Genomic DNA, 56,085 nt, shown 5'->3' with positions numbered 1-56,085 from the left:
TCCCAAAACGCCACGTTGCAAGCGGTGAGGAACCCACCTTCAAACATACGTTAAGAACGCCGATTGTCATCACTATGCAATTTTAGGGGTTTTTGGTCAATTCAACCCGGAAATAAAACCTCTGCGAGAAATTAGCGCAATCAGAATCAGCAGCGCCTCGGTCAACCAGAAGTAAGTTTGCCGGGGGTATGTTGTTCCGCGCCCGTCGCTGATACTATCGAGCGTTGCATCGATGAAGCCGGTTTCCGCAAGATCGAGACCCGCAATAATTTCCCCATGGGCATTCACCAGCGCTGAAATGCCGCTATTGGCATCACGAATCAGCGGCAGGCCGGTTTCCACGGCCCGTACCCGCGCCTGCTGGAAATGCTGGTAGGGGCCGGGCGTCGCGCCGAACCAGGCATCATTGGTGATATTGAGGATCGCGTTGGCGTCTTTTATGTCGCCGGTCATTTCATCGGGGAAAATGATTTCGTAGCAGATCAGCGGATAGAGATTGAGCCCGCCGGGCAGCGTCAGCAGGTGCCGGCTTGCCGCGGCCGAAAACCCTCCCGGCATCTCGACGACGTTCTGGATGCCGAATCCGGTGAGCACGTCCTCGAAGGGCAGATATTCGCCGAAAGGCACCAGATGCACCTTGTCGGAGGCGGCGATGATCTGGCCGCGGCCGTCGATCACGTAAATGGAATTATAGTAGCGCACCGGGGTGCCCGGTCCCATTTCCTCGGCGCGTACGGCGCCGGCGATCAGGATCTGATTGTCGTCAAGCGTATCGGCGATCCGCGTGAGCGCATCCTGGTTGTCGGTGAGGATGAAGGGGATCGAGGTTTCCGGCCAGACGATGATATCGGGCTTGCGCCCGCCATTCTTCGGCGCTTCGGCTGACAGCTTCAGATGCGTCTCGAAGATCGCGGCGCGGTCGGCGTCGTTATCCATCTTCGCCGCCTGGTCGATGGCCGGCTGCACCAGCCGCACCACCGGCCGTTTGTCCTCTGGCAAGGCGTCCGGCCGCGGCGCGAGATGGAGAGCATAAGCGCCATAACCGAGATGGGCGGCAAACAGCAGGACAGCAAGCGCGATGCCCGGCCGCGCCCCTTGCCGTGTCCCGGCAAGGGCAGGCGCGGAAAAGACGAAGACGGCAAGGGCCGTCACCCCCATCGCCCCGATCACATGTGCCGACTGCATCATCAGCGGAACCGGCATCATGCCGTAGCCGATGGCATTCCAGGGAAAGCCGGTGAGGATCACGCTTCGAAGCCATTCCATCAGCCCGAAGCCTGCCGCAAGGGCGGCGATCCGCCCCATGCCATCTGACCAGAAGATGCGGGCAAGGGCACCCGCCAGCCCGTAGAAGATTGCAAGACAGGCCGGCAGCCCGAGGATTGCCAGCGGCAGCGCCCAGGCGAATTCTTCCTGATCGACCAGCAGCGCATGGCCGAGCCACCAGAGGCCGGCGACGAAATAGCCGAAGCCGAACAGCCAGCCGGTGGCAAACGCCGGCCATAGCCTGCCGATCAGGCCGCTTTCAGGCGAAGCCGCCGCCCCGTCGATCAGCCAGACGAGCAGTGTGAAGGAGACGAACATCGCCGCGAAAAAACCGATGGGCGGCAGCGCCAGAACCGCGAATGCCCCGGCGGCGATGGCCAGCAGCGACCGTTTGAAACCCCAGACGAGGATAACCCTGTCCGCAAGCCGCTCCATGCGCACTCCCATCAAACCGCGAATCAACCCGTTCGCAGTCTTTCAAAAAAGCGGCTCTTTGTCCCGTCAGTTGGGTGCTGTCAGTTCGCGGTCGATTCCGCCGGCCGGTCGTCGCCGGCCTCGGAGCCGGGGGAGATGTCGCCATCCAGCTTGGTCCGGCGGCGGATCGCATGGCGCTTGCGGGTGATGCGCAGCCGCTTGATGCGGCGCGGATCGGCGTCGAGGATGTGGAATTCGAAGCCCGGGAGCGCCTGGACGACTTCGCCGCGCACCGGGATGCGGCCGAGCGCCGAGAAGATCAGGCCGCCCAGCGTATCGACCTCGTCGACCTGCTCGCTGATGTCGAAATCCGGCCCGATCGCCGCGGCGATCTCTTCCAGTTCGACGCGCGCGTCGGCGATGAAGACGTCTTCGGCGACGCGCTTGAACATCACCTCTTCGTCGTCATGTTCGTCGTCKATGTCGCCGACCACCATCTCGACGATGTCCTCATGCGAGGCAAGCCCGTCGGTGCCGCCATACTCGTCGATGACGAGCGCCATCTGCGTGCGGTTCACCTGCATGCGACGCAACAGGTCGGACGCCAGCATCGACGGCGGCACGAACAGGATCTTGCGGATGATACCGGCCTCGGCCAGCGTCTTTTGCAGGTCGACGCGGGCGAGATCGAAATTCGTCTTGGCCGAACGCGTGGTCTTCTGGATGTTTTCGGGCGCAACCTCGATCGCCGGCACGGCAACGGCCGGTTTCGTCGGGCCGCGGCGCTTGTTGCGCGCCTGCTTGGCGACGTAGGAGAGCAGGTCGCGGATATGCACCATGCCACGCGGATCGTCGAGCGTATCGGCATAGACGGGCATGCGCGAGCGGCCGGATTCCTCAAAGAGGATCATCAGCTCGCCGATGGTGATGTTCTGGTCGACCGCCTCGATATCGGCGCGCGGCACCATCACGTCGGCGACGCGCACCTCGCGAAAGCGCAGGATGTTGTTGAGCATCGCCCGTTCGTCGGGCGAAAAGGCGTCGTCGCCGGCCGCATCGGTCATCAGCGCGTCGGCGAGATCCTCGCGCAGTCGCGAGCCCTGCTGCGGGCGAAGGATGCGCGCGGCGCGCGACCAGAAGGATTGCGATCGGCCGGATGGCCGACTACTACTGCCTGCCTCGTCCGAAGAGGAGGATGACTCGGAGTCCTTGGCGTCTGCCGCCGGCTTCGTCGTAAAGTCGCTCATGGTTCCATTTTAAGGTCTTGACCCTCGTAGGGATCAGATAGGCCGAGCTGGGCCAAAATGCGAGTCTCCAGCCCCTCCATAATTTCGGCTTCGGCACTATTCATATGGTCGTAGCCGAGAAGATGCAAGAAACCGTGCACCAGAAGGTGGGTCAGGTGGTCGTCGAAACTCTTTTCTAGCTCGGCCGCTTCCCGCTCCAACGTCTCCCGGGCGATGATGATGTCGCCCAGCATCGGGCCGGGCATCTTGCCGGGCTGAACCGGAAAGGCCGGAAAGGAGAGCACATTGGTCGCCTTGTCCTTGCCGCGCCATTCGGCGTTGATGTCCTGGATCGAGGCATCGTCGGTGAAGACGAGCGAAACCTCGGGCGGCATCGTCGGGAAGGGCTGCTTCTCGCTGTCGCGGAGATAGACCACCGCGGCACCGAGCACGCGTTCGCAAAACGACAGCAGCGTCTCCTCGCCGGGCCAGCCGACGTCCTCGACGCTGATCTGGATGTCGAGTTCGGCCATTAGTCCTGCCGGCTGACTTCTTCGGTTTCGACGGCGTAAGTGGAATCATAGGCCCTGACGATGCGCCCGACCAGCGGATGGCGGACGACGTCGGTATCCTTGAAGCGCACGATCGAGATGCCCTCGACGCCGTTCAGAAGCTGCAAGGCCTCGACGAGGCCGGATTTGACGCCGCGCGGCAGGTCGATCTGGCTCGGGTCGCCGGTGACGATCATGCGGGCATTTTCGCCGAGACGCGTCAGGAACATCTTCATCTGCATCGACGTCGTATTCTGCGCTTCGTCGAGGATGATGGCGGCGTTGGCGAGCGTGCGGCCGCGCATGAAGGCGAGCGGCGCGATTTCGATGACGCCGGCGGTGATTGCCCGATCGACCTTGTCGGCAGGGATCATGTCGTAGAGCGCATCATAAAGCGGGCGAAGATAGGGGTCGACCTTTTCCTTCATGTCGCCGGGCAGGAAGCCGAGGCGCTCGCCGGCCTCGACAGCCGGGCGCGACAGGATGATCTTTTCGACCGCGCCACGCTCCAGGAGCTGAGCGGCATGGGCGACGGCGAGATAGGTCTTGCCGGTGCCGGCCGGGCCGACGCCGAAGACAAGCTCGGCGCGTTCCAGCGCCCTGATATAGGCATCCTGGGTCGGCGTACGGGCGATGATCGTCTTCTTGCGTGTGGAAACCTGTGCCATCGTCAGCTTGGCCTTGCGCTCCATGGTTGGCAGGCTGAGCTGATCGTCGGCGGCGACCGCCATACGGATTGCGCCCTCGACGTCGGATCGTTCCACGCTGCCGCCTTTCTGAAGCTTTTCATAGAGATAGTCGAGTGTGCGCCGCGCCTGGTTGGTGGTCACGATATCGCCTGTGATGACGACCGAATTGCCGCGCGCCCGCGCATCGATGTTCAGCCGTTGCTCGAGCAGTTTGAGGTTCTGGTCGAATTGACCGAAGAGCTCGCTGGCGAAGCGGTTGTTCTCGAACGTCAGGACGAAGTGATTGGTGTCGCTCGGCGTGCGGGGGTGGCGCGGTGAAGAAGAAACCAATTCTTGTCCGTTCAAGCGGTCGGGCTCCTTAGGTTAAACCGCAGCCTCTGCGCGTTCGGCAAACAGGCTGTTCGTTCCGGTTCCTGTGATTCGCACTTTGATAATGTCACCGATTTGCGATGCTTTTGCATCAACATTCACAGATTGAAGCCAGGGAGAACGTCCGATTAGTTGTTCCGGCATGCGACCGGGCTTTTCGAGCAACAGGTCAATCTCTTTGCCGATGCAGGATTCGGCAAATTCCTGCTGCTGCTTCAGGAGAAGCATTTGCAGGCGTTCCAGCCGTTCTGCCTTGATCTCTTCCGGCACCTGGTCCTTCAGTTCCGCGCCGGGTGTGCCCGGCCGTGTCGAGTATTTGAACGAGAAGGCCTGTGCATAACGGACCTCCTCCACAAGCCTCAGTGTATCCTCAAAATCCTTGTCTGTCTCCCCCGGAAAGCCGGTGATGAAATCGCCCGACAGTGCGATGTCCGGCCGCACCGTGCGGATGCGCGCAATCAGCGCCAGATATTCGGCCGCCGTATGACGCCGGTTCATCGCTTTCAGGATGCGGTCCGAACCTGATTGCACCGGCAGGTGCAGATACGGCATCAGCGCCCTGAGGTCGCGATGGGCATTGATCAGCCGGTCGTCCATGTCGCGCGGATGGCTTGTGGTATAGCGCAGCCGGGCAAGGCCGGGGATCTCGGCCAGCCGGTAGAGCAGGTCGCCGAGGCTCCATGCCTCGCCCCGCGGCCCGGCGCCGTGCCAGGCGTTGACGTTCTGCCCGAGCAGGGTGATCTCGCGCACCCCGCTTTCGGCGAGCTTTTCGGCTTCCTCGACGATCTGGGAAACCGGCCTCGACACTTCCGAGCCGCGTGTATAGGGCACGACACAGAAAGTGCAGAACTTGTCGCAGCCCTCCTGCACCGTCAGGAAGGCGGTAACGCCGCGGGCGCGGATCTTTCGGCTCTCGGCGATCGGCAGATGCTCGAATTTGTCTTCGATCGCATATTCGGTATCGACGACGCGCTGGCCTTGTTTGGCCCGGCGCAGCGCCTCCGGCAGGCGGTGATAGGTCTGCGGGCCGATGACGACGTCGACGGCAGGCGCGCGGCGCAGGATCTCCTCGCCTTCGGCTTGGGCGACACAGCCGGCAACGCCGATCATCATCTCCCGGCCGTCCGCCGCCTTCTTCTTTTTCATCTCGCGCAGCCGCCCAAGCGCCGAATAGACCTTCTCGGCCGCCTTCTCTCTGATATGGCAGGTGTTGAGGAGAACGAGATCCGCCTCTTCCATATCGTCCGTCGGCTCATAGCCGTCGCGGGCGAGGGCATCGCTCATGCGCGTCGAATCGTAGACGTTCATCTGGCAGCCGTAGGTCTTGATGAAGACCTTGCGGCTGTTGCTGCCGTCGCGGAGGGCCTCGTTGGGGCCTTCGTGGGGGATTGCCTTCGGGGCCGGGAGAAGGGCGCTGTCCTGTGTCATGGCGCGCTATTTAGTGGTTTTTGACGCCGGAGAAAATCGAAATCTTGTTTCAGGAGATTTCCCGCCCGCGCAGTCGGCTGTTGAGGAGGTTGCGGATGCGCAAGGCAATCGTCGCGCTCACCTCCTTGCGGCTGGTATCGGCGCGGTAATCCACCGCCTCGCCGAAGGAAACTTCGGCGTCGATGGCGCCGCAGCGCACGATATCGATGAGATGCGGCAAGAGGTCGAGATCCCCCGGCCAGGCCGCGAGCCGCCGGTGATAGCGCCCCATGGCGATGCCGTGCACCCTGGTATAGGCAACCGCCACTGGCTGCACCACGACCGTTCCCGTCGGCGACGTCGGCACCRCCATCGCGGCAGCGCCGAACAGCGACGACTTGACCTCCAACAGCCGGTTGCCGTCCGAGGTCGTGCCCTCGGGGAAGAGCACGACGATCTCACCGTCGGCCATGCGCCCGGCGATCTCGTTTGCCTGATGGCCGGTCTTGCGCCGCTCCTCGCGCACGACGAAGACACTCTTCTGCAGTTTGGCGAGCGCGCCGAAGATCGGCCAGTCGCGCACCTCGATCTTGGCAATGAAGACGACGTCGGCAACGGCCGACATCACCATGATATCCAGCCAGGAAGAATGGTTGGAACAGAGCATCAGCGGCCGGCGATCTTCCAGCTTGCCGCTCACGCGGACGCGGATGCCGAGGCAATAGCAGACGATCCGGTGCCAGACGCGCGGCAGGCTGCGGCGCAGCCGCCAGTCGAAACGCAGCGCCAGCACCTGCAGCGGCATGAGCACGATGCTGACGGCAAGGATGACGACCGCGGCGAAGGCGATGCGCAACCAGGCGATCAAATGCTGGTCTCCCGGGCTGCCATTGCTTCAGAGGTCTTCCTTCTTCAACGGCACGCCGTAGAGCTCCAGCCGGTGGTCGACCAGCCGGAAGCCGTGCTCGCGGGCGATGCGCTCCTGCAGCGCCTCGATCTCCGGCGAGCGGAATTCGATGACCGTGCCGGTCTTCAGGTCGATCAGATGGTCGTGGTGTTCTTCCGGCACCGTTTCGTAGCGCGAGCGCCCGTCGCGGAAGTCGTGCCGGGCGATGATGCCGGCATCCTCGAACAGTTTCACGGTGCGATAGACGGTCGAGATCGAGATCTTCGCATCGACCTTCACCGAGCGGCGGTAGAGTTCTTCGACGTCGGGATGGTCTTCCGAGTCTTCCAGGATGCGCGCGATCACGCGGCGCTGCTCGGTCATGCGCATGCCGCGTTCGGTGCAAAGCTCCTCAAGGGTCTTGGCTACATCAGTCATCGCCGGCCTATAGAGACATTCGTGTTTCGACAACGCCGCACGGCATTTGCGCCGGCCTGCATGTCATCTTGCTGCCAGGGAACTACCGAAGAACGCGCTTCATGACAAGCGCCGTGGAGAGGGCGCCGTTTTCCTGTCTGTAGTAACCCTGACGTTCGCCGACCTTTTCGAAGCCGAGCTTGCGGTAGAGGCCAAGCGCTGCCGTATTGCCGTTGTCGACCTCGAGAAACATGCTCTCGCCGCCGCGCGACCGCGCTTCCCGCATCGCCGCCTGCATCAGCCGCCAGCCCAGTCCGGCACGGGCGACCTTCGCCTGCACGGCAATGGTCAGGATTTCAGCCTCGCCGGCGACATGGCGGGCAAGAATGAAACCCGGAAGCGGCTTTTTCAGGATGGCATTGGTCTGGCGCGCGACGAAGCCGAACACAGTGTCCTGCATCAGCAGGCCGTGAAATTCACCGTCGCCCCAGGGCCGGGCGAAGCGCTCGCCGTGCAGGACGGCGACATCGCGGCAATCCTCGCGCTCCATGGCGATGATCTCGAATTCCGGTTTCAGCGTCAGATAGGCTTCCAGCATCGTCATACTCGTCGCGCAATCGCGTATCCGGCCTGCGGTTTGGCATCGGGTCCGCGCAGATAAAGGGGCTTCGGCTTTCCGGCATCGGGGGAGGCGGCAGCGCCCAGGCGCGCCACGATGGAGATCGGGAACCTGTTGGTGTGATCGCCGCCGGTGTCGGCCTTCAGCAGCGCCGTCGCCGAACCGGTGATCTCGCCGTCGAAGCCGGCGGCAAATGCCTGTGCTTCTGCAACGCTGACTGCCCGTGGCGTGTCGAGGGACGAACCGTCGGCTGCGAAGGACTGGAGGTAGATCTCGTCGCGCTTGGCATCCATCGCCGCCAGCACGGCGCGATGAGGCGTCTTGTCGCGCTGGGCTGAGGCCATGACTTCGAGTGTCGTGATGCCGACGGCCGGCACATTGAGGGAGAGCGCAAAACCGCGGGCTGCGGCAACACCGACGCGGATACCGGTAAAGGAGCCGGGACCGATGGTGACGGCAAGGCGGTCGATATGAGAAAGTGCAAGTCCCGCCTGATCCAGCGCGCGATCGACGATACCAATCAGATGTTCAGCATGCCCCTTGCCGATCATGTCCGATGCCTCCCCCAGCACCGTATCCCTGCCGCTGTCATAGACGGCGGCAGCGCAGTCCACACCTGCCGTGTCGAGCGCCAGAATGATCATGCCATCAATTTCCGAATAAACTAGTGTCGCCTATCGATAAATCCGTTCGGTCGAACCTGAGATGAACGGCCGGACGAATTCAAGATTTTTAAGCGGCAATCACTTCCTGCACTTCCGGAACGAAATGGCGCAGCAGGTTCTGCACGCCGTGCTTCAGCGTTGCCGTCGAAGACGGGCAGCCGGCGCAGGAACCCTTCATGTTCAGATAGACCTTGCCGTCCCTGAAGCCGCGGAAGGTGATGTCGCCGCCGTCTTGGGCAACGGCCGGGCGCACGCGGGTTTCCAGAAGCTCCTTGATGGTCAGCACGATCGATTCATCGCCTTCGTCGAAGAATTCGTCGCCGGCATCGGCGTCTTCGGAAAGGATGGAGGCATCGCCCATGACCGGCTTGCCGGACATGAAGTGCTCCATGATCGAACCTAATATAGCCGGCTTAAGATGTTGCCAGTCGGCATTGTCCTTGGAGACGGAAATGAAATCATAGCCGAAATAGACGCCGGTGACGCCCGATATTTCGAACAGCCGAGCGGCGAGCGGCGAGGCTGCAGCCTCCTCAGTGCTGCGGAACTCGGCCGTGCCGTTTTCCATCACCACCTTGCCCGGCAGGAATTTCTGCGTGGCGGGGTTCGGCGTGGCTTCGGTCTGAATGAACATCTGGTTCTCCATGCGGCCGGCCCATGGTTTCGGCCGTCTTTAGAATTCTTCAAAAGAAGATAAGCCGATTGGCGGCTCTAATCAAGAGACTTGTACTCAAGAAAAGCTAGAACAGGATGATTTTAGGCCAAGTCGGCCTAAAATCTGAATCCTGTTCTAAATTAAATAGTTAGAGCATGATGTCGTCCGAAAACCGCGCACACTTTTCGGCATCATGCTCTAGCAGAGGGCGTCGATTTCCTCGTTGGTCAGCGTATCCGGCAGCACGGTGACCGGGATCGGAAACGCCGCCGCGCGGCCGGCGACCGAGGAGACCAGCGGCCCTGGACCTTCCTTCGCCGAACCGGCGGCCAGAACCAGGATCGCCACATCGCGGTCTTCCTCGATCACGGCGTTGATCTGTTCGGCAGCACCGCCCTCGCGGATGACGACCTCAGGCTCGATGCCGATGGTCTCGCGCACGATCTGGGCGATCTTGGCAACGACCGCCTCGGCCTCTTCACGCGCTTCGGCCCGCATGATTTCTTCGACGCCGAGCCATTGCTGGAAATCCCCATCCGGGATCACATAGAGCAGCACCAGCCCGCCATTGGAATTCTTCGCGCGCCGGCCGGCATAATGAACGGCGCGTTGGCATTCGGGTGTGCCGTCAATCACCGCCATGAATTTGCGGCGGTGACCTTCGAGCCGTGAGAGTCGCTTCGATACCATGGCGCCGACTCTGACACCCGAAGCGGAAAATTTGCAAGTCCAGTTTTTGCCCTGATGCCCGAGAAGAAATCCTCTTCTCCCCCGGGGAAGGTCGCCTTCTCCCCAGCGGACGGTCCCCTTCTCCCACGGCGGAGAGAAGAGGAGATTTATCTCAATAGAGGAAGCCGATGACGTCGCGCACTTGGCTCATCGTCACCTCGGCGCGCGCTCTTGCGCGCTCGCCGCCCTTGCGCAGGATCGCGTCGATATGGCTGGTATCGTCCATCAGCCGGCGCATTTCGCCGGTGATCGGCGCCAGCACGTGGATCGCCAAATCGACCAGCGCCGGCTTGAAGACGGAGAACTGCTGGCCGCCGAATTCGGCCAGCACGTCCGCCTTCGACTTGTCGGCGAGTGCGGCATAGATCGCCACCAGATTTTCGGCTTCCGGACGGCCCTGCAACCCGTCGATCTCGCTCGGCAAGCCGTCCGGATCGGTCTTGGCCTTGCGGATCTTCTTCGAGATCGCGTCCTCGTCATCCATCAGGTTGATGCGCGAGAGATCGGAGGGATCCGATTTCGACATTTTCTTGGTGCCGTCGCGCAGCGACATGACGCGCGGCGCCGGCCCGCCGATCAGCGGCTCGACCATCGGGAAATAGGCATGTACCGGCTCGTTGCCGACGGTGATGTCGACGCCGTAGCCGGTCCTGCTGATATGCTCGGCATAGTCGAGGTTGAACTTCATCGCGATGTCGCGGGCAAGCTCCAGATGCTGCTTCTGGTCCTCGCCAACCGGAACATGGGTACCGCGATAGACGAGAATGTCGGCGGCCATCAGGCTCGGATAGGCGTAAAGGCCGAGCGAGGCCTGCTCGCGGTCCTTGCCGGCCTTGTCCTTGAACTGCGTCATCCGGTTCATCCAGCCGATGCGGGCAACGCAGTTGAAGATCCAGGCGAGTTCGGCATGCTGCGGCACGGCCGACTGATTGAAGACGATATGCTTTTCCGGGTCGATGCCGGCGGCGATGAAGGCAGCGGCGATCGAGCGCGTCTGGCTCGGCATGTCCTCGTGCACGAGTTGGGCGGTGAGCGCATGCATGTCGACGACGCAGTAGATGCAGTCATTGCCTTCCTGCAGTGCCACGAACCGGCGGATCGCGCCGAGATAATTGCCGAGATGCAGATTGCCGGTCGGCTGCACGCCGGAGAATACGAGTTTCTTGAATTCGCTCATGTCGTCCTCAATAGGCTGGTGGAGGGCCCCAGGGCTTTGCGCCCATGTTGCTAACGCGGCGGCTTATGCACGGCCGACCGGTCGCAATCAAGGGGTTCAGGCAGCCGCGTGTTGGATCAGATCGAAAGTGTTGCCGTAGGGATCCGCAAAGACCGCCACCGTGCCGTAAACCTCATGACGCGGCTCTTCCAGAAAGCGCACGCCGACTGCCAGCATCGCGGCATGGTCGCGGGCGAAATCGTCGGTCTTTAGAAAGAAGCCGACACGGCCACCCGTCTGATTGCCGATGGCCGCGCGCTGCGTCTCGCCTGCCGCCTGCGCCAGCAGAAACGCGGCTCCATCCCCGCCCCTCGGCTTCACCACCACCCAGCGCTTGCCCTCCGGCTGCAGCTCGTCCTGAAGGCAATCGAAACCGAGACCATCGCAATAAAAAGCCTTGGCGCGGTCGTAATCGTCGACCACGAGGGTGACGAGGAAAAGAGACTGGATCGTCATGTGCTGCCTCGCGTTTGAGATGTTTATTCCACCTTTGAGCCACAATTCCCCGGATTTTAAGCCGAATTGATCAACCGACTTACTCATAATTGAGTATAAAATTTCACAAAAAAGCTTTTTTTGAACCGAAAATCCTGCGCCTGGTGCCGGCGCCGTTGGGGTCGCTGGATAGCCGATCGGAGCGACCATGCAGAACGCAATTTTGCTCGCCATGGCAGGCCTTTTCGCCTTTCAATCAGCAACGGGTGCCGTCGGTCAAGACATGAAAAGGCATGGCGTTCATCTTCCAAAACATCAGGCACGTCTCGCCTATACGGTCCAGACAGTCAGCGTTCGTGCCGGCTGCTTTCCAGGGCGCCTGCGAGCGGTCCTGTCGCATATTGCTGCGAAGACCGGCCGACGCCCTGTGATAACCTCGGGCCACAGGCCGCATCCCCGCCGCCATGGGTCGCTGCACGGAAAATGTCTGGCGGCCGATATCAGGATGCCCGGCCTGTCGGAACGCACGATCATTGCTGCCGCAAGAAGCGCGCCGGGCATCGGCGGTATCGGCAGCTATTGCAACGGCATCATCCATGTCGACGTCGGACCGCAAAGGCGATGGGTCGATTGCTGAAGCAATACCAGGAAAAGTGCGCCCTCATCCGTCCTTTGCCGGCGCCGGCTTGCGGTTCAGATTGCGTCGGATCATGCCGAGATTTGCCCCGCCGACCAGGAAAGCGGCGGCGAAATAGATTAGCATCGCAATCGCAATCAGCAGCCCGAGGGTACCGATCTTGGTGACAAGCGGCGCGCCGGAGGCAAGCCAGGGCGCCCAGTGCTGCTTGAGGAAGACGATCGCCGCACCCATGACGGCCGCGGCGACGATCAGCAGAGCGGTGCGCTTTGCCAGCGCCCATTCCCATGTCAGGTGGCCGCGGCGCAAAAGCGTGGTGAACAGCAGCACAGTGCTGATCCAGCCGGCCGTGGCTTCGGCAACCGCGATGCCGGGCGCACCCATATAGGGGAAGAGCGTCAGCGCCGTGGCGCAGTTGGTCGCAACCGCGACGGCCGAAAAGCGCATCGGCGTCTTGGTGTCCTCGCGGGCATAGAAGCCGGGCTGCAATGCCTTGATCAACACAAAGGCCGGCAGGCCGATGCCGTAAATCGCCAGGATCGAGCCGACGACCGCAGTGTTTTCCTGATGGAAGGCGCCGCGCTCATAGAGCACCCGGATGATCTCGTCGGACAGGATCCAGAGCGCGAAGGCGGCTGGGATCGTCAGGAACAGCACGAATTCGATCGAGCGGTTCTGCAGGTTTCCGGCCTCCCGCAGGTTGCCGCCTTTCAGCGCCCGGGCAAGTTCCGGCAGAAGCACCACGCCGACGGCGACGCCGACGACGCCGAGCGGCAGCTGATAGATGCGGTCGGCATATTGCAGCGCTGCGATCGCGCCGTCGCGGGAAGAGGCGATCGCCTGGCCGATCAGCTGGTTGATCTGGGTGATGCCGCCCGTCACCGCAGCCGGCACCGCCAGGATCAGCAGCCGCTTGACGTTCGGTGTCATCTTCGGGAAACGGAAGCCGATGCTCATGCCGGCTGCAAGCACGCCGACATAGACGACGGCGAGCTGCAGGACGCCGGCGGCAAGAACGCCCCAGGAGAGGTACCAGGCCGTCGCCAGCGGATCGGCGCCGGTATAGAGCGCATAAAACAGCGCCCCGATCATCACCACGTTGAGGAAGACGGGCGCGATGGCGGCGGCGAAGAAATGATGCAGCGAATTCAGCATGCCGCTCATCATCGCCGTCAGCGACATGCACATCAGATAGGGAAACATCACCGCCGCCATGCGGATCGTGATCGAGAACTTGTCGGGATCGTCGGCAAAGCCCGGCGCGATGACGAAGCGCACCAACAGCGGCATGGCAAGCTCCATCACGATGGTGATGAGGAGCAGTACCGAAAACAGCACGCCGAAGACTTCTTCCGAAAAACGCTTGGCGCCATCCGTGCCGTTCGCCTCGATCTCCTTGGCAAAGAGCGGCACGAAGGCGGCGTTGAAGGCGCCCTCGGCAAACAGCCGGCGGAACAGGTTCGGAAAGCGGAAGGCGGCGTAGAAGACGTCGGCCATCGGTCCGGTGCCGAGGGCCGCAGCCATCAGCGTTTCGCGGGCGAAGCCGAAGATGCGGCTGCCGAGGGTGGCGCCGCCGACGGTCGCGAATTTCTTGACGAGGCTCATGCGTTTGGGCTCATGCGTGGTGGCTCATATGGGGGAACCGGCCTTTTTTTCGGTGGTAGGCGGGGTCCGGGCGGTGGCTGCAGGCGCGATGATGCCGGAGGGCATACGCTCGCGCAATTCATCCTCCTCCTCGGCCATGACCGCCTTCATCCGGGCGGTGATGTTGGCGCGCTTGCTGTCGCCTGATATTTTCTGGCCGACCAGGTCGGTGACGTAGAAGGTGTCGATTACCTTCTCGCCGAAGGTGGTGATGCGGGCCGACTGGATGTCAAGCGACAGATCAGAGAGCACGGCGGTGATCTCGGACAGCAGTCCCGGCCGGTCGAGGCATTCGACCTCGATGACGGTGAACTTGTTCGACAGGCTGTTGGTGATGTTGACCGACGGCGGAATGACGAATGCCTTGCTTTTCTTGCGGTTGCGCGCGCGCGTGGCGATGACTTCGGGCAGCCGCTTGCGGCCGGATAGCACGTCCTCGATCATCCGTCCGATCGTCGCCGCCCGGCGCAGTTCGTCGGCATCGTCGGTAAATTCGCGGCTGACATGGATCGTGTCGAGCGCCCGCCCGTCCGATGTGGTGAAGATCTGGGCGTCGACGATATTGGCCCCGGCCGCAGCACAGGCGCCGGCAATGACGGCGAGCAGTCGCGGATGGTCGGGCGACAGCACGGTGATCTCGGTGATCGCGTGGAAACTGTCGGTACGCACCGTGGTGGCGAGCGCCTGGCCCGCCTTATCCGACTGGCGGATGAAATGGGCGTGACGGATCTGGTCTTCCAGCGGTACCGAGAGCAGATAGGGCTGGTAGTGCAGCTTGGTATAGGTATTGCGGTCCTTCTGGTTCCAGTCGGCGAGTGCCGAATGCAGCGCTTCGGCAGCGGCATTGGCCCGCTCCTTGCGGGAGACCTCCGAAAAGCCGCCGGCCAGCAGCAGCTCGGTTTCATAATAGAGCGTGCGCAGAAGCTGGCCTTTCCAGCCGTTCCAGACGCCCGGACCGACGGCGCGGATATCGCAGATCGTCAGGATCAAGAGCATCTTCAGCCGGTCGAGCGACTGCACGCGGTCGGCGAAATCGGTGATCGTCTTGCGGTCGGTGAGGTCGCGGGTCTGCGCCACCATCGACATGGTCAGATGTTCCTCGATCAGCCAGACGACGATCTCAGTCTGCTTCTGCGACAGGCCGAAACGGGCGCAGAGCTTGCGGGCGACGCGGGCGCCGGCGATCGAATGATCCTCTTGGCGGCCTTTGGCGATGTCGTGGAGGAGAACGGCGACATACAGCGCTTCGCGATCCTCGATGCCGGGCATCAGCTTGTTGGCGAGCGGATGCAGGTCCTCGGCGCGCCCCTTGTCGATCTCGGAGAGAATGTCGACGGTGCGGATCAGATGTTCATCGACCGTATAGTGGTGATACATGTTGAACTGCATCATCGCGACGATCTTGCCGAATTCGGGGATGAAGCGGCCGAGCACGCCGGCCTCGTTCATCCGCCGCAAGATGAGCGCCGGATCACGCTTCGACGTCAGGATCGACATGAACAGGCGGTTGGCCTCGTCGTTTTCCCGCAAGCTATTATCGATCAAAGCGAGTGAACGGGTGACGCGTTTCAGCGCGTCTGGATGGAATTCCAGCCCATTGATGTCGGCGACGTGGAAGAGCCGGATGATGTTGACCGGATCGCGCTTGAAGACTTCGGGCTCGGCGAGCGCGATGCGGCCGCGGTCTTCGACGAATTCGACGCTGCCGGCGATCTTGCGGTTGCGATGGGTGAAGCGGCTGATGACGCCGGTGAGGCCCGGGATCGACTTCGCCTGCTGGTCTTCGAGCGCGGCGCAGAGGATGCGCGTGAGGTCGCCGACATCCTTGGCGACGAGGAAATAGTGCTTCATGAAGCGCTCGACGGCCGAAAGGCCCGGGCGGGTGTGATAACCGAAGGCTTCGGCGATCTCGCGCTGGATATCGAAGGACAGGCGCTCCTCGGCCTTGCCGGTCAGGAAGTGCATATGGCAGCGCACCGCCCAGAGAAAATCGTCGGCTTTCTCAAGCAGACGGTATTCGTGCTTGGACAGCACGCCGAGCTTGACCAGTTCCGCCTGGTCGCGCACGTGATAATAATATTTCGATATCCAGAACAGCGTGTGCAGGTCGCGAAGCCCGCCCTTGCCTTCCTTGACATTCGGTTCGACGAGATAACGCGTGTCGCCCGCCTTGCGGTGGCGCTCGTCGCGCTCGGCCAGCTTGGCGGCGATGAATTCGGGACCGGTGCCGGTGACGATCTCCTTGTCGAAGCGGGTCGCGAGCTCGGTTTCGAGCCGCTGCAGGCCGCAGATGTAGCGCATCTCCAGGATGGCGGTGCGGATGGTCATGTCGGACTTGGAAAGCGCGATGCATTCCTCCACCGTGCGGGTGGCATGGCCGACCTTGAAGCCCATGTCCCAGAGCACGTAGAGCATGAATTCGACCGCCTTGTGCGTCTCTTCCGCCGGCCTCGGCAGGAAGAGGAATAGCAGGTCGATATCCGAGCCGGGCGCCAGCGTGTCGCGGCCGTAGCCGCCGACGGCGGTCACCGCAAACTTGTCCTTCTGATGCGGAAAGATATGGGCGGTGGCGAAATTGTAGAGGGCGGCGATGATCTGGTCCTGCAGCCAGGAAATCCGGTAGGCGCAATTGAGCCCGCCGCCGTCGGCCATCAATGCGGCGCGCGCCTTCTGCCGACCTTCCGTGCTCGCCTTCTTCAGCACGGCCAGAAGATCGGCGCGCAGGACGTCGGGTCGGTTGCGGTTGGCCTCGGCAACGGCGTCACACTGCTTCTGCAAGAGCTCGACGTCGAGGATATTGGAGAAATCGAGGTCGCGCATCGCTGTCGCCGGGACGGTGTCCTGTTCATGCCGGGCTGCCGGTTCACGGCCTGCCGCTTGTTTCGTCTGCATGCGCTATAGCCCCTTTGCCCGGCGATTGACACGGGCTTTCATACTGCAAGAACCTTTAAATTTGGCGAAATGGTGTTGGTTCGCTGCAAGATTCAAGGGCGCTTTGACGCAAGGCGCCGGCTTTCCCGTAATCCTCAGCCGGCGGCTCGCGCATTCAGCAAATGCAGAACCTGCCGTGTCTCGCGCATGATCTCTTCAAGCGCCTGCCTGTCGCATTCGCGATAGCCCGCCTTGGCGATCGACGTTCCGAGTTCGCAGATCATCGCGCAACAGCGGGTGATTTTCAGCATGCCGATCGGCGAAGTCCAGCCGCGGGCGTTGCGGTCCTTGTCGGCGCGCCGCATCGTATCGAGCATGGAGCAGATGAGCGAGAGGCGCTCGGTTTCGCGAACCAGTTTTTCCATGAACATGGCGCGCTACTCCTATTTCAGCTTCTTCTTGAGATCGTAAAGTGCATCCATTGCCTCGCGCGGCGTCATGTCGTCAAGGCTCATCGCTTTCAACGCCTCCTCGACCTTGGAGGGTCCGCGGGCGGTATCCTCGCGGCGTACCGCCACCTGGAAGAGCGGCAGGTCGTCGATCAGCTGGCTCGCCGGGTTCTTGCGGTCGGCATCTTCCAGACGGGTGAGCACATCGCGGGCTCGCGCCACGACCGAGGCCGGAAGCCCGGCAAGGCGCGCGACCTGAATGCCGTAGGAGCGGTCCGCTGCACCCGGCCCGACCTCGTGCAGGAAAATGACGTCGCCGTCCCATTCCTTGACGCGCATCGTGGCGTTCGACAGCCGGCCAAGCTTTTCCGAAAGCACGGTCAGCTCGTGGAAATGCGTGGCGAAGAGGCCGCGGCAGCGATTGGCCTCATGCAGGTGCTCGACGGCGGCCCAGGCGATGGAAAGACCGTCGAACGTGGCGGTGCCGCGGCCGATCTCGTCGAGGATGACAAGGGAACGGTCGCTGGCCTGGTTGAGGATCGCCGCCGTTTCCACCATCTCGACCATGAAGGTCGAGCGACCGCGCGCCAGGTCGTCTGAGGCGCCGACACGCGAGAAAAGCCGGTCGACGATGCCGATATGGGCTGATGTCGCCGGCACGAAGGAGCCCATCTGCGCTAGAATGGCAATGAGCGCATTCTGGCGCAGGAAGGTCGACTTGCCGCCCATGTTCGGGCCGGTCAGCAGCCAGATCGCCCCGTCCCGGTCGCCGGTCTTTGGCGAGAGATCGCAATGATTGGCGACGAAGGGGCGGCCAGCCTGCCGCCGCAGCGCCTGCTCGACAACCGGATGGCGCCCACCGTCGATGGCAAACATCTTCGAACCRTCGACCTGCGGGCGGCAATAGGCCTGCTCCTCGGCGAGAAGCGCCAGACCTGCGGCGACGTCGATGACGGCAAGCGCCCGGGCGCCTGATTTGATCGCCTCGGCTTCCGCAACGACGGCCGCCGTCATCCTGTCGAAGGCTTCGAGCTCGATCGTAAGCGCCTGGTCGGCGGCATTGGCGATGCGGCTTTCGAGATCGGCAAGTTCGGTCGTGGTGAAGCGCATGGCGTTCGCCATCGTCTGGCGGTGGATGAAGCGGGCTTTCGCGTCCGCCGTCTCCGTCATCGGTGAGGCATTGCCGGCGGTGACTTCGATGAAATAACCGAGGACGTTGTTGTGCTTGATCTTCAACGACCGGATGCCGGTTTCTTCGGCATATTGCAATTGCAGGCCGGCGATGACACGACGCGACTGGTCGCGCAGTGCCCGGACCTCGTCGAGCTCGACGCTGGCGCCGTCGCGGAGAAAACCGCCATCGCGTTTCAACAGCGGCAATTCGTCGGCGAGCGTTTCGGCAAGCAGCTTCTCCAGGGCCGCGGGAAGGGCCTGCAGCCCGGACAGTGCCTGGCCGAGCTCTTCGGGCAGCATCGTCTTGCCGAGCATCGCCGCAACTCCGCCCGCCGCTTCCAGGCCTTGGCGGATCGCCCAGAGATCGCGCGGGCCGCCGCGGTCGAGCGCCAGGCGTGACAGCGCGCGCGGCATGTCGGGCACATGTTTCAGCGTGTCGCGCAGATTACCGCAGAGCAGGGGTTCGTCGATCAGGAAGCCGATCGAATCGAGCCGCGCATTGATGCGGGCGGGGTCGGTCAGCGGCGACATCAGCCGCTCGGCAAGAAGCCTGGCGCCGCCGCCGGTGACGGTGCGGTCGATCGCCTTCAAGAGCGAACCGTTGCGATCGCCCGAAAGCGTGCGGGCAAGTTCGAGATTGGCGCGGGTGGCAGGATCGATGAACAGTGTCGATGCTGCACTTTCCCGTTCCGGCTTTCCAAGCGGCGGACGCTCGGCAATCTGCGTCTTTTCGACATAGGCGACTGCGGCCGCGGCTGCTGCCAGCTCGGCGCGCGAGAAGGTGCCGAAGCCGTCGAGCGTCGCGACGCCGAAATACCGCGCGATCCGCCCTTCGGCGCTGGCGCTGTCGAAGAGCACGGCCGGCTGCGGTACGGCTGTCCGGCCGAGCACGTCGAAGACCGGCGTGAGTTCGGGATCGTGGAAGATCGTGTCGGGCAGGATGAGTTCGCGCGGATCGATGCGCAGGATATCGGCAAGCAGGCGCGAGGCTTCGGTCTCGGCAAGCCGGAAGACGCCGGTGGAAATATCGATCCAGGCAAGCGCCAGCAAGGCCTCGCCGCTGCCGCGAATACGGGTCAGCGCCATCAGATAGTTGGATTCCGAGGGCGAAAGCAGCTTTTCCTCGGTGATCGTACCTGGAGTGACGAGGCGGACGACGTCACGCCTGACGACGGATTTCGCGCCGCGTTTCTTCGCTTCCGCGGGATCCTCGATCTGCTCGCAGACGGCGACACGGAAGCCGAGGGAAATCAGCTTCTGCAGATAGTCGTCGGCCGCATGCACCGGAACGCCGCACATCGGGATATCCTGGCCCATGTGCTGGCCGCGCTTCGTCAGCGTAATACCGAGCGCGCGTGAGGCTTCCAGGGCATCCTCGAAGAACAGCTCATAGAAATCGCCCATGCGATAGAACAGAAGCGAACCCGGATTGTTCGCCTTGATCTCGATAAATTGTTCCATCATCGGCGTCGCCGAGGCACGGCTTTCCGCCGTAGCGAGCTCGGCAGCCGAAAAGGCTTCATTCCCTGTGTCTATTCGTGCGTTCACGGAGGTGGAGTTTTTCCCAAAAAAACAGGTGCCAACCCTATCCGCGCGCCGCTATAGATGACAACAGCATTTGAGGAAGAGCAAAGCGTCGCCCACAGGACGTTGGAGGATTTATGCCCGATATCGATAAGAAGGACCGGCCGGTGACGTCTGTTACCGACCAGGAGGCGCTCGAATTTCACGCAATGGGCCGGCCCGGCAAGCTGGAGATCAACCCGACCAAGCCGATGGCGACGCAGCGCGACCTCTCGCTTGCCTATTCGCCAGGTGTTGCCGTGCCCGTCAAGGCGATCGCCGCCGATCCGCAGACGGCCTATGATTACACCGCCCGCGGCAATATGGTCGCCGTCATTTCCAACGGCACGGCAATTCTCGGCCTCGGCAATCTCGGCGCGCTGGCCTCCAAGCCCGTCATGGAAGGCAAGGCGGTGCTGTTCAAGCGCTTCGCCGACGTCGATTCCATCGACCTCGAGATCGATACGGAAAATGTCGACGAGTTCATCAACTGCGTGCGCTTCCTCGGTCCCTCCTTCGGCGGCATCAACCTCGAGGATATCAAGGCGCCGGATTGTTTCGTCATCGAAAGCCGGCTGCGCGAGCTGATGGATATTCCCGTCTTCCATGACGACCAGCATGGAACGGCGATCATCGCCGCTGCCGGCCTTATCAATGCGCTGGAGCTGACCGGCCGCGACCTGAAGACGACGAAGCTCGTCTGCAACGGTGCGGGTGCTGCGGCGATCGCCTGCGTCGAACTGATCAAGGCGATGGGTTTTGCGCCTGAGAACGTTATCCTCTGCGATACCAAGGGCGTCATCTACCAGGGCCGCACCGAGGGCATGAACCACTGGAAATCGGCGCATGCGGCAAAGACCGACGCACGCACGCTGGAAGAGGCGATGGAGGGCGCGGACGTCGTTTTCGGCCTGTCGCAGAAGGGCGCGTTTTCGGCCGAGATGATCCGCTCGATGGCCGAGCGGCCGATCATCTTCGCCATGGCCAATCCCGATCCCGAGATCACGCCGGAAGAGGTGGCCCGCATCCGCGACGACGCCATCATGGCGACGGGTCGTTCGGACTATCCGAACCAGGTCAACAACGTCCTCGGCTTTCCCTATATCTTCCGCGGCGCTCTCGATGTGCGCGCCTCCACAATCAACGACGCAATGAAGATCGCCGCCGTCAAGGCGCTGGCAAACCTTGCCCGCGAGGACGTGCCGGATGATGTAGTCGCCGCCTATCAGGGCAACCGGCCGCGTTTCGGGTCGCAATACATCATCCCCGTTCCCTTCGATCCCAGGCTGATCTCGGCGATCCCGGTTGCCGTCGCGCAAGCCGCGATCGAAAGCGGCGTCGCCCGCAAGGTCATCACCGACATGTCCGGCTACGCCCGCGAGCTTTCGGCGCGCCGCGATCCGATCGCCTCGACGCTTGCCAGACTCTACGAGCGTGTCCGCCGCCATCCGAAGCGGATCGTCTTTGCCGAGGCCGAGGAAGAACAGGTCCTGCGTGCGGCGATGTCCTATGCCAACCAGCAGCTCGGCACCGCCATCTTGCTCGGCCGCGAGGATCTGATCCGGGCGACGGCGGAACGCGCCGGCATCGATCTCAACCGGCCGGGCCTCGAGATCGTCAATGCCCGTATCTCCACCCGGGTCGAGGCGTATATCGACTATCTCTATGCCAGGCTGCAGCGGAAGGGTTATCTCCACCGCGATGCCCAACGGCTGATCCACAACGACCGCAACCATTTCGCCGCCACCATGGTGGCGCTCGGCGACGCCGACGGCATGGTGACGGGCATCACCCGCAATTATTCGACGGCGCTCGAAGATGTGCGCCGCTGCATCGACCAGAAGCCCGGCCATCGCGTCATCGGCGTATCCCTGGCGCTCTGCCGCGGCCGCACCGTCTTCGTTGCCGACACCGCGGTGCATGACATGCCGACGGCCGAGGAGCTTGCCGATATCGCCGAGGAAGCCGCAGGTCTCGCGCGGCGCATGGGTTATCCACCGCGTGTCGCCCTGCTTGCCTATTCCACCTTCGGCCACCCCTCGGGCGAACGCTCCGAGCGGGTGCGCGAAGCAGTGAAAATCCTCGACAAGCGCCGCGTCGATTTCGAATATGATGGCGAGATGGCCGCCGATGTCGCCCTGAACCGCAAGGTGATGGAGCAATATCCCTTCTGCCGCCTCTCCGGCCCGGCCAACGTCCTCGTCATGCCGGCTTTCCACTCGGCCTCCATCTCGACCAAGATGCTGCAGGAACTCGGCGGCTCCACGGTGATCGGCCCGATTCTCGTCGGCGTCGACAAGCCGGTGCAGATCACCTCGATGGGCGCCAAGGACAGCGACATCGTCAACATGGCGGCGATCGCCGCCTATGGGGCTGGTTCGTAAACTCGTCCTGCGTTTCTGAGACGCGCCTTCTGGTGCCCGGCCTTGTGTGTCGGCCGGGCATTTATCCGGCTTTAGACTGGCGCCAAGGGGTGAAGCATCATGAACGCCAAAGCCTGCCAGCCATTGCCGGCCGATCGTGCCCGGCCTCGAGCGCGCCTCCTGAAGATGAGATCAAGTTGAGAAACAAGCTTGTCGTTTTAGCCATCGTGGTCGCCAGCTGTTTCGCTTATACGAAATTGATGGCCAGGGTCGGCTCAGGCTCGCCGCCTCCGGATGCGCCATTGGAACAACAGGCTGACCTCATTCRCGTTTATAAATCCGAACGCCGCATGCTCCTTTTGAGAGGCGATGCTCCCATCTCTACATACCGGATTTCTTTAGGCACGGCTGCCGATGCCGGGCCCAAGGAGCGAGAAGGTGACGAGAGAACACCTGAAGGACGTTATGAAATAGACTGGCGAAATCCAAAGTCCATGGCCTATCTGAGCCTGCACATTTCCTATCCAAATCCGGATGATCGGCGCAACGCTGAAGCAGGAGGTTTTCCTGCCGGGGGCGATATCATGATCCACGGGCTTCCCAATGGCTGGGGCCTCTTCGGAAACGTCCATCACCTGTGGGATTGGACGGATGGCTGTGTTGCAGTAACCAACTCGGAGATGCGCGATATCTGGGCTCGCGTCCCTAACCATACGCCGATAGAGATCATGCCCTGAAACATTGCCGGGGCCTGGCGACTAGGAAAGGCTCTAGCTCGCGAAGCGGCCGGCGTCGGCGCCGTAGTAATTCAGGTAGCGGTCGGAAATGCTGGAGATCGGCAGCACGATCAGCACGTCGGTCGTGTTGAAGGCATGATCAATGACCGCGCTGGAGCCGACCATCGCGCCGAGGCGCAGATAGCCCTTGATCAGCGGCGGCAGCGCCATCAGCGCCCGCTTCGGGTTGATGGCCTCGACCGGCATCAGATCCATGTTGCGGGCGAGATCCGGCAGTGCCCCGACGGCCCATTCGTTCTTCGCCAGCACGTTGTGATAGAGGAAGGACAGCGCCAGCGCGTGGCTTTCGAGATAGACACCTGGGAACGAGGCGCAGCCGAACATGGCGCTGACGCCGTGTTTCAGCGCATAGGCCCAGTTGCCCTGCCACAGGAGCTCGACGGTGCGCTTGGTGCGGTATTCCGGCAGCACGCAGGAGCGGCCGAGCTCCATGAAGCGCTTGTCCGGATGTTTCGCGATAAGGCCCTCGATTTCGAATTCGGAAGCCGAGTAAAAACCGCCATTGGCGACGGCGACATCCTGACGCAACAGCCGGTAGGTGCCGACGATCTGGTCTTCCGGGTCGCCCTCGATCGAGCGGTCGAGAACGAGAAGATGGTCGCAGACGGCGTCATAGGCGTCGACATCACGCTGCCGGCGCATGGCATCCAGCGGCAGCTGCGCCTTCATTTCGTCGACGAAGACGCGGTAGCGCACGGCCTGGGCAGCATCGATCTCGCGCGCCGTGCGGGCAAGGCGGGTCTCCAGATTGCCGATGCGGCCGAGGATATCGCCGTCCTTCTGCACAGCAGCCGTCGAGGGTGGTGCAGCCTCCGCGGTGGTGTCACGATTCAGGATGTCGATGGCGGACATGACGATTCTCCCGTTGCCGGCTTATCGACGCCATAAAACACTTCTCTGCGACAGGAAAGTGACATTTTGAATTTCCAAGCGCAAGCAGCGGGCCGGTTCCTGAGGCGCTCACCGCGCCTCTGCCCGGCGGGCGGAAAGTGCGGCGACCGCCTGAACTTCGGTCAGCAGCCGGACCGGATCGACCGGCTTTACCATGACGCGGTTGGCGCCGTTGAGCAAGACCTGGCGGCGTGATTCGTCGCTCTTGTCGGCAGTCAGGACGATCACCGGCACCGAGGCGAGATCGAGCCGCCGCTCGTGGCCGCGCAGGCGTCCCAGCATGTCGATGCCGTTCCCACCCGGCATCGAGAGATCGCTGATGATGATATCGGGCCGGGCATTCGCCTCGCAGAGCGCGCAGTCGAGCAGCGACTCGAAATCTTCGACATGGCGCACCTTATGCCCGCCCTTTTCCAGGACGACGCGCACCAGCATGGCATTGATCGGATCGTCCTCGCCGAGCAGGATGCTGAGCCCGCTGGCGGGAACCACCGTCTCCGCCACTGAAAGGCCGAAGCCCGGCTGGTTGTCGTTCAGCGCGTCGCGCTTCTCCATGCCGCGCATGCGCCCGCGCAGCACGTCGATCAGCGACTGTTCGCGCAGCGGCCGGATCAACCAGGCATCGAAAAGGTCGAGCGGATGGGCGCTGCGTTCTTCCGGGTTGACGAGCAGGACCTTACGCAGGCCAAGGGCGGCAATTTCGGCGCGATCGGCAAGATGGTCGGAAAATTCCGCCGACATGCGATGGTCGATGATGATGTCGGTCGGCCGCCGTCCGCCCTTTGCCAATCCGAGCAGCGTTGACCGCGCCGTCTCGCCGTCGCCGACAAGATGGCAGAGGCCGCCGAGCGCGGTGATCGTCTCGGCGATGGCGGTGCGCGCGGCACCTGCCGGCGCCAGCAGCACGACGCTGTTGCCGGCAAGCAGCGTGTTTCGCCGGTCGGGGCGCTCGCTGCCGATATCGACTGGGAAGCGGATGGCGAATTCGCTGCCTCTGCCCTTTTCGCTGGCAACCGTCAGAGTGCCGTTGAATTCGCGCATGATGCGGGCGGAGATGGCAAGGCCGAGCCCGGTACCGTTGCTCTTGTCGGCAACGGTCCCGCCCTGCTCGAACTCGCCGAAGACGCGCGCCTGCTCCTCCGCCGTCATGCCTGGACCGCTATCGGTCACAGTGATCAGCAAGTCGCCGGCGTCGAGCGACACGCGGATGAAGACGCCGCCGACCTGGGTGAACTTCACGGCATTGCCGATGACGTTGAACAGAACCTGGCGCAGCCGCGCCGGGTCGAAGCTCATATTCTCAGGGACATCGGATGACACGGTGGCGCCGATCTCGATACCCTTTTCATGCGCCCGGTGGGCGAGCATCTCGACGACGCTTTCCAGAAGCTTGCGCAGCGATTCCGAGCGCGGATGCAGCGCGAAGCGGCCGACCTCGATGGTAGAGAAATCGAGAAGATCCTCGACGAGCTGCGTCAATGCATGGCCGGACTGGCGGATGCTCGCGAGATAGTTCTGCTGCTCCTGCGTCAGCCGCGTCTCCGCAATCAGATGCGTCATGCCGAGAATGCCGGAAAGCGGGGTGCGCACCTCGTGGCTGACGGTGGCAAGCAGCCTCGATTTGGCGGCGCTGTTATATTCAGCCTTCTGGCGGGCCTCCTCGCGGCCCTGCGCGATGAGCCGCTCGTCGGTCACGTCGCGGGCAACGCTCTGCAGCAGCAGGCGGCCGTTCGCCGGGTCGCGGGTAACGACGTCGCGCCAGAGGAAGATGCGCTGGCCTTCCGGCGTCGAGATCTCGACATCGTAGCAGTGCGATATCGGACCGGGGCGGAAGGCAAGGCCGATCTCCTCGCAGGTTCGTCCTTCTGGACGCAGGCGCCCGGTCAGGCGGCGAAAAGTGTCGTTGGCGGAGATGATGCGCCGGTCCATGGTGCGGCCGACCGTGATGTCGCCGAGCACGTCGTGCACGTCGGCAAACAGCTTTGCGCCGGCGTTCCAATCCGGCATGGATTGACCTGGACGCTGCCCGGCCTTTCGCGACCGAACCATCAGCAGGGCATAACTGGCGATGACGGCAAGGCCAAGAACGACGAGACCGCCCGAAAGCAGCAGCGGATCGCCGGCATGGGCAAGCAGCATCAGGATCGTTGCGGCAAGAAGGCCGGCGCCGCCCAGCCAGTAGAACAGCAGGCGCCTTGTCGCTGCGGGCCCGCTCTGGCGATCATCGGCTCCCCGGGGTGCCGCTGCGTTCGGTCGTGAGGAAAGGGCCTCCATCCGCTTCTCATGCGGCTTAGCGGCGGGTCCACCGAAGGCGGCGGACAATCTTTCCTGCAACTGTCCCAGGTTCTGCATGCTACCTGGCTAACATGAGGCCCGTTCCGAATGCCTTCAGGATTTCGATAAGATTTTAACGGCCGGCCTTTTTAGGCAGCAGCAGCTCGTCGAGAATGACGCAACCGGCGCCGATGGTGATGAAACTGTCGGCGAGATTGAAGACCGCGAAGGACCAGCTCTCGGTGTAGAAGAGAATGTAATCGATCACATGTCCATAGGCGAAGCGGTCGACGAGATTGCCGATCGCCCCGGCGATGATCAGCGCATAACCGAGATGAGCAAGCCAGCGATCCTTCGCCGTGCGGTACCACAGCCAGATGACGAAGGCGACGATGACGAGCCGCATGCCGACGATGAACCAGCCGTCCATGCCGGACAGCATCGAAAAGGCGACGCCGAGATTGTAGGTGCGGTAGAGCGCCAGCATTGGAATGACCGGCACGACCTCCTGTAGCGGCAGGTAGTGATCGACGGCGATCTTGACGACCTGGTCGATGAGAACGGCGACGACGATGAAGAAGAGGATCGGTGCCGGGCGCGAAAACAGCGCGGGGCGTGCAAGCGTCTGTTCGGTCATTTGCCCTCGGCAAGTGAGAGGAGATGGCGGCGCGCCTCGAAAAGCATGACGGCGGTGGCGACAGCGAGGTTCAAGGAATCGGCGCGGCCCTGCTGCGGAATGCGGGCAAGCGCGTCGGCCTCCTTGGCCAGTTGCTCCGGCAAGCCGGATTGTTCGTTGCCCATCAGGAGCACGACAGGCTTTTTCCGGTAGTCGATCGTCCGGTAATCGACCGCGCCGGCAAGATGCGTCGCGACGACGGAAACGCCGGCCGATTTCCGCCAGGCGATGAATTCTTCAGGGGTTGCCCGCGCGACCGGAACGGCAAAGACCGAACCCATGGTGGCGCGCACGGTTTCGAGCGAGAAGGGGTCGGTCGTTTCTCCGACCAGAATGATGCCGGAAGCGCCGGCCGCATCGGCCGTACGGATGATGGTGCCGAGATTGCCGGGGTCACGCACCCGGTCGAGCGCCACCCATGTCTCGCCATCCCTCGGTCGGATATCCCGCAGCGGCTTCCAGCGCTGCTCGAAGATGCCGACCACCATCTGCGGATTGTCGCGGCGGGTGATCGAGGCGATCACCTTTTCGCTGACTTCGAGCACCAGCCCGCCCGAGGCGACGGTCCTTGCCGCCATCTGCTCGACCAGCGGCTTGCCTTTGGCGGCCTTGGCATAGACCAGCGTGCGGATCGTCCAGCCGAGTTCGATCGCATCGATGACGAGCTTCAGTCCTTCGGCCAGGAAAGTACCGCTTTCCTCGCGCGACTTCTTGTTCGTCAGCGCCTTGATGTCCTTGATGATCGGATTGGCGAGCGAGGTGACCTCCTTCACCTGCCCGACCCTGCGCGGTCCCTGGTCGTGGAAGTCTTTGCTCATTTCGGCACCCAGCGGGAAAAGAGGGAGGTGGACAGCGCGCGGCCCTGCGTCTTGCCGTCGGTGCCGGCTTCGCGAATCACCAGCTCGCCGGATTCGACCACGCCGCCGGCGCCGCGCATCGTCTCGCGCATCAGCTCGTGGATCGAATAGAAGCTGGCGCGGATCGAATAGGCCGTCAGCACCAGGCCCACCGCCTTCGGCGACAAGATCTCGCGGCAGACATCGAGCATCAGGGGCAGATGCTCGAAGAGATGCCAGACTTCGCCATTGGGGCCGCGGCCGAACTTCGGCGGATCGGTGAGGATGATGTCGTACTGGCTGCCGCGGCGTTCTTCGCGCAGGATGAATTTCATCGCATCCTCGCAGATCCAGCGGATCGGCAGCTTCTCCATGCGCCCGAGCGCCTGGTTTTCCCGCGCCCAGCCGATCGCCTTCTTCGAGGCGTCGACATGGGTGACCTCGGCGCCGGCTGCGGCGGCAACCAGCGAGGCGACGCCGGTATAACCGAAGAGATTCAGCACCTTCAGCGGCCGACCGGCCTTTTCGGCCTGCTCTTTCATCCAGCTCCAATGGACGATCTGCTCGGGGAAGACGCCGACATGACGGAAGGAGGTGAAGCGGCCGAGGAAATCGACACCGAGCAGATTGAGCGGCCAGGTCTCGCCGAGCGCATCTTTCGGGAAGCGCCAGCGGCCGGAGCCTTCCTCGTCGGTATCGCCGGTGAAGACGGCATCGACCTTTTCCCAGACATGAGCGGGCAGCGAAGGCCGCCACAGCGCCTGGGCCTCGGGACGGATGATGCGGTAGGGGCCGTATTGCTCCAGCTTTTCGCCGTTGCCGCTGTCGATCAGGTGGAAGTCGYCGGCTCCGAGCGATTCGAGGATGACGGGCACGCGCTCGACCGGACGTTCGCCGCTGCGTGTCATCAGAGGGCGCTCGACGGCGCCAGGCACAGCAGCCTCGCGCACTGTCTCGCGGGCCGCCGCAGGCCGAGCGACCGGCTTCGGCGGCCGGCCTGTCCGATCGTTCCTGCGGCTTTCACCGGAAGAACCTGATGTTTTCTTCTGGCCCGGCCGGCCTTCTCTCTGTTTCAACGTGCTCTTCCGCATCTCTGTCGGGGTGTCTTATCGGCTTTGTGTCCGCTGCGGCGCCGTGCGTCTTTTCAGACGTGCAAAGGACGCTGCAGCACTTTGAATATGCAGTAGCCCAGAAAAGCGTGGCGGATCAACTGCGCAGCCGCCTGAGCCCGGGCAAGAGGAGCGGGTTCTCCCGGCGCAACGCCTATTTCAAGCCCTCGGAGGCCTGTGTGCGAAGCCAGCTTTCCGCCGCATAGAGGGCTGCGACATGCATCGACTGCATGATGACGGCGCCGGACTGCAGGTCGCCAAGGATGGCAGCAAGATCGGTAAACAGCAGCTCGACCTTCTCGCCCGGGTCGAAAGACGGTTCGCCGGCCTTGCTCAGGCCGAGCGCCAGCCAGCTGGTTACGGCGTTGCTGTGGCTGGCGGCATTCGGATAGGAGGTGAGTAGTTTGACGAAGGTCGAGGCTTCATAGCCGGTTTCCTCCCGGAGCTCGCGCCGGGCTGCCGCCAACGCCGCATCGCCAGTGTTGCTGTCGCTGCGTTCGACGCCGCCGGCGACGAGACCGAGCACGATCTCGCCGCGGCCGTGTCGGTATTCCCGCGTCAGCAGCACGCGCCCGTCGGGCATCACGGGGATGACGTTGATCCAGTCGGGATAATCGAGCACATGAAAGGGCGCGATGACGGTTCCATCGGCGGTGACGCAATCGTCGCTCCGAATCCGGATCCAGCGGTCCTCATAGGTGATCCGGCTTGCCGTCACGCTCCAGGGCTTCAGTTCGTCGGTCATCGGCCCATCCCTTGTGTGTCAGATGTCTGTCATCGGAACCCGGCAGATAACATTCCGTCCCGCCTTGGCAAAGCGCTTTCCCGCTGGGATAAGATGAGCGAATCGAAGATGGGGCCATCGAATGGATTTCACCGGCGAAGAACGCATCGCCGCGCCGCGGGACGTCGTCTGGGCAGCACTCAACGATCCCGACATCATGCGTGGCTGCATTCCAGGCTGCCAAGGTATCGAGCGGCTTTCGCCGAGCGCCTTCGAGGCGACGATCAAAGTCAGGTTCAGCCTGCTGTCCGCCACCTTCCATGGGCTGCTGACGCTTTCCAATGTCGACGCGCCGAAGAGCTATACGCTGTCGGCCGAAGGCAAGGGCGGTCTTGCCGGCTTCGCCAGGGGCAGCGCCGATATCGTGCTTGAGGAAAGGGGTGCCGAGACTATCCTGCACTACCGCTCGAAGGCCGAACTCGGCGGCAGGCTCGCCCAGCTCGGCGCCCGTCTGCTCGACTCGGCTTCGCAAAAGCTCGCCGAAGGGTTCTTTTCGGATTTCAATGCCGCGGTCGTCGCGAAGATGGCGGCCGGTTAGGCTTGGCGCGGGTTGGAGCTTCGTTTAAATCGGCATGATGACGTGGACCATTAGGCCGCCGCGGGCGGAAGACCAGGAAATGCTCGCGGAGATTTATCTTTCCGTGCGCCGCGAAACATTCGTCTGGGTCGATCCCGGCAAGTTCCATCGCGAGGATTTCGCCGCCCATACCAATGGCGAGACGGTCTTCGTTTGCGAGCATGCGGATGGCAGCGTAGCCGGCTTCCTGTCGCTCTGGCCGGAGGACGATTTCATCCACATGCTCTACTTAAGACCGGAATTCCAGGGTCGGGGCGCCGGCACCGCGCTGTTGCACGCCCTGCCGCAATGGCCGCAACACCGGTACCGGCTGAAATGCCTGGTAAAGAACCGGCGGGCAAAGGCGTTCTACCTTTCCCATGGTTTCCATGTGACCGGCAACGGCGCGTCGCCGGAGGGCGACTATGAGGAGCTGAGCTTTTTTCCGGTTTGACTGCCGCCGAAAGCCGGCCGCCGAAACCGAGCCAAACGAATATTGACCAGTTTTATCGCGCCGGCAGCTGCCCGGCGATCTCCTCGGCGCGGTTCTTGTGGCGGTCGGCCTCGCTTTGCCAGCGGATGGCTTCCTTGGCCTCGGTGCGGGCGCGCTTGCGGTGTTTGCCCTGGCTGAACCAGGTGGCGGCCGCGCCGATCAGCATGCCTGTAATCAGCGCGATGAACAGGAAGACGAAGAAGGGCGCGGAAACCGCGAGCACCTGATCATCAGGCCGGAACGGATTGAAGGCGAGCGTGACGCTCTGCCGGTTGGCGACGCAGAAGACGATGAGGATGACGCCGAGCGGCAGCAGAATCAATAGGTTGACGATCTTCTTGGCCATTTGAGGTCTCCACGCGGCAGATTGCGCCGGTCTTTTTGAGGGGCGCGTTTCATGCTTACAGCGCCACGCGTCTTTGTAAGACRCGCAAAGCACGATGCGTTACCAGAATAGGAAAACGGCCCTCGAGTTCAAGTGCGGTTTCGCCGCAGGCGGTTCGCGCCGCTCAATCCTCTTCGTCGGCCTGGCCGGGATTGAGCCGTTCGCGCAGCTCCTTGCCGGTCTTGAAGAAGGGCACCCACTTCTCCTCGACGAAGACGGTGTCGCCGGTCCGCGGGTTGCGGCCGGAGCGCGAAGGGCGGTTCTTGACCGAAAAGGCGCCAAAGCCGCGCAATTCGACTCGGTTACCCGCAGCCAGTGCATCCGTGATCTCGTCGAGAACCGCGTTGACGATATTCTCGACGTCGCGATGATAGAGATGCGGGTTGCGTGCGGCAACAATCTGCACCAATTCGGACTTGATCACATTCGCCCCCTTAAATTATTGATTTCTTATCAATCGTGGCCAACCTGCCAAACTGAAAGCAGCCCGTCAAGAAGCAACTTTGGGGGCAGGATTCCATTGATATCCTGGGTTTTCATGAGATCATCATAACCGAAGATCGTAATCAACCGCGAAACAGCCCCAGCGAGCAGAAAGGGCGTATTGCTCTTCTTGTCCCAGTCGACCATCGGCAGATCGCCGTCGACGCCGCGTGATTTGAGATAGGCACGGATCTCAGCCTCGCCGCCGATGGCATCGACGAGTTTCACCTTCAGCGCCTGGCGGCCGGTATAGATCGTGCCGTCGGCCAGTTTCAGCACCTCGTCGCGCGGCAGCTTGCGCCGGTCGGCGACCAAGTCGACGAACCAGTTATAGCTGTCGACCACCATGTTGCGGATCATCGCTTTGGCTTCCTCGCTCGCCTCGTGGAAGGGCGAGGGCTCGGCCTTCAGCGGCGAAGACTTGATCTCCTGCAGCGAGACGCCGATCTTGTCGAGCAGCGGCTGGATCTGCGGATACTGGAAGATGACGCCGATCGAGCCGGTAATCGAGCTGTCGCCGGCAATGATGGTATCGCCGGCGGTGGCGATCATGTAGCCGGCAGAGGCGGCAAGTGTGCGGACGTCGGAGACGACAGGCTTCTTGGCTGATATCGCGCGGATCGCCTTGAAGATTTTTTCGCCGCCATAGGTCGTGCCGCCGGGCGAGGAGATCGAAATCACTGCTGCCTTCACCTGGTCGCTGGTCTCGACCTTCTTCAGCCGCTCCAGAAGCTCGTCGTCGTCGACGATCAGCCCCGATATCGTCACATGGGCGATGTGCGGGCGCTCCGTCCCGGTATCGCCGAGGGCGAAGCGGTAGAAGGCGAAACCAAGTGCCACGATGAGGGCCACCGCGATGAGGCGCCAGAAGCCGAGCTTGCGGCGCAGCCGACGGCGATCCGCGATGATCGAACTGTCCATAAAAACCTCCAGCGCTGGCACCGGCTTCGGCATGCCGCCGATCGACCCGGTGAAATAGGGTGGCAGCGGCCCGTACGAATGCCACTTTTCAATGTTTTTCCGTTTTGTTGCTTGTTGCAGAAAAAATTCCATATTGGCAAGCCAATGTAATAATGCGAAACGAACTGTGATTGCGGCCGGCTTTGTTATGRAGGCGCGGCGATCACCGCACATGGACGAGGCCTATGCTCGATACCCTGAAGAACAACGGACATGCCGCCTATTCAGGGTCGGGCAAGAATGCCTATGGCGATGCGTTGTTCCATTCCGCCCGCGTGCGGCGGCTGAAAATATTGCTGCCGGTGGCGGCCCTGGTCATCGCAGCCAGCCTCACCGCGGTGGCGTTGGTCCGCATCTATCTGCCCGAGAACATCAAGTTGGAAGGCGCCAAGATCGAGAACGGCAAGGTCGTGATGGAAAAGCCGGCGATCGCTGGCCGCAATTCCGACGGCATCAACTATTCGATGCTGGCCGAAAGGGCGCTGCAGGACATCCGCAATCCCAATCTCATCACGCTCGAAACCATCAAGGCCGCCGTGCCGATGAATGACGGCCTGATCGCCCGCGTCGTCGCCTCGACCGCAGACTACAACCGCACTACCGACAATCTGCATATGACGGCCCCCTTCACTTTGGTGCTGAGCAGCGGCCTCAATGCGAATTTCCAGTCCGCCCAGCTCGACATCAAGGGCGGAAACATGCGGAGCGACGATCCCGTCACCATCACCAAGGACAATGCCTCCATTGTTGCGCAGTCGATGGAGATAACCGATAAGGGGCGGGTGATCACATTCGAGGGGAATGTTCGCATGAATGTCGATCCATCCACCATCCATAAACAGGGCACTTAACCAGCCGGGTCATCCATGACAAAAGATTGTCGCATTTCCACTTGCAAGACAGGCATGGCATTCGTTGCCGGCGCATTTGCCCTCATTCTGACGGCCTCGGGCGCGGGTGCGCAGTCGACCACGATGTCGGGCATGAAGCTTTCCAACGACCAGCCGATCCAGATCGAAAGCGACAAGCTTGAGATCCATGACCAGGAACACACCGCGCTTTTCACCGGCAAGGTCAAGGTCGTTCAAGGCACGACGACGATGCAGTCCGGCAAGATGACCGTCTATTACAAGGACAAGGCGGCAAAGCCGGCTGCCGACGGGGCGCAACCCGCTGCCCAGCCGGAGCAGTCGGCCTCGCTTGCATCGGGAAGTGCAGATATCGACAAGATCCTGGTGACGGACAAGGTCCTCTTGACCTCGGGCACGCAGACGGCGACCGCCGATGACGGCAATTTCGACATGGCCTCGCAGACATTCATCCTCACGGCAGATGAGGGGAACAAGGTTATCCTGTCGGACGGGCCGAACGTCTTTACCGGCTGCAAACTGACGGTTCACATGCAGACTGGCCAGGCGGAGCTTGAAAGCTGCGGCGGGCGTGTCCAAATTCAGCTCGATCCGAAATCGAAGCCGAATACACCGCAGCAGAAGCAGAACTGAGAAGCCGGCCTCCCACGTGAAATTATCATCGCTATCCACCATGTTCGGCAAGCCCGGGCCACAAGCTGCGGGTGCCGCCGACAAGAGCCGTTATCAGGGAACGTTGATCGCACGCGGTCTGACGAAGACCTATGCGACGCGGCGCGTCGTCAACGGCGTCTCGCTGGTGGTGCGCCGCGGCGAGGCTGTCGGCCTGCTCGGCCCGAACGGCGCCGGCAAGACCACCTGTTTTTATATGATCACCGGCCTTGTGCCGGTGGACGAAGGCACGATCGAGATCGACGGCAACGACGTCACGACCATGCCGATGTACCGCCGCTCACGTCTCGGCGTCGGTTACCTGCCGCAGGAAGCCTCGATCTTCCGTGGGCTGACGGTGGAAGAGAATATCCGCGCCGTCCTCGAAGTGCATGTGAAGGACAAGGCTGAGCGCGAGCAGAAGCTGAACGAGCTGCTGGAGGAGTTCCATATCCAGAAGCTGCGCAAGAATGCCGCCGTCGCCCTTTCCGGCGGTGAGCGCCGCCGCCTCGAAATCGCGCGTGCGCTTGCGACCGACCCGACCTTCATGCTGCTCGACGAACCCTTCGCCGGCGTCGACCCGATCTCGGTCGCCGACATCCAGAATCTCGTTCACCACCTGACGGCGCGCGGCATCGGCGTTCTCATCACCGACCACAATGTACGCGAGACGCTGGGTCTGATCGACCGCGCCTACATCATCCATGCCGGTGAGGTGCTGACCCATGGCCGGGCGAACGACATCGTCAACAATCCGGAAGTGCGCCGGCTCTACCTCGGCGACAATTTCAGCCTCTGATACCGGGCGGCCCGCAGAAATTCACCTTGTCGGCATAGTTCCGCTTGACCAAATACAATAAAAAAGCAATTTTTGGGCCAACTTGGATTTCCGTGGCCTGAAGCCTTGATCGGACGCGGTTTCCCGGAGGAATCGAGGGGAGTTTCGCGTCCGTCATGGCACTGTCCGCCAATCTTTTCCTGCGCCAGACCCAGTCCCTGGTGATGACACCGCAACTGATGCAATCCATCCAGTTGCTGCAGATGACTCATTTCGAACTCAACCAGTTCATCGCCATGGAAGTGGAGAAGAACCCGCTGCTCGAATTTCCGTCGAATGACGGCGAGGCGGTCGGAGAACGTGGCGAAAGCGAAGATGAGCAGTATGCTCATCAGCCGGAGGATGCCGGGTCGGACGATGGCTATGACAACCGCGCCGAGGCGCTCTCCAGCGACTGGTATGACAATGGCGGCAGTGCCAGCACGAGCCGGCTGAACGACGAACTCGACGCCAATTATACCAATGTCTTTCCTGATGACGGCGCCCCACAGCGCCTCGATGCGCCGGAGCTCGTCAGCCAGTGGAAATCGATGCCGGGCAGCGGCGAGGGCGCCGACTACGATCTCGACGATTTCGTCGCCGGCCAGGTATCGCTGCGCGATCACCTCGCCCAGCAGATCCCCTTCGTCCTGCCTGACATGGCCGACCGGCTGATCGCGCAGAATTTCGTCGACCAGCTCGACGACTGCGGTTATCTGCAGGCCGATATCGTCGAGGCGGGCGAGAGGCTGGGCACGAGCCTCGCACAGGCCGAGCGCGTGCTCGCCACCCTCCAGAGCCTCGATCCGCCGGGTGTTTTCGCCCGCAGCCTTGCCGAATGCCTGGCGATCCAGCTCCGGCAGAAGGACCGATACGACCCCGCCATGCAGGTTCTGGTCGAAAACCTCGAACTGCTCGCCCGGCGCGATTTCGCCACGTTGAAGCGGCTCTGCGGCGTCGATGAGGAAGATCTTCTCGACATGCTCGGCGARATCCGCCAGCTCAATCCGAAGCCCGGCAGTGGTTTCGAGGCAGGTGTTTCCGAAGCGATCATGCCGGATGTGGTCGTCAGAGCCTCCTCGGASGGCGGCTGGCTGGTCGAGCTCAATCCGGATACRCTGCCRCGCGTGCTGGTCAACCAGTCCTATTTTTCCCGGGTGACAAAGAACGGCGAGGATCACGCCTTCCTCTCCGATTGCCTGCAGASCGCCAACTGGCTGACGCGCAGCCTYGATCAGCGGGCAAAAACCATCATGAAGGTGGYAAGCGAAATCGTCCGCCAGCAGGACGCCTTCCTGCTGCACGGCGTCGACTATCTGCGCCCGCTGAACCTGAAGACGGTSGCCGAGGCGATCAAGATGCATGAATCCACCGTCAGCCGCGTCACSTCGAACAAATAYATGCTGACGCCGCGCGGCCTCTTYGAACTCAAATATTTCTTCACCGTCTCGATCAGCGCCGTCGCTGGTGGCGACAGCCATTCGGCTGAGGCCGTGCGTCACAAGATCCGTGCGCTGATCCTGCAGGAAAGCCCGGAAGCGGTGCTTTCCGATGACGATATTGTCGACATGTTGAAGAAGGGCGGCGTCGATCTCGCCCGCCGCACGGTTGCGAAATACCGGGAGGCGATGAACATCGCGTCTTCGGTCCAGCGCCGCCGCGAGAAGCGGGCGCTCGCCAAGGTCGCCGGCTTCTGACGCTGTCATGCTTCGACCTGGATCGAAGCATTCTGCCCGCAAATCCCGTTATTCCTCTCCAGCGCCCTGCGTCTTTTCAGACGCGCAACGGCGCTGCAACCCTTTGAATTTTCTTGAACGAAGATCGAAATGCCGACGATGACGCCGCGAAATCCGAACCTCGCCAGGGAGCTTTTCCTGCTGCTGGTGCTGGCGACCCTTTGGGGTTCCTCCTATAGCTTCATCAAGATCGGCGTCGAGACGATCCCACCTGTAACGTTGATCGCCGCCCGCACGCTGATTGCCGGGGGCATTCTGCTGGCCGTGCTGCGCCAACGGCGTGTCCGCCTGCCGCGCGATCGTGCGACCTGGCGGCGGTTTTTCGTTCAGGCCTGTCTGAACAGCGTCGTTCCCTTCACACTGATCGCCTGGGCCGAACAGTCCGTCGATGCCGGATTGGCGGTGATCCTGAATTCGGCAACGCCGATCTTCACCTTCCTGCTGACCGTGCTGATGACCCGCCATGAGCAGGTGACGCTGCGACGGCTTTTCGGCGTTATGGCCGGGCTTGCCGGCATCTGCCTCGTCATCGGCGTCGAAGCGCTCGGCGGTCTCGGCGAAAGCCTGATGGCGCAACTCGCCATCATCCTGGCGACCATCTGCTATGCAGGTGCCGCGATTTTCAGCAAGAACTTCAAGGGGCTCGATCCCGCAGTGCCGGCGGCCGGCTCGCTGATCTCAGGCGCGGTCATTCTCTTGCCCATGAGCCTCATCGTCGATCGGCCATGGGAGCTCGATCCCTCGGCAGCATCGATGCTGGCGCTGCTTGCCCTCTCCGCTTTTTCGACGGCGCTCGCCTTTGCGATCTATTTCCGTCTCATCCAGACGCTGGGCTCGGTCGGAACCACCTCGCAAGCCTATCTCAGAGTGCCGATCGGTGTTGCGATCGGCATCGTCTTCCTCGGCGAGAGGCTGAGCTCGACGGCCTGGATCGGACTCGTCTGCGTCATAGCAGGCGTCGCTGCAATGACGATCCCCGCAAAGATGAATACAACTCAAGCGCGAAATGCGTAAAGTGGTTAGGGTGGTGATTGGCGGCATGCGTTACCCAGCAAGGTACCCGACACACGTTGTCCGAGTGCCGCTGATGGTGATTCGCCGCCCTATTGACTTTTCGGTAACCTGTGGCTAGAAGCGCGCCGCAATCGGTGCCGTGAACGGCATCTGGAGTTATCCCCATCATCCCCAGGGCACCAAGGACCCGCAGGCCTAAGCCGATCTTGCTTGAGATTGCGCGAAGTGCTTGGATGAACCTGATGCTTGGCGTAAACTGATACCCGCAAACGACCATAAGAAGGGAAACTCCATGAGTGTGCGTGTATCCGGGAAACATATGGAAATTGGTGAATCCTTCCGTCAAAAGATCGAGGACCAAATTGGTATGGCCATCACGAAATACTTCGACGGGGGATATTCCGGCCAGGTGACCGTGGAAAAGGCGAGTTCTCGTTACTCGGCGGATTGCAAGCTGCATCTGGACAGCGGGGTGGTGTTGCATGCGGCCGGCGAGGCGACCGACCCGCAGTTGGCTTTCGACGCCGCCTCCCAGCGGATCGAAAAACGGCTGCGGCGTTACAAGCGCAAGCTGAAGGACCATCACGCCGGAAACCATCTGAATGGTTTTGCAGAGGTCTCCTACACGGTTATGGATTCCGTTCCTGATCACGATGATGAAATCGCCGACGATTTCGCTCCCGCGATCGTCGCTGAAAGCACGAAGCAGTTGAAGACCATGTCGGTCGCCACCGCCGTGATGGCGCTCGACATGACCGACGAGCCGCTTCTCCTGTTCCGCAGCCCCGGCAAGGAACATCTGAACATCGTTTACCGTCGGCACGACGGAAATATTGGCTGGATCGATTCAGCCAGTATCAAAGGCTGAGATCAGGGTGGTGAGCGGCGGTATTGCCGCCGCTCCTTGCATTATCTGATCCCGGCGACAGAAGGAAAAAGAAATGGCATTGGCAGATTTGCTCCATCAGGATGCGATCATTCCCGCCCTCAGAGTAAATTCCAAGAAACAGCTGCTTCAGGAGTTGGCCGCAAGAGCCGCCAGGATCACCGGGCTCTCCGAACGGGAGATCTTCGACGTCATCCTGCAGCGCGAGCGCCTTGGCTCGACCGGCGTCGGCAACGGCATCGCCATTCCCCACGGCAAGCTGGTCAACATCCATTCGATCGTCGGCATCTTCGCCCGGCTGGAGCAGCCGGTCGATTTTGAGGCGCTGGACGACCAGCCGGTCGATCTCGTCTTCCTGCTGCTTGCGCCGGAAGGGGCGGGCGCCGATCATCTCAAGGCTCTGTCGCGGATCGCCCGCGTGCTGCGCGATCACGATCTGGTCGCCAAGCTGCGCGCCACCGATTCCTCCCAGGCGATCTATGCCTTCCTCAACGAAGAGCAGACGTCGAACGCTGCCTGACGCACGTCGCGCGATAACGCATCGATTCTCGAATGCAAAAAGGCGCCTGATCTCTCAGGCGCCTTTCGCATTATGATGCGCTGAACGATCAGAACTCTTCCCAGCTGTCCTGCGCCACGGCCGCGGATCCAGGCGACGGGGCAAGGGAGCGACGGACCGCCGGGGCGCTCACGCGAAGCGAAGGGGCCGCAGCCGCCGGCGCCCGCATCTTTTGCGCGACGGAGGCAAGGGCTGCGGCGTTCCTCGAACCCGAGACATTGAAGCGGGTGGCGAGCGCCTTCAGCGTCTGCGCCTCGTCGTTGAGTGCGACGCTCGCCGCGGTCGCTTCCTCCACCATGGCCGCATTCTGCTGCGTCACCTGGTCCATCTGGTTCATGGCCTGATTGATTTCCTTCAGGCCGACAGCCTGTTCGCTGGCCGATGCCGAGATCTGCCGGATGAGGTCGTTGATGCCCATCACCTGTTCGGCGATCTTGTGCAGCGTGCCGCCGGCGCGCCCGACGAGATCGACGCCTTCCTTGACCTGGACGGCCGAGGTGTTGATCAGCGTCTTGATTTCCTTTGCGGCATTGGCCGAACGCTGTGCGAGTTCGCGCACCTCCTGGGCGACGACGGCAAAACCCTTGCCGGCTTCCCCGGCACGCGCCGCCTCGACACCGGCATTCAGGGCCAGCAGGTTGGTCTGGAAGGCGATCTCGTCGATGACGCCGATGATCCGCGAAACCTCCGTCGAAGATTGTTCGATCCCTTGCATCGAGGCAATCGCCTTCTGCACCACTTCGCCGGACTTTTCGGCATCCTGGCAGGCAAGGTTGACGTTCTCGGCTGCCGTGCGCGCATTCTCGGCGCTGGAATCGACCTGTGCGGTGAGCTCGTTGAGCGCGGCCGCCGTCTCTTCCAGGCTTGCTGCCTGCTGCTCGGTGCGCTTGGCGAGGTCGGAAGCGCTGTTGCTGATTTCACCGGTGCCGGAGCCGATATTGGCGACGCTGAGGTTCATCGTGTTGATGGTCTCTTCCAGGCTCGCGAGCGCTGCGTTGAAATCCTGTTTCAGCTTGCCGTATTCACCGGGGAATTCGTCCGTGATGCGGTGACCGAGATTGCCCTGCGACAGCGCGGAAAGGCCGGCGCCGACGATCGAGACGATATGGCGCTGCAGCGACACCGATTCCTGGCGTTCCGATTCCGAGCGGCTACGCTCGGTCTCGGCCGCCTGCCGTTCTCTGGCGGCTTCGTCTTCGAGGCGGCGGCTGTCGGCGAGCGTGAAGCGGAAGCCTTCGAGCGCCTTGGCGACCGAACCGACTTCGTCGCTGCGATCTTGAGCAGCGACCGGTTCGCCATATTGGCCGTCGCTCAGCGCTTTGACGCTGGCGACGAGCCCGCCGAGCGGCCGCTGYACGAAAGAGCGGACGGCGAAATAGAGCGCCAGCATGACGGCACCAAGCACGATCAGCCCGTTGATGATCATCACGTAGGTCTGGTCTCGCACCGGCGCGTTAATCGCCGTGTGCGGCACGTCGACGAGCACGACCCAGGTGGCGTTGACGCCGGGAACCGCGAACGGATAGACGACGCGATCGAAGGGATCGAGGCCGTCATAGGCGAGGTTCCTGACGAGACCGGGCTGCTTGCTGGACAGCGCCGTCTTGACGATGTCGGCGCCCTCGCCGTCATATTCCTTGGTCATCAGGTCGGGGATCGGCGCGACGATCCAGTTGCCGGCCTGCGACAACAGCGTGACGCGGCCCGAACCGAAAGGATGCAGCGCCTGCAGCTTGTCGGTCAGCGACTTCAGCGAAATGTCGACGCCGCCGACGCCGATCATCTTACCATCAGACATGACCGGATAGGCAATCGAGGTCAGCAGCGTCGGCACATCTGTTCCCTCGGCCATATAGGGCGTGGTGATCGCGCCCTTGCCGCTGTCGGCGGCAAGCTTCCACCATGCGGCGGTATAATCATTATCGAAGGTCGAATATTGAATGCCACCGTCCTTGGTCTTCGACCAGTAGGGCGTGAAGGCGCCGTTCTTGTTGGTGCCTTCGTCATTATTGTTGGCGATCTCGGTGGTTTTGCCGTCAAGCGCGCCGAGCTGCTCGCAGAACCAGCTGCCGAAGGCGAAGGCGTTCTGCTCGAGATTGGCCTTCAACACATTGATCATGCCCTTGCGATCGAGCGATTTGCCTTCATGGCCGCGGCCGATGACGCCCGACATGGTGCGTGCGGCGCTGGCGAGTTCGCCGACATTGGCGGCGATTTCATTGGCGATCGACTTTGCCTCGAGGTTGGCCTGATCCATCGTCAGCGTCTGGACGCGATCCCGGGTCTGGCCGATGAGGAAAAAGTTCGAAACGATGAGAACAAGCGCGATGGCGATGCCGGTGATGACGATGAGTTTCGCGGCAAGCGATTTCATTCGAAAAATGAACATGGGGTCCTCGGGCAAGGATGCGCCGAACGGGCATTCTCCGGCACAGGAGCAAAGGCTCGCCCCATCATGGGGCAGCCGCTTGGAAGTCCGGAATCCGAAAGGCGGGAGGCGCCGGCGACCACGAGGAACATCGCCGGAAATCTCTTAAATTTAAATGAAACTCTATCGATCGGGGCCATGAAAATCGCCGGAACGCCCTGAATTACAGGGAGTTTTGCCGGCGGCTTCGCAAAGAGACGCGGCTATATCCTGTCTGCGACTTCCTCGCTCAAAGGGATCGACGGTTGCGCCCCGGCCTTGAGGCAGGCGAGCGAACCGGCAACCGCCGCGCGGCGCAGCGCCGAGACAAAATCGAGGCCGTCGTCGAGGCTCGCGGCGAAATAACCGCAGAAAGTGTCTCCGGCGCCGACCGTATCGACAGGTTCGATCTTGAGACCTTGCGCCCTTGAAATCGCCCCGTCGCGAATCGCGATGACCCCATCGCCGCCGAGCGTTACGATCAGCGTCTGGCCCGTCTCCGCGTGTAGGCGCACAAGGGCTGCCTCACGCGCTGCGGCGTCCATGCCTTCCTGTCCGGCAAGCCGCTCGAATTCGGTCTCGTTGGCAATGACGATATCGGCGAGCCGGCCGAGACGCGGGGCATCGGGGATCAGCGGCGCGAGGTTGAGGATGCTGGTGACGCCCTTGGCGCGGGCGGCCGACAGCGCGCGCTCGACGGCAGCAGCCGGCACTTCGAGCTGCAGCATCAGGATATCGCCTTCGTTCATGCGGCCGATCGCCGTCTCGGCATCGGTGGGCGTGACCTGGCCATTGGCGCCGGGAACGACGGCAATCATGTTTTCGCCGTCGCCGCCGACAAGGATCAGCGCCGTGCCTGTGGGGCCATCGACATGTTTGATCAGAGAAAGGTCGGTGCCTGCATCATCGAGCAGGGCCAGCGCCTCCGCAGCGAAAGCATCCTTGCCGACGGCGCCGGCCATATGCACGTAGCGGCCGGCGCGCCGGGCCGCCAGCGCCTGGTTGGCGCCCTTGCCGCCGGCGGCCGTGGCAAAGCCGTTGCCGGCCACCGTCTCGCCGGGCTTCGGCAGGCGCTCGGTCGTGGCGATGAGATCCATGTTGATGGACCCGAAAACTGTGATCATGAATGTGTCCCGTCTTCTGGAGCCTGCAAATGAAATCATGCTCCAACTGTTTCATGCGGGCGAGACACTGCCCGAAGCGGTCACTCTTCGTCAACCACCCGGAGCTTCAGAAGACCGGTGCGGCTTTCCACCGATTTAGCCGCGGCTTCGCTGTCGCGGGCGGGTTTTGCATCGCTGCCACCCGCCTCGAATTCCAGCGCTTCGATCTTGGCGCCGCGCCTGGTGAGCTTGTCGGCTGACGTGACCACCATGTCGATATCCTTCTGCGCCATGGCGAAATGGCCCTGCAGCTTGCGCACCCGCTCGTCGAGGCGGCTGAGATCGTCCATCAGGATCGCCACCTCGCCCTGGATCAGATGCGCCTGCGCCCGCATGCGCTGATCCTTGAGCACGGCCTGGATGACCTGGATCGACAGCATCAGCAGCGACGGCGAGACGATGACGATACGCGCGCGGTGCGCCTTCTGCACCACCGGTTCGAAGTGCTCGTGGATCTCGGCGAAGATCGATTCGGACGGCACGAAGAGAAAGGCCGTATCCTGGGTTTCGCCCTGGATCAGATATTTCTCGGAAATGTCCCTTATATGGACCTCCATGTCGCGGCGGAATTGCTGGCCGGCGATCTTGCCGGCCTCGGGGCTGCCGGCGTCGCGGATCGCGTTCCAGGCTTCGAGCGGAAATTTTGCGTCGATCACCAGCGGCGGCGCGCCGTTCGGCATGCGGATCGTGCAGTCCGGCCGCGAACCGTTGGACAGCGTCTGCTGGAAGGCGTAGGCGCCCATCGGCAGGCCGTCGGCGACGATCGTTTCCATCCTGGACTGACCGAAGGCGCCGCGCGTCTGCTTGTTGGACAGAATGGCCTGCAGCCCGACGACATCTTTGGCGAGCGTCTGGATATTGTTCTGTGCGGCATCGATGACCGCCAGCCGCTCCTGCAGCCGCTGCAGGTTCTCATGCGTCGATTTCGTCTGCTCGGTGATTGTCGAGCTGACGCGCTGCGACATGCCGTCGAGGCGTTGGCTGATCGTCTGGTTGAGTTCGCTCTGCCGCGCGCCGAAGACCTCGGTCATGACAGCGATGCGGCCCTGCATCTCCGCCTGGATCTTCAAAAGTTCTGCCATCCGCGCTTCGTTTTCCTCAGCGCGAAAGCTCGCTTCCTCCGCCTGCTCGCGGCGAAGGCTGGCACTGCGCAGGAGAAGCACGACCACCAGCAGGGCGAGGGCGGCGAGACCTCCGCCGATGAGCGCCAGCATGGCCGGGTTGATCGAGGCAAGGGAAAGGGCGAGCGATTCGGAATGGATGGTCATGCCGCGAGCATAACAGAAGAAACGGCAATATATAGATCAAAACGTGAACGGAATGGGCGGCCCCCAATATCCTCGCAAGCCATCGCTCTTCCTCGCTCGGAGAGAAGAAATCGCCGTCCGATTTAACGATTGCTCAACCATATTGGCCAAAACCTGCGCGCAGAAATTCCTTCCCGCGCGCGTCGCGCCAAGTACAGAGATCCCCATGACCGCCCAGCAGACCGAAAACGCCCTCAGGCAGCGCCTCGATTTCATCGAACTGGATGAGGCAGCGCGCAAGTCCATGCGGGATCTGCGCCCGGTCATATCGGAGCTGATCGGCGGTGCCCTCGATAAATTCTACGCCAAGATCGCTAAGACCCCGGCTGTCGCAGGCTTCTTCGCCGATAAGAACCATGTCGGCCATGCCAAGAAGCGCCAGCAGGATCATTGGGCCAATCTCGCCGGCGGCGCGTTCGACGAGAGCTATGTCAACGGCGTGACCGCGGTCGGCCGGACGCACGCCCGCATCGGGCTGGAGCCGCGCTGGTATATTGGCGGTTATGCCATCGTCATGTCCGAGCTCGTCAAGGGCATCATGGAGAAGCAGTGGCCGTCGATCTTTGCGCGCCGAGAGGGCAAGGCATTGGCCGAGAAGCTGTCGGCCGTCATCAAGGCCGGTATGCTGGACATGGACTATTCCATCTCGGTCTATCTCGAGACGCTCGAAGCCAAGCGCCGCGCCTTGGAAGAAGAGCGTGCCCAGGCCGAATCCGATCAGGCGATCGCGTTGGAGCAGCTGCGCCTCGGTCTGGAAGCGCTGTCGAACGGCGATCTCGAAGCCACCCTGCCGTCCGACCTGCCGGGCAATTTCCGGCAGATGGCCGAGGACTACAACCGCGCCGTCAGCGCCCTTCGCCAGTCCTTCGCCTCCGTGCGCGAGACTTCTGGTCATATCATGAGCGGCGCCGACGTCATTTCCAATGCAACCAACGATCTGGCGCTGCGCACTGCCCAGCAAGCGGCAGGCGTCGAGGAGAGTTCGGCCGCCCTGCAGCAGCTGTCCGTCAGCGTCGGTCAGACGGCGGCCAATGCCGAGAAGGCTTCGGACGCCGTGCGTGAGACGCAAGAGAAGGCGAAGAACTCGGGCGAACTCGTCACCAGCGCCGTCTCGGCGATGGCCGGCATCGAGAAATCCTCGACCGGGATCTCCAAGATCATCGGCGTTATCGATGAGATCGCCTTCCAGACTAATCTGCTGGCGCTGAACGCTGGCGTTGAGGCGGCGCGCGCCGGCGATGCCGGCAAGGGTTTTGCCGTCGTCGCCCAGGAAGTCCGCCAGCTCGCCCAGCGCACCGCGGAAGCGGCCAAGGAGATCAAGAACCTGATCTCGCAGAGCTCGACCCAGGTCAATCAGGGCGTCGGCATCGTCTCCAGCACCGGCGAAGCGCTGAACGACATGATCAGCCGCATCGACATCATCAACCGTTTCGTCGCCGATATCGCCGCCGCCGCCCGCGATCAGGCGACCGGCGTCAACGAGGTCAGCGTCGCCGTCCGCAACATGGGTGCGATCACCCAGCAGAATTCGGACATGGTCGAACAGTCTTCGGCGGAAACGCGCCGCCTCAAGGACGAGGTGGAAACCCTGATCGAGCTGCTGCGGCGCTTCCGCGCCCGGCCGGAAGGCCATTCCGTCAGTGCTGCCCGCCGGGCGGCCTGAGGCGAATAGAGCCTTTCCTGGTCAGATTGCAGCATTCTGCCGGAGCAGGTTTTCGTCAGGGCAAAGGCGATTGGCGACGGGCATACCTCTTGGTACGTCCGAGCCGATCGCCTTTGATCCTGGCGGAAAGATGCCCGGCCCTTCGGGTTGGCTGAAACGGGCCGGCTGATCGACCGGCCGGCTTGGCCGTAGAGCTTGGCTACGACGCGCGCCGGCCGGTCGACCATCCGACTCCGTTTGAGCCAACAGAATGATTCAATCTGACCAGGAAAGGCTCTATGGCGAAATTCCAGGCGGGGATGCAAAAAAGCGTATTCCCCGCCTGCCGGATAATTCCATAGTCGGAAAAGATGGGTTATGGGAACGCCATGACCATCAAGCCACTCATCATTCTTCCCGATCCCGTTCTCCGCCAGCTGTCCAAGCCGATCGAGCGGGTGGACTCCGACCTGCAGCGTCTTGCCGACGATATGCTCGAAACCATGTACGACGCGCCGGGCATCGGCCTTGCCGCCATCCAGATCGGCGTGCCGCGTCGCATGCTCGTCATCGACATCTCGCGCGAGGGCGAGGAAAAGCAGCCGCAGGTCTTCATCAATCCTGAGATCGTCAAATCCTCCGACGAGCACTCCGTTTATGAGGAAGGCTGTCTTTCGATTCCGGATTATTATGCCGAGGTCGAGCGCCCGGCTGTCGTCTCGGTCAAATATCTCGACCTGAACGGCAAGGAACAGACAGTGGAAGCCGACGGACTGCTCGCCACCTGCCTGCAGCACGAGATCGACCACCTGAACGGCGTGCTCTTCATCGATTATATCTCGCGGCTGAAGCGGGAGATGGTCATCAAGAAATTCACCAAGGCGGCAAAGTCAAAGGCGCTGTGACGCTGCGTTGAAAATTCACCGGCGAGACACTATGATATCACCGATATCATGATGGAGGTGCCGAATGGGTGACCTGCTTATTCGAGATGTTCCGGATGCAATGAAGCTGCAGCTTCAGGAAAGCGCGCAGCGCAACGGCCGCAGCCTTTCGGAAGAGGCGATCGAAATCATGCGCCGGCAGATTGCCGTGGAGCGCTCAGGAGCTTCCGCCGGGCAGCGCCTGCGCTCTCTGATGAGTGACGAAAGATTGAGCGAAGATGAAGTGGAGGCCATCGCCGCATCTCGCCACGAACGCGACCGCGAACCGCCGCGCTTCGACAGATGATCGTCCTCGATACGAATGTGATTTCCGAAATGCAGGGGAGGACCCACAGCGAGCGGATATTGAACTGGCTGGACGTCTACGACGTCGAGACGCTTTTTCTGACGACGATTGCAGTCGCCGAAATGCGTTACGGTCTTGAACTCCTTGATGATGGCAGGCGAAAGACAGCGCTGGTGTCCGACTTCAATCGGATCGAGTCGGAATTTTCGGGCCGTATCCTCGGTTTTTCCCTGAGTGCGGCGCATCGCTACGGCCCGTTGGCTGCGGAGCGCAGAAAGGCGGGACGGCCGATGGAAACGAAGGATGCTATGATTGCCGCCATCTGCCTTGCAAACGGCGCGACGCTTGCGACCCGCAACACCAGAGATTTCGAGGGGCTTGATCTCAAGCTCGTAAATCCGTTTGAAGACGGTTGATCCTCAATTGGCGAGATAAAATGTCTCTTCGCATCATCTTCATGGGAACGCCGGAGTTCTCGGTCCCGACCCTACGCCTGCTCGTCGATGCCGGGCACAGGATCGTTGCGGTCTATACGCAGCCGCCACGGCCGGGCGGGCGGCGCGGCCTCGATCTGCAGAAATCGCCGGTGCATCAGGCGGCCGAGCTGCTCGGCCTGCCGGTCGTCACCCCGGTCAATTTCAAGGACCCCGAGGAGCGCGAGAGGTTTCGCGCTTTCAATGCCGATGTCGGCGTCGTCGTTGCCTACGGACTGTTGCTGCCGGAAGCGATTTTGAACGGCACAAGGGATGGCTGCTACAACGGCCATGCCTCGCTGCTGCCGCGCTGGCGCGGTGCTGCTCCGATCCAGCGGGCGATCATGGCCGGCGACGCAAAAACCGGCATGATGGTGATGAAGATGGACAAGGGTCTGGATACCGGCGCCGTCGCACTGACCCGCGAGGTCGAGATCGGCCCGAACACGACGGCTGGCGAGCTGCACGACCGGTTGATGCTCGTGGGCGCCAAGGCGATGGCGGAGGCTATGGTGAAACTCGAGATGAACGACCTGCCGCTGACGCCGCAGCCGGAAGACGGCGTGCTCTATGCCGCCAAGATCGACAAGGCCGAGACGCGCATCGATTTTTCCAGGGATGCCGGGGACGTGCACAATCACATCCGCGGCCTGGCGCCGTTTCCCGGTGCCTGGTTCGAGCTCGAAATCGGCGGCAAGCCGGAGCGGGTGAAGGTGCTGGCTTCCGAACTGGCTCAGGGGCAGGGTGCTGCCGGGCAATTGCTGACGGATGATCTCGTGGTCGCCTGCGCTTCGGGCGCGGTGCGGCTGACCAGGCTGCAGAAGGCCGGCGGCAAACCGCTGGCGGCGGCGGATTTCCTCAGGGGCACGCCGCTTGCGGCGGGCACGAGGCTTACCTGATGCCGCGTTTCCGCATGACCGTCGAATATGACGGCGGCCCCTATGTCGGCTGGCAGCGGCAGGAGAACGGCCCCTCGGTGCAGGGCGCGATCGAGGCCGCGGTGCTGTCGCTGACCGGCGAGACGGTGTCGATCCGCGGCGCCGGACGCACTGATTCCGGCGTCCATGCCATGGGGCAGGTGATCCATGCCGATCTTTCGAAGGCGTGGTCGCCCTACCAGCTGCAGAATGCGTTGAACGCGCATCTGAGGCTCGCCGGCGAGCGCGTCTCCATACTCGATGTTGAGGCGGTTGCCGATTTCTTCGATGCGCGCTTTTCGGCGCTGCGGCGCCATTACCTCTATCGCATCGTCAGTCGCCGGGCGCCGCTGGCGCTTGAAGCCGGCAAGGCCTGGTGGGTGCCGAAGGCGCTCGATCACGAGGTCATGCACGCTGCCGCCCAGAGGCTGGTCGGCAGGCACGATTTCTCCACCTTCCGCGCCGCCCATTGCCAGGCAAACAGCCCGGTGCGCACGCTCGACCGGCTGGATGTGACGCGCAATGGCGAACTGATCGAGATCCGCGCCACGGCGCAGAGTTTTCTCCACAACCAGATCCGTTCCTTCGCCGGCACGCTGAAGCTCGCCGGCGAAGGCAAATGGACGCCTGATGATGTCGAGGCGGCGCTTGAGGCGCGCGACCGCAAGGCCTGCGGCCCGGTGGCGCCGCCGGACGGACTCTATTTCATGCAGGTGGATTATCCCGAGGTGATCGTCGATCGCCGAAGGCCGGTCACCGATACTGATGATGATCTGTCATGAAGATACCGCTCCAGCAGGAGCCTGATCAGGCGGGATAGATGCCGAGGAAGTGCTGCAGATATTCCGAAAGGATCATCGATGGCACGAGCAGCACCAGTGTCAACGCCCCGACCATCAGCGCGTGACCGTGGCAGATCATTCGGAGGATGCGCGCCAGCACGAAGACCTGCGCCAGCATGAAGGCGAGCAGCAGCAGCGAGACGAGGCCGACGGAGCCGGGCAGGAAGAACACCAGCGCCAGCAGCAGCCCGTTGATATAGGAGAGCGGCACGCCGAGCCAGTTGACGCTGACGACGACCGGGGCGAAACGCTCGCCCATGCGGACGGCAAGCAGCAGCAGCCCGGCAAAGACCAGCGGCACGAACCAGTTGGCGACCTCGACGAGGCCGAGCCTGATATAGAAGGCAAAGTTGACATCGGCTTCCGGCGGCATCGACCGCAGAAAGGCCTGTCGCCACCAGAGCCAGGAAATACCCATCGGCGGCAGGCACCAGAGCATCGCCCAGAACGAACGGTTGACGCCGCGCTCGGACATATCGAGGTAGCGGAAGCCGCGCGGATCCAGCCGGATCAGCAGCCAGAGGCCGGCCAGGTAATATTGAACCTCCCTAAAGCCCGGCATTGGCGAACCAGCGAGCGATGAAGGTTTGGTAGATCGCCGTCAGCGTCTCCAGATCGGCGACAGCGACGCGCTCGTCGACCATGTGCATTGTCTGGCCGACGAGGCCGAACTCGACGACCGGGCAATAATCCTTGATGAAGCGCGCATCCGATGTGCCGCCGGTGGTCGAAAGTCGCGGCGACTGGCCGGAAACGCTTTCGACGGCTGAAGACAGCGAGGCGATCAGCGCATTGTTGCGCGTCAGGAAGACATGGCTCGGCCGATCGGCCCAGACGATATCGTAGGCCACCGGCTCGCGGTCCGGCCGCAACGCGCCGTCCCGGGCAGCAACGTCCAGGCGGCGCAGGATTTCGGCCCGCAGCGTTTCAACGGTCCAGCTGTCGTTGAAGCGGATGTTGAAGCTTGCCGATGCCTTGGCCGGAATGACGTTGGTCGCCGGATTGCCGACATCGACCGTGGTCACTTCGAGGTTCGACGGCTGGAAATCGTCGGTGCCGCCGTCAAACGGCGGGTCCATCAGCGCGTGAGTGAGTTGCAGCATGCCGCGCACCGGATTGTCGGCAAGATGCGGATAGGCGGCATGACCCTGGACGCCACGAACGGTGATTTTACCCGACAGCGAGCCACGCCGGCCGATCTTGATCATGTCGCCGAGCCTGTCCGGATTGGTCGGCTCGCCGACGAGGCAGGCATCCCAGCTTTCGCCGCGTTCGGCCGCCCATTGCAGCAGCTTGATCGTGCCGTTGATCGCCGGCCCTTCCTCGTCGCCGGTGATCAGGAAGGAGATCGAGCCCTTGGGCGGCCCGTTTTTCTCGATATGCCGGGCGACGGCGGCGACGAAACAGGCAATACCGCCCTTCATGTCGACGGCGCCGCGGCCGAAAAGCTCGCCCTTGGAAATCTCGGCGGCAAACGGCGGATGCGTCCAGGCGGCTTCGTCGCCGACCGGCACGACATCGGTATGGCCGGCAAACATCAGATGCGGGCCATCCTTGCCGAGGCGGGCATAGAGGTTTTCGATGTCGGGCGTTCCCGCCTCGCTCGCCTTCACCCTGTCGACCGTAAAGCCGAGCGGCGCAAGCATCGCCTCCAGCGCCGACAGTGCGCCGCCTTCGGCGGGCGTCACGGACGGGCAGCGAATCAGTGTCTGGAGATTGGCGACGGGGTCGGTAGCGGTCATGGCGGTCGAACTATCCGGCGGGAATGGCAAAGACATGGCAAGGCGGGGCCGCCTCGCGTAAAAAGACGCCGTCTGTTTACCGGATCAACGTCCCGGTGTCATCAATCTCTGAGCAGCTCGTTGATGCCGGTCTTCGAGCGGGTCTTCTCATCGACGCGCTTGACGATCACGGCGCAGTAGAGATGCGGCGCCGGCTGGCCGTTGCCCATCGTCGCATTGCCCGACGGCATCGAGCCGGCGACGACGACGGAATAGGGCGGCACTTCGCCGTAGGTCACCTCGCCGGTGGCGCGGTCGACGATCTTGGTCGACTTGCCGATATAGACGCCCATGCCGAGCACCGAGCCTTCGCGGATGATGCAGCCTTCAACCACCTCGGAACGGGCGCCGATGAAGCAATTGTCCTCGATGATCGTCGGGCCGGCCTGCATCGGTTCCAACACGCCGCCGATGCCGACGCCGCCGGAGAGATGCACATGCTTGCCGATCTGCGCGCAGGAGCCGACCGTGGCCCAGGTATCGACCATCGTGCCTTCGCCGACATAGGCGCCGAGATTGACGAAGGAGGGCATCAGGATCGCGTTCGGGGCGATATAGGCCGAGCGGCGCACGACGCAGTTCGGCACGGCGCGGAAGCCGGCGGCGCGGAAGTGGTTCTCGCCCCAGCCCTCGAATTTCGAAGGAAYCTTGTCCCACCAGGTCGAGTTGCCCGAGCCGCCCTTCACCACATCCATGTCGTTGAGGCGGAAGGACAGCAGCACGGCCTTCTTCAGCCATTGATTGACCGTCCAGGCACCGTCGGCGGAGCGTTCGGCAACGCGGGCCTGGCCGGCATCGAGCAGATCGAGTGCTGATTCGACTGCATCGCGAACCTCGCCCTTCGTCGACGTGTTCACATTGTCGCGATTGTCGAAGGCGGCTTCGATGATCTTTTCGAGGGATGCGAGGTCGGTGGCGCTCATGAGAATTCCTTAAACTTCGATCTTTATCGTGGAGACGGCGGGGTCTCCGGAATTGCGGTTGGCGGGGTTTACCCTGCTCTACAGCATGAAGCCGTAGAACGGAATGATTTTTCCGACAAGATCATACCTGGATTCAAGGCGTTATAGCGACATATCCGGCTTCGTAGCCGGCAATACTGAAAGGCATTTCGACATGGCGAAGGGACGAAACGGCGGTTCGCGGCGCAAGGATGGCGTATGGGACCCGCTGAAGAGCAGCTCAACCGACAGGCAGCGCGCCGAAGCCGTGCCGAAGACGCCGCAGACGATGTCGCCTGCCTACCGCCTTGCCTATGTCGACGAGGATTTCCTCTGCCGCGAGGAGCTGCGGCCGATCCGCCTGCAGCTGGAACTGATGAAGCCGGAAATGATGCTGACCGAACGCGGCATCAGGTCGACCGTCGTCATGTTCGGCGGCGCCCGCATTCCCGCCCCCGGCCAGAGCGCCTGGGCGGCCCGCAACGATATCCAGCGCGTCAACCTGGAGGCGGCTTCCGTCTATTATGACGAGGCGCGCAAATTCGCCCGGCTCTGCTCGAAATATTCTGCCACCTTCAATTTCCACGAATATGTCATCGTCACCGGCGGCGGCCCTGGCGTGATGGAGGCCGGCAATCGCGGCGCGGCCGACGAGGGCGCCCCTTCGATCGGCCTCAACATCGTACTGCCGCACGAGCAGGCACCGAACGCCTATGTGACGCCGGAACTCAGCTTCAACTTCCACTATTTTGCCATCCGCAAGATGCATTTCATGGTGCGCGCCAAGGCGATCGCCGTCTTTCCCGGCGGCTTCGGCACGCTCGACGAATTCTTCGAATGCCTGACGCTGATCCAGACCGGCCGCATGGAGCGCCTGCCGCTGATCCTTTTCGGGGAGGCGTTCTGGCGGAGCATCATCAATTTCGACGCATTGGCGGAATTCGGGACGATTGCGCCCGACGACGTCAAGCTGATCAGCTTCGTCGATACGGCGGAAGAGGCATGGAAGATCGTCCAGAATTTCTACGAACACCGCGAATAGGCGCTTCGGAGGGGTAAGCTGCAGAGCCTCTCCCCGTCGAGACGGGGAAAGGCAAGGGCATGTCGTCGTCCGGCCTTAGAGCAATTCCAGCAAAAGTGCGTAGCGGTTTTGCGTCCGGAATTGCGTGAAAACAAAGAGATAGAGCATGATGCCGAAAAGTGTGAGCGGTTTTCGGACGACATCATGCTCTCACTCTTTAACTTAGAACAGGATTGAGATTTTAGGCCGATCCGGCCTAAAAATCCTGTTCTAGAGCAGCGGCCGGTCCGGCATGTCGTCGATCGATATGACACCGTCCTTGTTGCGGTCCATCCGGGTGAACAGCTTGTCGAAGGCGGCTTCGGCTTCCTGTTTGGAAATCTGGCCGTTCTGGTCCGTGTCGACCCGGTGCATCATGATCGAGGCACGCATGATGTTGCCGCCATGGCGCATCCAGCGATCTCCGTCACGACCACCGTGACGATCGCGCGGCGGCCGTCCCTGGTCGTTATTGTCTGGCGTCGCGGCTGCGGCATTCGCATCCTTGTTTTCGCCGGCCTCCTGCTTGCGCTGATCTCTCATCGCCTGCATCTGCGTTTGCCGGTACTCACGGATTTCGCCCGGTGTCAGCGAACCGTCCTTGTTGGTGTCGATCGCGGCGAAGAGCTTGTCGATGCCGGCCGTTGCCTCGTCCTTGGAGACCTTCCCGTCCTTGTTCGCGTCGAATTGCTTGAGCATGCGGACATAGGTGATTTCGCGGAAGGCAGCAGCCCCCGGACCGTGCATGCCGGCGTGCTGGCGCGGCCCGTCGCCGGGTGCGGCAAAGCCTGCCCCGGCGGTTGCACCGAAGATGAGGGTGGAGGAAAGCGCTGCCAGTATCAGCTTGTTGCGGTACATCGTGTTTGCCTTTCGTAAGGTGTCCCCTCACGAAAGAAGATATGGCCGCAGCCCCGGAAGACCCAGTTAAACATCGGTAAGCTGAGTGAAAACTTGGTAATCTAATGCATGTCGCCCAAAACTGTGCAGCGGTTTTGGGAGAGCGACATGCATCAAATAAAGACCTAAAGCCGTCAGCCGGTAACCTTGCCGAGGCCGATAATCTTGCGGAGAAAAGCGGCGAGATCGTCGGTGACGAAATCGATATGATCCTCCTCGCCGCTGGTCTTTTCCCACCATTCAACGACCGTCTCTTCCAGATTGCGCGGCACGAGCAGCACGGTCTGCATGCCGAGCGCCTTCGGCACCGTCAGGTTGCGCGGTAGATCCTCGAACATGGCGGCCTTGGTGGTTTCGACCCGCTTCAGCGCCGTGAACTTGTCGTAGGTCGCCTGCGCCGGCTTCGGCACGTAGTCGGCAGCGACGATATCGAAGATGTCGTCGAAATGATCGAGAATGCCGAGCGCCTCTGCCGTCATTTCGGCATGCTTGACGCTGCCATTGGTGAAGATGAACTTGCGCCCCGGCAGCGCCTTGATCGCCTCGCCGAGTTCCGGCTGCGGCGTCAGCGCCGTGTAGTCGATCGCATGTGCCTTCTCGAGGAAGTCGTTCGGGTCGATGCCGTGATGGATCATCAAGCCCTGCAGCGTCGTGCCATGGTCGAGGTAATATTGCTTCTGCAGCTTGCGCGCCTCTTCCCGCTCCATCTGCAGGAGTGCCGCGACATAGGCGGTCATGTTCTTGTCGATCTGCGCGAAGAGATTGACATGATGCGGATAGAGCGTGTTGTCGAGGTCGAAGACCCAGTCTGTGACGTGCTCGAAATCGGTTTTATCAGGCGTGCGGTCGATCTTGGTCATGGCGGTCTTATGGCACGGCTGCTGCCGCAAGGAAATCGACAAGAAAGAATAGACGCCCGATTTTCGGCGGACGGCGCAGGTACGGAATGTTAGAAAGCGTCATGCTTTTCGAACGCCCCGATGATGATACGCTCTATGATGCGCTGATCGCGCGCAGCGCCGATTACGAGGGTCAGGCCTATGTCTGCGTCAAGACGACAGGCATCTTCTGTCGCCTGACCTGCCCGGCGCGCAAGCCGAAGCGGGAAAATACCATCTTTTTCGACACGATCGCCGCCTGCATGCATTCCGGCTTCCGCCCGTGCCAGCGCTGCAGGCCGCTGGAGCAGCCGGGCAGGGAACCAATCGTCGACGAGCTGCTTGCCGCACTGGACGGCGAGCCGCAGCTGCGCTGGACCGAGGATGAGCTTGTACGCCGAGGACACGATCCCTCGACCGTGCGTCGCGCCTTCAAGCGGGCGATCGGCATGACCTTTCACGATATCGTCCGTTATCGCCGGCTGGGTGAAGCGGCCCGGCAACTGGCCGATGGCGCACGCGTCATCGATGCGCAGCTTGAGGCGGGATATGAATCTCCAAGTGGTTTCCGGACGGCTTTTCAGCGGCTCGTCGGCAAGGCGCCGGCGCTCTCGCAGAACCGTGAACTTCTCTTTGCCAACTGGCTCGAGACGCCGCTCGGACCGATGGTGGCCGTTGCCGACCAGACGCATCTCCACCTTCTCGAATTCCACGATCGCAAGGCACTGCCGACCGAGCTCGAGGCGCTGCAGAAGCGTGTCCGCTCCTCGGTTGCGATCGGCCGCACGCCGGCGATCGACCAGATCGAGGCCGAAATCCGGGATTATTTCGAAGGGCGGCTGACGGTCTTCAGGACGCCATTGGCGCTCGGCGGCACGCCCTTCGAAAAACATGTCTGGGCAAAGCTCATCGATATCCCTGCCGGCCAGACGCGCGCCTATGGCGATCTTGCAAGGGAGATGGAAAGGCCTGAAGTGGTGCGTGCCGTCGGCCGCGCCAACGGCGCCAACCAGCTTGCCATCATCGTGCCCTGCCACCGCATCCTCGGCGCGGATGGTTCGTTGACCGGCTATGGCGGGGGGCTCTGGCGCAAGCAATGGCTGCTGCGGCATGAAGAGAAGATCAGCACGCAAGCAAAGATGGAGGAGACAGCATGAACCAGAACGAAAAGGCCAAGGCATTCGGCGCATTGCACCGCAAGGGCGCTCCGGTTGTTCTCTACAATATCTGGGATGCCGGGACGGCGAAGGCGGTGACCGATGCCGGCGCCAAGGCGCTTGCCACAGGAAGCTGGTCGGTTGCCGCAGCCCATGGTTATGCCGACGGCGAAAAGCTGCCGATGTCGGTGCTGGTCGAGACGGCAAGATCCATCACCGCTGTCGTCGATCTGCCGCTTTCTGTCGATTTCGAAGGCGCCTATTCGGCCGAGCCTGAGGGGGCCGCCGCCAACGTCGCCAAGCTGGTGGAGGTCGGCGCCGTCGGCATCAATTTCGAGGATCAGGTGGTCGGCGGTGGCGGGCTCTATCC

Annotated in this window: 55 protein-coding genes; 21 read left to right on the top strand and 34 right to left on the bottom strand. The window is 62.2% G+C overall.

Annotated elements, in window-relative coordinates; translation table 11 throughout:
• Positions 1-96: 96 nt before the first annotated feature.
• From lnt to AC1D1Z_RS00215, 13 genes are all read right to left on the bottom strand, one after another.
• Complete coding sequence (gene lnt / locus AC1D1Z_RS00275) at positions 97-1,701, bottom strand: apolipoprotein N-acyltransferase (RefSeq protein ID WP_131605494.1); 1,605 nt, start codon at positions 1,699-1,701, stop codon at positions 97-99.
• Between the two features lie 80 nt (positions 1,702-1,781).
• Positions 1,782-2,927 (bottom strand): hemolysin family protein, encoded by a 1,146-nt coding sequence (locus tag AC1D1Z_RS00270; RefSeq protein ID WP_018244496.1) that lies wholly within the window; start codon positions 2,925-2,927, stop codon positions 1,782-1,784.
• Positions 2,924-3,439 carry an rRNA maturation RNase YbeY gene (gene ybeY, locus AC1D1Z_RS00265; protein ID WP_018244497.1) on the bottom strand — a complete coding sequence of 172 codons (516 nt, stop codon included), beginning with the start codon at positions 3,437-3,439 and terminating at the stop codon, positions 2,924-2,926. Before ybeY ends, AC1D1Z_RS00270 begins: the two co-directional genes overlap by 4 nt.
• Positions 3,439-4,491: a PhoH family protein gene (locus AC1D1Z_RS00260; RefSeq protein ID WP_018244498.1), complete on the bottom strand. Its 1,053-nt coding sequence runs from the start codon at positions 4,489-4,491 to the stop codon at positions 3,439-3,441. The genes ybeY and AC1D1Z_RS00260 overlap by 1 nt, the downstream gene beginning before the upstream one ends.
• Positions 4,492-4,509: 18 nt before the next feature.
• Positions 4,510-5,943, bottom strand: a complete 1,434-nt coding sequence (gene miaB, locus AC1D1Z_RS00255; protein ID WP_131605495.1) for a tRNA (N6-isopentenyl adenosine(37)-C2)-methylthiotransferase MiaB — start codon at positions 5,941-5,943, stop codon at positions 4,510-4,512.
• A 49-nt stretch (positions 5,944-5,992) separates the two neighbouring features.
• A complete protein-coding gene (olsA, locus tag AC1D1Z_RS00250) occupies positions 5,993-6,790 on the bottom strand; it encodes a lyso-ornithine lipid O-acyltransferase (protein WP_477849116.1) in 798 nt (265 codons plus the stop codon).
• A 27-nt stretch (positions 6,791-6,817) separates the two neighbouring features.
• Positions 6,818-7,246, bottom strand: a complete 429-nt coding sequence (locus AC1D1Z_RS00245; RefSeq protein ID WP_003544875.1) for a Fur family transcriptional regulator — start codon at positions 7,244-7,246, stop codon at positions 6,818-6,820.
• A gap of 82 nt (positions 7,247-7,328) precedes the next feature.
• The gene (locus tag AC1D1Z_RS00240; protein ID WP_018244501.1) at positions 7,329-7,829 is read right to left on the bottom strand and encodes a GNAT family N-acetyltransferase; all 501 of its coding nucleotides are present in this window, start codon (positions 7,827-7,829) and stop codon (positions 7,329-7,331) included.
• Complete coding sequence (gene tsaB / locus AC1D1Z_RS00235) at positions 7,826-8,488, bottom strand: tRNA (adenosine(37)-N6)-threonylcarbamoyltransferase complex dimerization subunit type 1 TsaB (RefSeq protein WP_131605497.1); 663 nt, start codon at positions 8,486-8,488, stop codon at positions 7,826-7,828. Before tsaB ends, AC1D1Z_RS00240 begins: the two co-directional genes overlap by 4 nt.
• A gap of 88 nt (positions 8,489-8,576) precedes the next feature.
• The gene (locus AC1D1Z_RS00230; RefSeq protein ID WP_131647537.1) at positions 8,577-9,143 is read right to left on the bottom strand and encodes a NifU family protein; all 567 of its coding nucleotides are present in this window, start codon (positions 9,141-9,143) and stop codon (positions 8,577-8,579) included.
• Between the two features lie 219 nt (positions 9,144-9,362).
• Positions 9,363-9,854, bottom strand: a complete 492-nt coding sequence (locus tag AC1D1Z_RS00225) for a universal stress protein (RefSeq protein WP_003544884.1) — start codon at positions 9,852-9,854, stop codon at positions 9,363-9,365.
• Positions 9,855-10,005: 151 nt separating this feature from the next.
• Complete coding sequence (trpS, locus tag AC1D1Z_RS00220) at positions 10,006-11,070, bottom strand: tryptophan--tRNA ligase (RefSeq protein WP_018244504.1); 1,065 nt, start codon at positions 11,068-11,070, stop codon at positions 10,006-10,008.
• Between the two features lie 96 nt (positions 11,071-11,166).
• Complete coding sequence (locus tag AC1D1Z_RS00215; protein ID WP_130715477.1) at positions 11,167-11,565, bottom strand: VOC family protein; 399 nt, start codon at positions 11,563-11,565, stop codon at positions 11,167-11,169.
• Positions 11,566-11,752: 187 nt separating this feature from the next.
• Between AC1D1Z_RS00215 and AC1D1Z_RS00210 the strand changes: the two genes are divergently transcribed.
• Positions 11,753-12,181 carry a YcbK family protein gene (locus AC1D1Z_RS00210; RefSeq protein ID WP_018244506.1) on the top strand — a complete coding sequence of 143 codons (429 nt, stop codon included), beginning with the start codon at positions 11,753-11,755 and terminating at the stop codon, positions 12,179-12,181.
• Between the two features lie 24 nt (positions 12,182-12,205).
• Here AC1D1Z_RS00210 and murJ read toward each other — a convergent pair whose 3' ends face one another.
• The 4 genes from murJ to mutS form a co-directional block, all read right to left on the bottom strand.
• Positions 12,206-13,786, bottom strand: a complete 1,581-nt coding sequence (gene murJ / locus AC1D1Z_RS00205) for a murein biosynthesis integral membrane protein MurJ (protein ID WP_128408946.1) — start codon at positions 13,784-13,786, stop codon at positions 12,206-12,208.
• 24 nt (positions 13,787-13,810) lie between these two features.
• Positions 13,811-16,717, bottom strand: coding sequence for a [protein-PII] uridylyltransferase (locus tag AC1D1Z_RS00200; RefSeq protein WP_131605499.1), 2,907 nt, complete (start codon positions 16,715-16,717; stop codon positions 13,811-13,813).
• Between the two features lie 134 nt (positions 16,718-16,851).
• Complete coding sequence (locus tag AC1D1Z_RS00195; RefSeq protein WP_018244509.1) at positions 16,852-17,127, bottom strand: hypothetical protein; 276 nt, start codon at positions 17,125-17,127, stop codon at positions 16,852-16,854.
• Between the two features lie 12 nt (positions 17,128-17,139).
• Positions 17,140-19,866 carry a DNA mismatch repair protein MutS gene (gene mutS / locus AC1D1Z_RS00190; RefSeq protein ID WP_477849110.1) on the bottom strand — a complete coding sequence of 909 codons (2,727 nt, stop codon included), beginning with the start codon at positions 19,864-19,866 and terminating at the stop codon, positions 17,140-17,142.
• A gap of 113 nt (positions 19,867-19,979) precedes the next feature.
• Here mutS and AC1D1Z_RS00185 point away from each other — a divergent pair, with 113 nt between their 5' ends.
• Both AC1D1Z_RS00185 and AC1D1Z_RS00180 read left to right on the top strand, forming a co-directional pair.
• Positions 19,980-22,265 (top strand): NADP-dependent malic enzyme, encoded by a 2,286-nt coding sequence (locus tag AC1D1Z_RS00185; RefSeq protein ID WP_477849108.1) that lies wholly within the window; start codon positions 19,980-19,982, stop codon positions 22,263-22,265.
• A 176-nt stretch (positions 22,266-22,441) separates the two neighbouring features.
• Entirely contained in the window at positions 22,442-22,981 is a 540-nt protein-coding gene (locus AC1D1Z_RS00180; protein ID WP_477849247.1) for a L,D-transpeptidase family protein, read from the top strand.
• Positions 22,982-23,014: 33 nt separating this feature from the next.
• Here the strand turns inward: AC1D1Z_RS00180 and olsB are convergent, their stop codons facing one another.
• From olsB to AC1D1Z_RS00150, 6 genes are all read right to left on the bottom strand, one after another.
• On the bottom strand, positions 23,015-23,893 hold the full coding sequence (olsB, locus tag AC1D1Z_RS00175) for a l-ornithine N(alpha)-acyltransferase (protein ID WP_018244513.1): 879 nt from the start codon (positions 23,891-23,893) through the stop codon (positions 23,015-23,017).
• 108 nt (positions 23,894-24,001) lie between these two features.
• Positions 24,002-26,284: a hybrid sensor histidine kinase/response regulator gene (locus tag AC1D1Z_RS00170; protein ID WP_283185915.1), complete on the bottom strand. Its 2,283-nt coding sequence runs from the start codon at positions 26,282-26,284 to the stop codon at positions 24,002-24,004.
• A gap of 55 nt (positions 26,285-26,339) precedes the next feature.
• Positions 26,340-26,843: a signal peptidase II gene (gene lspA, locus AC1D1Z_RS00165; RefSeq protein WP_018244515.1), complete on the bottom strand. Its 504-nt coding sequence runs from the start codon at positions 26,841-26,843 to the stop codon at positions 26,340-26,342.
• Positions 26,840-27,700 carry a TrmH family RNA methyltransferase gene (locus AC1D1Z_RS00160; protein WP_166480706.1) on the bottom strand — a complete coding sequence of 287 codons (861 nt, stop codon included), beginning with the start codon at positions 27,698-27,700 and terminating at the stop codon, positions 26,840-26,842. The genes lspA and AC1D1Z_RS00160 overlap by 4 nt, the downstream gene beginning before the upstream one ends.
• The gene (locus AC1D1Z_RS00155) at positions 27,697-28,794 is read right to left on the bottom strand and encodes a class I SAM-dependent methyltransferase (RefSeq protein ID WP_477849104.1); all 1,098 of its coding nucleotides are present in this window, start codon (positions 28,792-28,794) and stop codon (positions 27,697-27,699) included. Before AC1D1Z_RS00155 ends, AC1D1Z_RS00160 begins: the two co-directional genes overlap by 4 nt.
• A 187-nt stretch (positions 28,795-28,981) precedes the next feature.
• On the bottom strand, positions 28,982-29,572 hold the full coding sequence (locus tag AC1D1Z_RS00150) for an NUDIX hydrolase (RefSeq protein WP_130651597.1): 591 nt from the start codon (positions 29,570-29,572) through the stop codon (positions 28,982-28,984).
• Positions 29,573-29,693: 121 nt separating this feature from the next.
• Between AC1D1Z_RS00150 and AC1D1Z_RS00145 the strand changes: the two genes are divergently transcribed.
• Positions 29,694-30,149 carry an SRPBCC family protein gene (locus tag AC1D1Z_RS00145; protein ID WP_047617260.1) on the top strand — a complete coding sequence of 152 codons (456 nt, stop codon included), beginning with the start codon at positions 29,694-29,696 and terminating at the stop codon, positions 30,147-30,149.
• Between the two features lie 37 nt (positions 30,150-30,186).
• Complete coding sequence (locus AC1D1Z_RS00140) at positions 30,187-30,621, top strand: GNAT family N-acetyltransferase (RefSeq protein ID WP_065277028.1); 435 nt, start codon at positions 30,187-30,189, stop codon at positions 30,619-30,621.
• Positions 30,622-30,673: 52 nt separating this feature from the next.
• Here AC1D1Z_RS00140 and AC1D1Z_RS00135 read toward each other — a convergent pair whose 3' ends face one another.
• The 3 genes from AC1D1Z_RS00135 to sppA form a co-directional block, all read right to left on the bottom strand.
• Entirely contained in the window at positions 30,674-31,006 is a 333-nt protein-coding gene (locus AC1D1Z_RS00135; RefSeq protein WP_018447771.1) for a LapA family protein, read from the bottom strand.
• Between the two features lie 163 nt (positions 31,007-31,169).
• Positions 31,170-31,469: an integration host factor subunit beta gene (locus AC1D1Z_RS00130; RefSeq protein ID WP_003544934.1), complete on the bottom strand. Its 300-nt coding sequence runs from the start codon at positions 31,467-31,469 to the stop codon at positions 31,170-31,172.
• A gap of 29 nt (positions 31,470-31,498) precedes the next feature.
• A complete protein-coding gene (gene sppA / locus AC1D1Z_RS00125; protein WP_026188591.1) occupies positions 31,499-32,449 on the bottom strand; it encodes a signal peptide peptidase SppA in 951 nt (316 codons plus the stop codon).
• Between the two features lie 224 nt (positions 32,450-32,673).
• On the opposite strand from sppA, the gene lptC reads away from it, so the two are divergent.
• The 7 genes from lptC to ptsN all read left to right on the top strand — a co-directional run bounded on the left by lptC (position 32,674) and on the right by ptsN (position 38,981).
• Positions 32,674-33,339 (top strand): LPS export ABC transporter periplasmic protein LptC, encoded by a 666-nt coding sequence (lptC, locus tag AC1D1Z_RS00120; protein WP_018244522.1) that lies wholly within the window; start codon positions 32,674-32,676, stop codon positions 33,337-33,339.
• A gap of 15 nt (positions 33,340-33,354) precedes the next feature.
• Entirely contained in the window at positions 33,355-33,990 is a 636-nt protein-coding gene (locus AC1D1Z_RS00115) for an LptA/OstA family protein (RefSeq protein ID WP_018244523.1), read from the top strand.
• A 40-nt stretch (positions 33,991-34,030) separates the two neighbouring features.
• Entirely contained in the window at positions 34,031-34,807 is a 777-nt protein-coding gene (gene lptB, locus AC1D1Z_RS00110; RefSeq protein ID WP_047617258.1) for an LPS export ABC transporter ATP-binding protein, read from the top strand.
• A gap of 155 nt (positions 34,808-34,962) precedes the next feature.
• A complete protein-coding gene (gene rpoN / locus AC1D1Z_RS00105) occupies positions 34,963-36,522 on the top strand; it encodes an RNA polymerase factor sigma-54 (protein ID WP_477849093.1) in 1,560 nt (519 codons plus the stop codon).
• 129 nt (positions 36,523-36,651) lie between these two features.
• Complete coding sequence (locus AC1D1Z_RS00100; RefSeq protein WP_447011035.1) at positions 36,652-37,575, top strand: DMT family transporter; 924 nt, start codon at positions 36,652-36,654, stop codon at positions 37,573-37,575.
• A gap of 292 nt (positions 37,576-37,867) precedes the next feature.
• On the top strand, positions 37,868-38,443 hold the full coding sequence (hpf, locus tag AC1D1Z_RS00095) for a ribosome hibernation-promoting factor, HPF/YfiA family (protein ID WP_017958734.1): 576 nt from the start codon (positions 37,868-37,870) through the stop codon (positions 38,441-38,443).
• Between the two features lie 73 nt (positions 38,444-38,516).
• Positions 38,517-38,981 carry a PTS IIA-like nitrogen regulatory protein PtsN gene (ptsN, locus tag AC1D1Z_RS00090; protein ID WP_018244527.1) on the top strand — a complete coding sequence of 155 codons (465 nt, stop codon included), beginning with the start codon at positions 38,517-38,519 and terminating at the stop codon, positions 38,979-38,981.
• Positions 38,982-39,069: 88 nt separating this feature from the next.
• Here the strand turns inward: ptsN and AC1D1Z_RS00085 are convergent, their stop codons facing one another.
• From AC1D1Z_RS00085 to AC1D1Z_RS00075, 3 genes are all read right to left on the bottom strand, one after another.
• A complete protein-coding gene (locus AC1D1Z_RS00085; RefSeq protein WP_447011036.1) occupies positions 39,070-41,409 on the bottom strand; it encodes a methyl-accepting chemotaxis protein in 2,340 nt (779 codons plus the stop codon).
• Positions 41,410-41,651: 242 nt separating this feature from the next.
• Entirely contained in the window at positions 41,652-42,551 is a 900-nt protein-coding gene (locus AC1D1Z_RS00080) for a ribokinase (RefSeq protein ID WP_128408555.1), read from the bottom strand.
• An 80-nt stretch (positions 42,552-42,631) separates the two neighbouring features.
• Positions 42,632-43,858 carry a DNA recombination protein RmuC gene (locus AC1D1Z_RS00075; RefSeq protein WP_131631080.1) on the bottom strand — a complete coding sequence of 409 codons (1,227 nt, stop codon included), beginning with the start codon at positions 43,856-43,858 and terminating at the stop codon, positions 42,632-42,634.
• Between the two features lie 205 nt (positions 43,859-44,063).
• Here AC1D1Z_RS00075 and AC1D1Z_RS00070 point away from each other — a divergent pair, with 205 nt between their 5' ends.
• The 6 genes from AC1D1Z_RS00070 (at position 44,064) to truA (ending at position 48,941) form a co-directional block, all read left to right on the top strand.
• A complete protein-coding gene (locus AC1D1Z_RS00070; protein ID WP_446993921.1) occupies positions 44,064-45,560 on the top strand; it encodes a methyl-accepting chemotaxis protein in 1,497 nt (498 codons plus the stop codon).
• Between the two features lie 368 nt (positions 45,561-45,928).
• Complete coding sequence (gene def / locus AC1D1Z_RS00065; protein WP_182563709.1) at positions 45,929-46,444, top strand: peptide deformylase; 516 nt, start codon at positions 45,929-45,931, stop codon at positions 46,442-46,444.
• Positions 46,445-46,508: 64 nt separating this feature from the next.
• Positions 46,509-46,769, top strand: a complete 261-nt coding sequence (locus tag AC1D1Z_RS00060) for a FitA-like ribbon-helix-helix domain-containing protein (protein ID WP_018244532.1) — start codon at positions 46,509-46,511, stop codon at positions 46,767-46,769.
• A complete protein-coding gene (locus tag AC1D1Z_RS00055; RefSeq protein ID WP_446980886.1) occupies positions 46,766-47,185 on the top strand; it encodes a type II toxin-antitoxin system VapC family toxin in 420 nt (139 codons plus the stop codon). The genes AC1D1Z_RS00060 and AC1D1Z_RS00055 overlap by 4 nt, the downstream gene beginning before the upstream one ends.
• A gap of 20 nt (positions 47,186-47,205) precedes the next feature.
• Positions 47,206-48,141, top strand: coding sequence for a methionyl-tRNA formyltransferase (gene fmt / locus AC1D1Z_RS00050; RefSeq protein ID WP_446969167.1), 936 nt, complete (start codon positions 47,206-47,208; stop codon positions 48,139-48,141).
• Positions 48,141-48,941: a tRNA pseudouridine(38-40) synthase TruA gene (gene truA, locus AC1D1Z_RS00045; protein ID WP_447011037.1), complete on the top strand. Its 801-nt coding sequence runs from the start codon at positions 48,141-48,143 to the stop codon at positions 48,939-48,941. The genes fmt and truA overlap by 1 nt, the downstream gene beginning before the upstream one ends.
• 25 nt (positions 48,942-48,966) lie before the next feature.
• On the opposite strand, the gene AC1D1Z_RS00040 is transcribed toward truA, so the two are convergent.
• From AC1D1Z_RS00040 to dapD, 3 genes are all read right to left on the bottom strand, one after another.
• Positions 48,967-49,563: a hypothetical protein gene (locus AC1D1Z_RS00040; RefSeq protein ID WP_018447757.1), complete on the bottom strand. Its 597-nt coding sequence runs from the start codon at positions 49,561-49,563 to the stop codon at positions 48,967-48,969.
• Entirely contained in the window at positions 49,550-50,743 is a 1,194-nt protein-coding gene (gene dapE / locus AC1D1Z_RS00035) for a succinyl-diaminopimelate desuccinylase (RefSeq protein WP_427146246.1), read from the bottom strand. Before dapE ends, AC1D1Z_RS00040 begins: the two co-directional genes overlap by 14 nt.
• Positions 50,744-50,844: 101 nt before the next feature.
• Positions 50,845-51,705 carry a 2,3,4,5-tetrahydropyridine-2,6-dicarboxylate N-succinyltransferase gene (dapD, locus tag AC1D1Z_RS00030; protein ID WP_477849082.1) on the bottom strand — a complete coding sequence of 287 codons (861 nt, stop codon included), beginning with the start codon at positions 51,703-51,705 and terminating at the stop codon, positions 50,845-50,847.
• Positions 51,706-51,898: 193 nt separating this feature from the next.
• Between dapD and AC1D1Z_RS00025 the strand changes: the two genes are divergently transcribed.
• On the top strand, positions 51,899-52,765 hold the full coding sequence (locus AC1D1Z_RS00025) for an LOG family protein (RefSeq protein WP_026230888.1): 867 nt from the start codon (positions 51,899-51,901) through the stop codon (positions 52,763-52,765).
• Positions 52,766-53,014: 249 nt separating this feature from the next.
• Here the strand turns inward: AC1D1Z_RS00025 and AC1D1Z_RS00020 are convergent, their stop codons facing one another.
• Together AC1D1Z_RS00020 and AC1D1Z_RS00015 are read right to left on the bottom strand one after the other, a co-directional pair.
• On the bottom strand, positions 53,015-53,641 hold the full coding sequence (locus tag AC1D1Z_RS00020; RefSeq protein WP_130758606.1) for a CREC-EF hand family protein: 627 nt from the start codon (positions 53,639-53,641) through the stop codon (positions 53,015-53,017).
• Between the two features lie 173 nt (positions 53,642-53,814).
• Positions 53,815-54,540 (bottom strand): pyrimidine 5'-nucleotidase, encoded by a 726-nt coding sequence (locus AC1D1Z_RS00015; protein ID WP_130728727.1) that lies wholly within the window; start codon positions 54,538-54,540, stop codon positions 53,815-53,817.
• Positions 54,541-54,641: 101 nt separating this feature from the next.
• Between AC1D1Z_RS00015 and AC1D1Z_RS00010 the strand changes: the two genes are divergently transcribed.
• Together AC1D1Z_RS00010 and AC1D1Z_RS00005 are read left to right on the top strand one after the other, a co-directional pair.
• Positions 54,642-55,715 carry a bifunctional transcriptional activator/DNA repair enzyme AdaA gene (locus AC1D1Z_RS00010; RefSeq protein ID WP_447011038.1) on the top strand — a complete coding sequence of 358 codons (1,074 nt, stop codon included), beginning with the start codon at positions 54,642-54,644 and terminating at the stop codon, positions 55,713-55,715.
• Positions 55,712-56,085: isocitrate lyase/phosphoenolpyruvate mutase family protein (locus AC1D1Z_RS00005; RefSeq protein ID WP_477849078.1), on the top strand; the 374-nt coding region annotated here is incomplete at its 3' end. The genes AC1D1Z_RS00010 and AC1D1Z_RS00005, both read left to right, overlap by 4 nt.

Source organism: Rhizobium sp. P1_E1, assembly GCF_056406015.1.
Note: the sequence above shows the minus strand (reverse complement) of the source record. Positions and strands in the feature narration are given on the sequence as shown.

Bases quoted from the DNA above. Each gene is read 5' to 3' on its own strand.
- ybeY (WP_018244497.1), bottom strand. From the start codon at position 3,439: ATGGCCGAACTCGACATCCAGATCAGCGTCGAGGACGTCGGCTGGCCC.
- hpf (WP_017958734.1), top strand. From the start codon at position 37,868: ATGAGTGTGCGTGTATCCGGGAAACATATGGAAATTGGTGAATCCTTC.
- AC1D1Z_RS00075 (WP_131631080.1), bottom strand. From the start codon at position 43,858: ATGACCATCCATTCCGAATCGCTCGCCCTTTCCCTTGCCTCGATCAAC.
- AC1D1Z_RS00100 (WP_447011035.1), top strand. From the start codon at position 36,652: ATGCCGACGATGACGCCGCGAAATCCGAACCTCGCCAGGGAGCTTTTC.
- AC1D1Z_RS00160 (WP_166480706.1), bottom strand. From the start codon at position 27,700: ATGAGCAAAGACTTCCACGACCAGGGACCGCGCAGGGTCGGGCAGGTG.
- AC1D1Z_RS00020 (WP_130758606.1), bottom strand. From the start codon at position 53,641: ATGTACCGCAACAAGCTGATACTGGCAGCGCTTTCCTCCACCCTCATC.
- AC1D1Z_RS00240 (WP_018244501.1), bottom strand. From the start codon at position 7,829: ATGACGATGCTGGAAGCCTATCTGACGCTGAAACCGGAATTCGAGATC.
- AC1D1Z_RS00185 (WP_477849108.1), top strand. From the start codon at position 19,980: ATGCCCGATATCGATAAGAAGGACCGGCCGGTGACGTCTGTTACCGAC.
- trpS (WP_018244504.1), bottom strand. From the start codon at position 11,070: ATGAGCGAATTCAAGAAACTCGTATTCTCCGGCGTGCAGCCGACCGGC.
- AC1D1Z_RS00060 (WP_018244532.1), top strand. From the start codon at position 46,509: ATGGGTGACCTGCTTATTCGAGATGTTCCGGATGCAATGAAGCTGCAG.
- AC1D1Z_RS00055 (WP_446980886.1), top strand. From the start codon at position 46,766: ATGATCGTCCTCGATACGAATGTGATTTCCGAAATGCAGGGGAGGACC.
- AC1D1Z_RS00245 (WP_003544875.1), bottom strand. From the start codon at position 7,246: ATGACTGATGTAGCCAAGACCCTTGAGGAGCTTTGCACCGAACGCGGC.
- truA (WP_447011037.1), top strand. From the start codon at position 48,141: ATGCCGCGTTTCCGCATGACCGTCGAATATGACGGCGGCCCCTATGTC.
- AC1D1Z_RS00215 (WP_130715477.1), bottom strand. From the start codon at position 11,565: ATGACGATCCAGTCTCTTTTCCTCGTCACCCTCGTGGTCGACGATTAC.
- sppA (WP_026188591.1), bottom strand. From the start codon at position 32,449: ATGGACAGTTCGATCATCGCGGATCGCCGTCGGCTGCGCCGCAAGCTC.
- AC1D1Z_RS00040 (WP_018447757.1), bottom strand. From the start codon at position 49,563: ATGCCGGGCTTTAGGGAGGTTCAATATTACCTGGCCGGCCTCTGGCTG.
- AC1D1Z_RS00230 (WP_131647537.1), bottom strand. From the start codon at position 9,143: ATGTTCATTCAGACCGAAGCCACGCCGAACCCCGCCACGCAGAAATTC.
- lptB (WP_047617258.1), top strand. From the start codon at position 34,031: ATGTTCGGCAAGCCCGGGCCACAAGCTGCGGGTGCCGCCGACAAGAGC.
- AC1D1Z_RS00015 (WP_130728727.1), bottom strand. From the start codon at position 54,540: ATGACCAAGATCGACCGCACGCCTGATAAAACCGATTTCGAGCACGTC.
- lnt (WP_131605494.1), bottom strand. From the start codon at position 1,701: ATGGAGCGGCTTGCGGACAGGGTTATCCTCGTCTGGGGTTTCAAACGG.
- AC1D1Z_RS00140 (WP_065277028.1), top strand. From the start codon at position 30,187: ATGACGTGGACCATTAGGCCGCCGCGGGCGGAAGACCAGGAAATGCTC.
- tsaB (WP_131605497.1), bottom strand. From the start codon at position 8,488: ATGATCATTCTGGCGCTCGACACGGCAGGTGTGGACTGCGCTGCCGCC.
- AC1D1Z_RS00225 (WP_003544884.1), bottom strand. From the start codon at position 9,854: ATGGTATCGAAGCGACTCTCACGGCTCGAAGGTCACCGCCGCAAATTC.
- fmt (WP_446969167.1), top strand. From the start codon at position 47,206: ATGTCTCTTCGCATCATCTTCATGGGAACGCCGGAGTTCTCGGTCCCG.
- AC1D1Z_RS00195 (WP_018244509.1), bottom strand. From the start codon at position 17,127: ATGTTCATGGAAAAACTGGTTCGCGAAACCGAGCGCCTCTCGCTCATC.
- AC1D1Z_RS00200 (WP_131605499.1), bottom strand. From the start codon at position 16,717: ATGCAGACGAAACAAGCGGCAGGCCGTGAACCGGCAGCCCGGCATGAA.
- olsB (WP_018244513.1), bottom strand. From the start codon at position 23,893: ATGTCCGCCATCGACATCCTGAATCGTGACACCACCGCGGAGGCTGCA.
- AC1D1Z_RS00010 (WP_447011038.1), top strand. From the start codon at position 54,642: ATGCTTTTCGAACGCCCCGATGATGATACGCTCTATGATGCGCTGATC.
- AC1D1Z_RS00210 (WP_018244506.1), top strand. From the start codon at position 11,753: ATGCAGAACGCAATTTTGCTCGCCATGGCAGGCCTTTTCGCCTTTCAA.
- AC1D1Z_RS00170 (WP_283185915.1), bottom strand. From the start codon at position 26,284: ATGCAGAACCTGGGACAGTTGCAGGAAAGATTGTCCGCCGCCTTCGGT.
- AC1D1Z_RS00025 (WP_026230888.1), top strand. From the start codon at position 51,899: ATGGCGAAGGGACGAAACGGCGGTTCGCGGCGCAAGGATGGCGTATGG.
- lptC (WP_018244522.1), top strand. From the start codon at position 32,674: ATGCTCGATACCCTGAAGAACAACGGACATGCCGCCTATTCAGGGTCG.
- AC1D1Z_RS00150 (WP_130651597.1), bottom strand. From the start codon at position 29,572: ATGACCGACGAACTGAAGCCCTGGAGCGTGACGGCAAGCCGGATCACC.
- AC1D1Z_RS00145 (WP_047617260.1), top strand. From the start codon at position 29,694: ATGGATTTCACCGGCGAAGAACGCATCGCCGCGCCGCGGGACGTCGTC.
- AC1D1Z_RS00070 (WP_446993921.1), top strand. From the start codon at position 44,064: ATGACCGCCCAGCAGACCGAAAACGCCCTCAGGCAGCGCCTCGATTTC.
- murJ (WP_128408946.1), bottom strand. From the start codon at position 13,786: ATGAGCCTCGTCAAGAAATTCGCGACCGTCGGCGGCGCCACCCTCGGC.
- AC1D1Z_RS00135 (WP_018447771.1), bottom strand. From the start codon at position 31,006: ATGGCCAAGAAGATCGTCAACCTATTGATTCTGCTGCCGCTCGGCGTC.
- miaB (WP_131605495.1), bottom strand. From the start codon at position 5,943: ATGACACAGGACAGCGCCCTTCTCCCGGCCCCGAAGGCAATCCCCCAC.
- dapE (WP_427146246.1), bottom strand. From the start codon at position 50,743: ATGACCGCTACCGACCCCGTCGCCAATCTCCAGACACTGATTCGCTGC.
- ptsN (WP_018244527.1), top strand. From the start codon at position 38,517: ATGGCATTGGCAGATTTGCTCCATCAGGATGCGATCATTCCCGCCCTC.
- def (WP_182563709.1), top strand. From the start codon at position 45,929: ATGACCATCAAGCCACTCATCATTCTTCCCGATCCCGTTCTCCGCCAG.
- lspA (WP_018244515.1), bottom strand. From the start codon at position 26,843: ATGACCGAACAGACGCTTGCACGCCCCGCGCTGTTTTCGCGCCCGGCA.
- AC1D1Z_RS00080 (WP_128408555.1), bottom strand. From the start codon at position 42,551: ATGATCACAGTTTTCGGGTCCATCAACATGGATCTCATCGCCACGACC.
- AC1D1Z_RS00115 (WP_018244523.1), top strand. From the start codon at position 33,355: ATGACAAAAGATTGTCGCATTTCCACTTGCAAGACAGGCATGGCATTC.